The sequence below is a fragment of the Pedobacter sp. KBW06 genome (assembly GCF_003852525.1).
Lineage (GTDB): Bacteria > Bacteroidota > Bacteroidia > Sphingobacteriales > Sphingobacteriaceae > Pedobacter.
Genome location: NZ_QAJL01000001.1, coordinates 2,201,983 through 2,259,653 on the forward strand (window position 1 = coordinate 2,201,983; position 57,671 = coordinate 2,259,653).

Sequence of the window (57,671 nt, forward strand, 5' to 3'; positions counted from 1 at the left end):
TGCTACCAGGTCATTTTTTAGAAAGCTGACATCCACATCTGTGGCCTTGATGGTATCTGCAGCTGCAACCACCTTTACCTGATAGGGAGATTCATAGAGCTCTACTTTTTTCAGTGTCCCCTTTCTGTAATAGGTGATGTTGAGGTTCATATCTTTCACCACCTGTTCCATCAGGTACCTTGTTTTCAGGATTTCGGCTTCATTATCAACCGTACTTTTGGTTCCTAAAATTCCTCCTAAATCTCCCAGAAGGTCTCCTCCTCCGGACAATCCTGCCCCCTTTTTCTCATCGTTCACCAATACCCTTGCAGAAATTTTATAATTGGGCGTTTTGTAGCGCACATATAGATTAGCACATGCCAGGCAGACCAATACCGATAAAGCAATCCAATACCAATTTGCAAGGACTCTCGACAGGATTTGCTTTAAATCCAATCCTTCGATGTCTTCATGTGCAGTTTTATATTCTGAAATCGTGTTCTTCATTTAATATTGCATAGATGTTAGCATGATACTATTTGTTAAAGCCTTGAGAACAATACGATCAAGACTGAGAGGGCAGTTCCGATAACGGCGAAAGTTTGGGTTCTGGCCTGGTTCAGAGAAGCTGCCTTGCCTTTGTTAGGCTCCACATAAATCACATCGTTCTGTTTCAGGTAATAAAACGGGCTGTTAAAGACCTGGGAAGAATTCAGGTCCAGTCTGGCGAATTCTTTTTTGCCATCGATGTCCCTGATGAGTAAGATGTTCTCTCTTTTTCCAAAAATGGTGAGGTCGCCCGCCATTCCCAGTGCGTCTAAAACACTTACTTTTTCATTTGGCAGGACATAAGAAGCAGGCCTGGCCACCTCTCCCAATACAGTCACCTTGAAATTCGCATAGCGAACCTGTACGTTTGGATCCCTGTAAACCACAGCTGCCTTGCTTTTTATCAATTCTCTGGCTTCATAAGTGGTTAATCCGGCTACTTTAACCTTTCCTACCACAGATATATCGATCTCTCCGTTTTTATCGACCAGGAAACCACTTGCTGAAGAAAGTCCTGCCGGATTAGCCGACTGAATTGACGCCGTTACCGTCTGACCTGCCAGTTGATTTACCGGCATCGAGGTTGCAGCATCAATAGTTACAATAGAAATTGACAGAATATCGTCAGAGTGGATGGTTAATTCTTTAAATTCACCTGTTTTAGCAAACAAAGACCTGCCGCCTGCATCTATATCCTGGAAATAAGGAACTTTTTTAGTGACAGAACAGGAACTTAACAGAAAAACAGAGAAAATAATTAAAAAATTCAGGTATTTTTTTGTTAACATTAATTTAATCATAGCTTTTTCTTTCTAAAAAAACCGCCTAACCAGCAGAATTCCGTAAAAGCAAAACTAAATGATTTAAATTTCAGTACACCTAGCCAGAAATGGGTATTTAATTAAAAAAACAGCTCCTTGTTCTTAAAATCGACATGACCAATCTTATTAAAAAGGCGTCCGGTTTGTATTTCCTGCGTCAATACCTGCAAATGTTTGTCGTGATGCAGGTCTGTACCTGCAAGGTCATAATAGTTCTTTTGAAGCAGGTATTCGGACAGTTTCTTCACTTCTTTCCCATAATATCCGCATACCGACAACAGATTGAGCTGGAATAAGACGCCCATTTCTTTGAAGCGGTGAAAGCGCTGGTGCCGCTCGAAATAAAAGTTATATCTTTCGGGATGGGCAAGGATAACCACATATCCTTTCACCTGAAGGTTAAAGATGACCTGCTCTATATTTGGCATTTCAGAGAGGTAAGACATTTCAATGAGGATGTGTTTCTTTGGCAGGGAAACCAGATCATTTGAAACTTTAAATGTATCATTGATCATGTACTCCGCTCCTGCTCCTATTTCCAGTCCCACCTGAGCAGCCTGCAAAGCCAGTCGTGTGCTGTCCAATGCCGTCTGTATGGTATCCGGTGTATTTGGATAGAGCTCAGAAAAAATATGAGGAGTACACAGCAGCTTTTGGAAGCCGAGTTCATGCAACTTTTTTATGAAAGCAACGGATTGTAGCGTATCCGTTGCCCCGTCATCTATACCGGGCAATAAATGGGAATGCATATCCACTCCTAACCACTCCATATGGTCGACGTGCGTTCTTTTCTTAAAAAAGGAAAACATGATAAGATCTTTAAAGGATTTTGTTAAATATCAGCCCGCAACTCATCGTAACGGTCCAATTTTGCTTTAACAAAAGTACAATAGCGACAGTTTACATGCGCTATATTTTAAAATTTTATCCTAGGATTAATGAAATATACCCAATTATAGGGATCACCTTTGGTCATCTTCCCGCTATAATTGCGCGGTGACGGCCATTAGATTTCTTTCATTAGTTCTAATAACGTCAAAAATGTGAGCTCAGTGCCTCCAATCAAAAATATCTCCATTAAATAATAATTTGCTATATTTAATAGCACATTAACGGTCTCATCATCTAACGCTCAAATTCATTTCACCATGAGTCACTTCATGCCCAACGTCAAGCATATCGTACACGTTATGCTGGAAAACCGATCCTTTGACAACCTCCTCGGCTGGTTGTATGAGGAAGAAGAGAAGAAAAACATTGTCACAGCCATTGATTCCGCACATCCGAATACCTTCCACGGACTTCGGCCAGACTTATACAACCTGAATGCAGCGGGTATCCCACAACCAGTAATTAAAGGAACCGGTGGCAATTTAAGAGTTCCCGCCTGGGATCCGCATGAAGTCTTTCAACATGTACATAAACAATGCTATAGTTCATTGACACCAGGGGTCGAAAACCCTATAGACAGTCCGGAAATGGGTGGTTTTTATCAGGACTATCACGACTGGTGGGATAGTCCGGAAGACATCATGAAAAGCTATACCCCGGCAGACCTCCCCGTGATCAACGGTTTAGCAAAGAATTTTGCCGTCTGCGACCAATGGTTTGCTTCCATCCCTTCGCAAACCAATTGTAACCGTGCTTTTGCCGCCACTGGAAATTCAATCGGCACAGACCACTATTCGGACCGGCAGGGCGCCTGGGTAAACAATCATTTTGATACCCTTGACCCGGTTAAACTGAAAGTAAACTTCAGCGAACCTACGCATTGGAACATCCTCAGCGACCATGGTTACGGCAGCACGGACGACTGGATGATTTACTACAATAAATTATGGTACCTGAGCGATTACTGTTATACCCGTGATTTATTCTCACAAATCCAGGACAGCAGCTTTAACGAACATTTTGACCACATCACCACATTTTATGAACGTGCCGCAGCAGGTAAACTTCCCTCTTATTCTTTCATAGAACCTTCCTGGGGAAATATGCTTGGCCCTATAGGTATCCAGGGAAATGATTATCATCCACCTACAAATGTGGGCCCGGGAGAAGAGTTTTTATATGATCTTTACCAGGCCGTTTCTAAAAGTCCATGCTGGAATGACACCCTGTTTATCATCACTTTTGATGAACATGGAGGTACTTACGACCATTTTCCCATTGCCCAAAATGCGACGCCACCATGGCAGGAAGGTCAGCCGGCCAAACCGGATCAACTGGAATGTGATTTTGCTTTTGACACCTTTGGGGTCCGTGTCCCGGCTATTTTTATTTCTCCTCAGATTCAGGCCAATACGGTATTCAGGGAAGCTCCCGGAAATACGCCATTTGACCATACCTCGCTTATCGCCACCATTTTAAAATGGAAGAATATCGACCCTGCCAGCTGTGGATTAGGGGCAAGAGTGGCCAATGCGCCTACATTTGAAGCAGTATTAAATGCAACCACACTCAGGGAGGATGTACCGGTAATCAGTCCAATTTTTTATGAGCCCATTACTGAAGAAGAGCCTGCCAATGATTTGCAAAAATCAGTTGTAGCCAGAGCAGTATTGCATGCCATTAAGAAAAACCAGGTGGATGAACAGGAAGCCATCAAGCACTACCAGGAACATGTACAGCCTGCAGATACCCTGGCAGCATTGAGAACCGGCTTTGACCTTGTGATGAAGAAAATACACGGGTTGTAGATCTAAAGACAAAAAAGAGGGCTGATTACATCAGCCCCTTTTCTATTTATTCTTTTGTTATTCTTCCACTACTTGCTGAGAATGGTAAGGACAACCTTCAATGATCTTTTTCTCTTTTTTCGCAGCTACCGGAGTAGATACTGGTCTTCTGCGGTGTTGATCCTGCGTAAGCGGGAATACAGAAGTAAAGAAATTGGACCAGCCACCAGTCCTCACACGCAACAAATTATATTGTTCCGGTGAACCCACGGCTTCCTCATAGGTATCCGGACTGGCAACCGTGATCGTTAAAATATTGGACGAACGGCCTTCAGCAAACTGCTGCATGATCGTAACAATTCTCTCCACAGGGAAATCTTCGTCAATATTATAATCTGTTGGCGCTCCATCTGTCATTAATTCTGCACCTTTTCCGTCGAAGCCGGCCAGAGATTCTTCAAATCCGGCATACTGATGGTCGATAGGCAAATCCATAGGACTTGGTGCAGCACTTAAATCAGAAGCCACAGCTGTTCCCAACCTGCGGCCATCAGCACTCGCTCCGTTCCAGGCACCCATTTCCACATGGTTTTCGAAAGTACCTACACCAGGCTGAATCTGAAGTCCGAAAGGATGTTCCTCCGTACCGTAGCGGGCAGCCAATGCTTTTAAAGTGTTGTACATTTGCGGAAGCGGTTGTGTAAATGTTTCTACCGAAATTCTGGCGATACCTTCTACAATCGTATTTCCAAAAGTATCGATTTCCTCATGGCCTCTGCCATAACGTGGCAGGCCAAGTGCCATTTCGCGCAGACGTTTAAAACGGTCTGATCGTCCGGCAATACGGGATTCCCCCGCCAGGTTACTGATAAAAGGTTCCGTCATTTTATAACCCCAGTCGCAACACAGACATTCTAAGAGTTCAGGTAAGGTGGTGACCGCATTTTTATCGTCAAACACCATCACTTTAATGGCATACAGGGAATTGATGGCCGAGCTTAAAGAGATATAGCAAGGTCCGTAAATGCTGTATTTAGGGCCTCCGCTATAAAAATCAAGTCCTTTTGCCAGACAGTCATCCATCAGCACATTTAATAATGGTGCAGGACAGAATTTGGTATTGGCACCATAACCCATCAACTGGCCGTTAAAGGCTTTTCTGTTCAGGAGTTCAAAATGATCAAAGTAAATCTTTACCAGTTCATCAAAACTTTTGATCTGATCGGCAGGCTTGGAATTCAGGGAAACCGTTTGTCCGAACAGATAAGATTGTCCGGCAGAAGAATAGGTTCTTCCCTGGTTCAAGGCACATTCCAAGGGTTGTAAGGTAGAGAAACCACCCAATGAGAACCAGTTTTCACCTGGAAACTGTGGCTCATAGCAACCATCACAAGCATAATTCTGTGCAGATTTCATTGATACAGCAGAATTCCAGTTCCTGGTTTGATCACCCAAATCCCCGCCTACATTGTCGCCACTGCGGTAAAGACCATCGATGATTTTTTCATCATTGAGCAATATCGGATGGGCACCGCCGGAAAGGACCGCATGGGCTGCTGCTTCCAGAATTTCTTTTGGAATGTCTTTCCTTGTACGAAGTGAAAGGCAGGGTGCATTTAAAGGAAGTCTGCCGGAAGCATGGATGAACAGTTTTGTCAAATTATTATACGCTGGCTTTGTATCTTTAAAATCAATCGTACCGTCGGCAACTGTTCCACCTACTGTGATCTGCTGAATCCATTGGCCCAAGGAAGCACCCTGAGGATATGGTCCGGAACTTCCACCCATGGCCAGATTGCCAAAAGGCTGATGGTCTTCCATAAAGATCCGGTTCTGCTGTACTTTTTCGTCCAGTTTGATATAGAAAGCATCGATAATTTCCTGCGCTTCGTCTTCTGTAATGTTGTCGTTTTCATAGAAAGGCTGTAACAGCTGATCCATTCGTCCTATGGCTGTTGGCTCTCCATTCAGGTGCAAACAGGTATGTAAGGTGAAGATGAACTGTACTGCTTCGACAAAAGTTTCCGGCTTATCGTTGGCCAGTTTTTTCATACGCTCCGCGATAGTCAACAGGTTTTCTTTTTCCCAGATCTGTCCGGCAGTCATTTTCTCTGCCGTTTCTCTCGCCAGTGCTTCGTAGTTTTTGATGTATTCAGAAATACCTTCCAATGACAGGTATGCAGCGCGATACAATTCTTTTTGTTCCGTATTAGCCGCTTTTTCTTCGTAGGCCAGTACTTCCTCTTTCATTGCTTTCAAACCTTTCTGCAATGCTTTTTCAAAATGCGGAATTACGTGTCCAACACCGGAAGCTTCACTCAGGTTGCTTAAAAATCCATCCATGCGCTCCAGGTCTGAAAGGTATTTCATCACATAACGACCTTCCCCCAGAGAGAGGTTTGGCATCGCCCCAACAATGATTTCCTCTGGCGAGATCCTAAACGTATCCGAGCCATAAACACATGTTCCTTTATCCTCCAGGAATGCAGAATAAGGAACCAGCGAACCGTCCGGCATGCGGATTTTACGTCCTCTGAAACCATAATGGGCAGAACTGAACAATTGTAAACTCAGGCGTGTTGCCCATCCTTTCCGGATCATGATCGATTCTTTCATGATATCTGCAGGTTTATCCGCACCTGAATAAGCATCGATATAATGGCGGATGTCTTCCTTGATTTCTTCCTGCTTGCGGTTAAAATACCAGTTGTCCTGCCACAAAGAAAAGATATTTTCCAGCAAGCTCAGGATGCGGTTGCTAGGCACTTTAAAGTAATCATTGGTCCTGCCAATTCCGGTAGACATGGTGAACAGGTAATTCTGGTGACTATAAAACATCAATCCATTTTCAGAAGCATTCCGATAATGACGGTCCAGCCTTGTCCAGTCAACTCCAGGAAATTTGCTCCAGTTTCCTGCATCCACATAAGAGAAATCATTGGTATATCCCTCCTCTTCATCGAGCTTAAGGTCATCTACACTTGGGATGTAAAAGAATCCGCCAAGGTCTGATTTGAGGTGGTTAAACAAACGGTCGTTCATAAAGCCATAATCTCCTCCGATCTGGTTGCTCATGATATTTTCAAGGATACCTGCTTCTTTGGCAAATCCTGCAAAATAAATTCCTTCTTCATCAGAAACCGTTACTGATTTAGGTACCCTGAATCCGCCGTTGCTTTTTTTAGCCCTGCCAAAAGGTAAGCCTAAACGCAGTACAGGAGTGGTATTTCCATTTTCATCCTGGATCCTTGCCGATTTGATGTGACTGCGGGAATCACGATCAGGAATAATGGTATCGTCTGTTTTACGGCCGATCAGGTCTTCGATCTGATCTTCCGTCATCATATTGATCTGGTTCCAGTTGATCAAAAAACGTTGTGCCAGCACAAATGACCCGCCCAAATGTTCTATATCTTCTCCACCAATAAGGGTATGTTTTGCAATTGTGATCGGATCGGAAGGGTTGTTCAGGTTTTCTGAAAAACGACAGCCCAGGACTTTTCCGTTATGTCCGTCTTCCTGATCAGATTTAGAAGCAGCTTTCTGCGCATAATAATCTTTGGTTTCTTCCTTCAGTGCTGCCACAATCAATTCCAATACCTCATCGCAGGCTTCTTCCTTATCGCTTTTGATATGAAACCAGATATCGCCATCAGAGTCGTCAAAAACGCCTTTCGACGCATCAAAAACATCAGAAGTATATTGATCTTCCCTGGAAGGAAAATTTAAACGCATCCCTTTAGGCAGAGGCATGTCGTATTCCTCACAAAGAATGGCCCAGTTTCTAAAGGAAACGCCCAATACAACCGATGTGTTCTTGTTTTTTAGTGCGGGATTTGTGTTGATCACCTTTCGGAAGGAAGCCATTAACTGAGCCAGGTGTTCCCTGTCCAGTGGCTTGTCTGCTGGTTTGCTTAACCAAAAGGTAGTGAAAATTGCAAATGGAGATGGATAAACTAGTCCACGCTGACAGTGTTTCCATACTTCGTCCAATCTTTCTTCGAAGTTCAGTGATGTTTTCATGTTTTGAGAGTTTATGTTAAGGGATGAGTGCGTTTTATGTCAAGAGATGAATGCGTTTTATGTGGAGAAATAAGCGTTTTATATGGAGAGATGAGTGCGTTTGATGTGGAGAGATGAGCGTTTTAGCGTTAACAATAACTGAGCAGTTAACACTAAAGTAATTACATTTTTTCTAATAAAAAACGGGTATAAATACCTGGTTTATAAATTTACAAGCGATCCGCCCATTTTTTTATTTAATCTCGCTTTTGCCTGTCGTACACTTGCCGGCTCAATGTTAAGTAACGCAGCGATCTCTTTAGTCGATAGCTTGATGTGAAAATAGGCATACAACCTCATTTCATTATTGGTCAGGTTAGGGTGCAATGCAGTGATCTTTTCAAAAAAGTCCGGATGTACCTGTTCAAAATGCAATTTAAATTTGTCCCATTCAGAATCAAAGTAGCGGCTATCGTTTAAAGAGCTTTCTATATTTTTTAAAACCGGGTGTTTGGCATTGGGGTAAAGCTGACCAATGTCCCTGATCTGGTATCTCAGGTCGGCAAGTAATTTATTTTTTTGATGGATGTACAGGCTATTGCCTACCAATTCACGTTCGTTGGCCTCCAGCTTCTGCTGTAATACATTGTTTCTGCTTTTTTCCTGTTCAATACTGGTAATGATCAATTGATTTTCCTGCTCGATCAACTGGCTTTTATTTCTTGAAGCCCTAATATCTGTTTCCAGTTTTTCAGCTACCTGTTCTTTTAATTTCAGCTCTTCATTAACCAGCCTGAGCCGGGCAACCAGTGCTACCGCAAAAGTAAGGATCTGCGACAGGATCGCCAATTCCGGCAAAATTGAAGCAGTATGGGTATAGGTAGGTGCAGAATTGACAATAAAATATACGGCTATCCCTGCCGACAAAACCATGGGAAGGGTATTGGCCAGTAAAAAATATTTTGCTGCCCTTATTTTTCTCCGATAAGCAGTTATACCCGCTGAAAATATGGTTACGACCATCACCAGAACGAAGATATTGTCATAGAATAAAGTATGGCTATCCAGGTAATATAATCCGGATATGGTAACGACGGCAGTAACCAGTGCAAATGCGATATAAACATACAACAGGTATTTGAGCAGCCTGTCGTATGTTGACAACAGTATTTTAGTATTCAGATATGCCCGGCTCAGCTGAATGAGTCCTGATAAAATCAGGACAACCCCAATGTGCAGAAAGAAAGTATTCAAACTATAACAATAAATTGAACCATCTTCATTTAAGCGGGTATTGTATACAGCCAGGGGAAGAAACTGATTAAAAAAATGTTTAAATGAGGTAATAAAGATGATGGCTCCGACCTGCATAAATAAGCCATAAATGTAGATTTTGTCCTTTAAATGAAAATAAATGTACAGATTGTAGCAAGAGAAGCTAACCAGCACTACAACACAAATGAGCCAGGAAAGCCAGATGAGTTTTTCCTGACTATCAAAAGACACCTCTTTATTTAACAGAATGTCGGGTTTTATCGCATAGCCATAGGATTTCACATCACGGACATCCACTTTAAGGTACAATACATTTTTAGTGTTCCCCTGCAAAACCACAGGAATTACACCTCTTTGCCGCTGTCCGTCTATGGTTGCCGGTCCACTGGTACGACTTAACCATCTTTTCTTTGCAGCATCAAAAAAGTATAAAGAATAGTTAAGTGGCACTGACAGAGATATCAGGTAATTTTCATTATTCGGATAAGGGTTTTCAATAACTGTTCTGATCCAATAATCATCTCCCTTTGAGGTATTTAATGAGGCATCTGCTATAAATGAAAGTGTGTTATTACTAAGGATACTCTTCAGATCGTAATGCTGATCCTGCAAGACTCCATAAGTTCTGATCTGCAGGACTGCTTCATTTGTTAAAACATGAATCTTCTGCGCCTTCAATGCAAAAGAAACACAACACAATAAACAGCATAAACATTTTTTGAAAGAAGAACGCATTGTTACCCGGGTGACTGAATTTTAGCGATAAAGTTAAGGCTTTAGCTTAAAAAAACACCAGATCACAAATACATTTCCCAACAACTACTCATTCGAAAGGTCAGGAATGGTGAAATAGAATGTAGCGCCCTTACCTTCTTCACTTTCCACCCATAACGTTCCTCCGTGTTTGGATACAAAATCATAACAAAGGCTCAAACCAAGTCCCGTTCCTTTTTCTCCCGAAGTACCATAAGTGGTGTAGTTGGAATTTTTGTTGAACAGTTCAGCAAGCTTGTCGCCGGGAATTCCAAGTCCGGTATCTTTAACAGAAAAAAGCATTCCATGATCATCTCCCAGCACTTTAACCGTAACCTTTCCTCCCGGATTCGTGAATTTAATCGCATTTGAGAGCAAATTCCGGATAATGGTCTCCAGCATTCCGGTATCTGCATACACCAAAAGATCTGATTTGATGTACTCGACAATTTCAATTTGCTTTTTCAAAGCCATTGGAGAAACGGTCTGGATACTTTTGCAGATCAATTCCCGCAGATTTTTGATCTCAATCGGATTAAAACTCAAGGCATTAAACTGTGACTTCGCCCAGGTGAGCAGATCTTCCAGCAAAACATTTGCATTGGACAGCTCTGTTTTCATCATAGAAAGATAAGTATATACCTCCTCCGCAGAGCTGGATTCAAAATCGGTAAGCGTCAGGTCCAACAACTGTAAGCTGCCTGATATCGGGTTTCTAAGGTCATGGCCTATGATCGAAAAAAGCTTATTTTTCTGTTCGTTTGATGCCCTGAGTTCGGTATTCAGCGCCATCAGTGCATTCTCCTGAAACTTCCTCGTCGTCACATCTCTCATACTCCCCTCTGTACCAACGATCTGACCATTTTCAATAATCAGCCTGGCATTCACAGAGACATAACGCAGCTCTTCATTTTTAGTCTTGAGCCTCACTTCAAAATCGATCACAAAACCATGGATCCGGACCTGTTCCACCATGCGCTCCCGGTCCTGCAGGTAATAGTAGAACATGTCTACAGGCATGCCAATGATCTCGGTACGTGAATACCCGGAGTGCTTTTCAATAGAAGGGCTGATCTCTGTTACCACGCCCTGCTGATCGGTCTGATAAAATACATCCTGCACGTTTTCAAATATCGTCCGGTACTTTTTCTCACTCAGCACCAGATCATTCTCAATTTCTTTTCTTTTGGTGATGTCTTCGATTTGAGATACATAATGCAGCGGCATCCCGGAGCTGTCATAAAGCATCGTTGCAGCAATGATTACCCATATTGGCTTCCCGTTTTTATGGATATATCTTTTTTCGTACTTCACTTCGCCGATTTTACCGGCTGCCAGGTCTTCCAGAATTTCAAGGCTCACTTCCAGGTCTTCTTTATGAGTAAGGTCCCTGATCGTCAACTCCTTCATTTCTTCTTCTGTATAGCCCAGAATCAGGCATAAACTTTTATTGACCCTTTTCCATTTTCCTTCAGGGCTGATCAATGCCATTCCAATAAGAGAATGCTCAAAAGCCTGTTTAAACTGGGTTTCACTTTGATACAGTTCTTCCTCCAGCAACATGCTTTTGGTGATATTAAAAGCAACAGCCCCTACCATATCGCCTTCCAGATGGGTTCCCTGAAAAGGAAATTTATAGGTTTTATAATATTGAAGATGTCCGTTTTTATCCCTGACGGTCTGCAGAAATTCCTTATTTTTTCCGGATTGCAGGATATCGATATTGTTTAAAACAGCACTATGGGCAATATCAAGCCCGAAAATCTCTTCCAGACTCTGATCAATCACCTCGACAGGTAAATGAAGCGTCTCAAAGAAACATTTATTGGCATATTTCAGGCTATGGCTGCTATTGGTGATCCAGCATAAACCAGGCAATTCGTCCATAAACAGCTGGAACCGTTTTTCATTCATCACGATGTGCGTTTCCCTGGTAATGTCTTCACTATACATCATCATTCCGCCGATATTACCTTCCTCGTTCAGCCAGTGCTTCACCTCCCACTTTAACCAGATTATAGTGCCATCTATCCGTTCAAACCGGTCCTCTCCGGATTGAACGTCAATTCCTTTTAAACAATCTGCATGAATTTTTTTCCATCGATCTTCAATTTCCGGAAACACTTCATAATGCGATTTCCCAATTAATGCTTTATCATCCAGATCGTACATGCTGATCCATTTTTCCGAAACAGCCAGATACCTCATTTCTGTATCTACAATGGCCATAGGAACCGGAGTCAGGGCAATGATATTTTTAAAAGATGTAGAAGAGATGGTCGTCATTAGTTTTTCAATATGATTTAATTGCGATATGTTGTTAATCTAAACTGTAGTTACCGGTATGTTTAGTGATGTCAATAATAATTTCATCAAGTTCGACTGCAGATTTAGATAAATATTCCAGTAAAACCTGAGATTCTTTATCCAGATCTGAATTTGAAAGCAGTTCCACCAGCGACATGATTCTGGTTAACGGATCCCTCACTTTATGCGATTGCAGCCAGGCGATATTCTTTAACTTTTTATTCTGTTCTTCTATAGCTTTGACGTAAGCCCGCGTTTCCGTAATGTCCCTTCTGATGGAAATCCAATGTGTCACCTCTCCGAGGCTATTCGTAACCGGAGAAATGTTGATACTTACCTCATACATTCTGCCGCATTTGGTATAATTAGTGAGTTCAATATTACAGGCTTCTTTTCTTTTAATCGCCTGATAAATCTTTTCCAGGCCCTGCTGGTCCTCATCATCAGCATGAAAAATATCCGGGCGGGCGCCGATCAATTCGGCTCTTGAGTAACCAGACATTTCAAGCAAAGCATCGTTTACATAAACAATAGAAAGACCGGCTTCATAGTCAGCATCGGTAATCAAAACCCCATCAGTGGTATTGGTGATGACAGATTCCAGCAATTTTGACCAATGCTCGTCTTCCATCTGTCTGGTGATGTCCTGCATTGCCCCAATCATCCTATAGGCAGTTCCGTGTTCATCCAGGCCGATATATCCCCGGTCCTGTATATATTTATAGCTCCCGTCACCGCAAAAAAAACGATACTTGTCTTCCCAGCTTTTTTCTCCTTCCGCTAAGCTTTTATCGAACCCGGTCAATACCCGCTGCTGGTCTTCCGGATGAATTCTCTCCCTCCACCAGTTGAGGTCTGTGGTAGTGCCTATGCTGGTATATTTCAGGACAACATCAATTCCCTGACTCCAGTTTAACAAATTTGTCGTCAGGTCATAGTCCCAAATGACATCACTGGTTGCTTTGGATACAATGTCATACCGCTCAACATTTTCCAGAACCTCCTGCTGCTGTGTTGTCCTTTCTGTAATGTCATAACTCAACACGAGTTTAGCAGGGCTCCCTTTAAATTCAATCTGATTGCTTTCTAATTCCACATGCATCAGCTGTCCGTTCTTTTTAACATGCCTGAATATATTCCGATCTTCAGCAACAGGCCCCTCTTCAGCAGCCAGTATATCGGTAATGGTCATCGTTAAAAATTCGGCTTTGGAAAAACCGTACTGTACTACTGCAGCAGTATTTACTTCAAGAAAACGAAGTGTGCTGATGTCAAATACCCACATTGGCAATGGGGACCTTTCAAATAAATTGTAGTAACTATTATTTTCCATTGTTTAGCTGATACCCCTCTGATCCTGTTTAAGGAAATGTAGCGTTATTTAAACATTAAAAATAATTTTGACCGTCTGAATTTCAGTTTTTTTTAACCGCTTAAAAGCAAGAACTGCTTTCCCGGGACTTAAAGTGTAGCTTTTTCATGATTTACAATAGGTTAGGTTTTGATGATACCAATATAACACATGGCAAGCATATTAGTTTAATGATCCTGTAAAATATCTGCTCCTGTATCTGGTTCAATTGGGTGTACAAAGCTATTTATATTACTTATTTGTAATTATTCTAAATAATACACAGCTTTGTAGCGGACAGCGGTGTCACGCTATTTTGAAAATCCATTGATCAGGCCTATGGTAACTGCGCTGAGTATATTTTTTAAATGGACATTTATTGTTCTGGCAGTGCTCCTCATTGCCGGGGTAATATTCGAGCAATATTCCCGATGGAGTCTCGAAAGAGATTTTAAAAAGGGAAAAACCTTTGTAGAGATCAATGGCCGTCCGCTACACTATGTAAAAAAAGGAACAGGAAATTGTACTATTGTTTTTCAATCCGGCATGGGCAGCAATCATTTCATCTGGAAAGAAATTCAGGACAGCCTGTCCAAAGATGCCGTTACCCTTTCCTACGACAGAAATGGTCTGCTGTTAAGCGACGCTACAGGCCAGCCTCCAACAAACGACCTCATCACGGCAGAACTACAGCAGCTCCTTGAAAAAACCACCTGCCCTAAACCCTATATTCTGGTTGGGCATTCTATGGCAGGAATCTACCTCCGGCCTTTTATAAAAAACAATGAAAAAGACATTTCAGGCATTGTCTTCGTAGAGGCCGCCCATCCCCTACAGATGAAAAAAGCTTCTCCCAAACTCTTAAAGGCATTATCTGTTCCTCCGCACTGGCTGATTAAGTTCATGGTAAATACCGGAATTTACAGAACCGTATTCTCCTTTATGCCGCTATCTCCTGAGATTCCGGTGAGCCATCCCCTTCATCAGCTGGAAAAAGATTTCTTTTACCGGTCTTGCAATAAGATCCTGGAAGAAGCAAAAAACGATACTTCTAATTTTGAAGACGCAATGCGGTATACCTCTTTCGGAAATATTCCGCTAACGGTGATCATGGGCAACGCTCCGGTAAGATATGCCGGTTTTAAAGATCCCGAAGTCAGAGAGGAATTTAAGCAACTGGTGAACGAAGTCCAGCACGATCTATTGAAACTTTCCAAAAACAGCCGCCTGATAAAAGCAGAACATAGCGGACACATCCCACAGATTCATGAAAACAACCTGATCATTGCCGAAATCAGAAAAAACTTAAACCCTGAAAATGTAAAATAAAGCTTATGTGTAAACCAACTATCATCAGTCGTGAGGGAGATGTTTCCGTGACGCACTGCATGGACTGCAAAATTGTCAATATATGGAATAAAAATGTGCTCATCAGTTTCTCTTTTGAGCAGTTCAATGCCTTTGTCGATTCGACCAGAGGACTTCAGTTTGACGATTATATTGAGCACCATCCGGATGGATTAGAGGTGGTCATTCTGGCTTCCCCCTTTCCGGACATCAGTCTTGTTTTTACCCGGGTCGAATGGCATGAATTCTTTGCAGCCCTACACCAGGCCGTTTATATGCAGCAGATCTATCAAATGGTTCAGGCTTAAAATTCATGCTGAAATTTAAGGAAAAGATCAAAAAGAACATGCCCGATGCGAACTTTATAAAGCCTGTTGCCATCTGGATCTTTTTACTGTTACTCGCCATAAAAATGATCCTGTGTGTGTACGGCTTATGCACATTACACCCTTGATGTTTTCCCTAAAAAAGAAAAGCATCAAAGGCTAAAATTCCACTAGTCCTGATACTCATGATCCACAATCTGCTCACTTAATTTTCTTCCTTCCAATGCTAAACCAATATTCGCTAAGAAGCCGGGAGCTACATGATGGTCATCTGCGGAACGCCAGGCCCCGGATTTGGCAACGATAAAAAAACTAGCGCCGTTTGGATATCTGATTCTCATTCCGTGCAACCCTTTATAGTTCTCGGTTTTTGCATCCAGTCGCAACAATGCGCCTGTGCCGGGTTCTTTTACTTCTATTTGCATAATCATTCAATTAGGAATTGAATAAACACAGTCAGCGGCAAAATGTTTGCCCTCATTAAATTTGTGACAAACATTTTGCTTTAGCCAGCCGGCAACGCCGGATTAAATTTCAAAGTCTCCGCCGGAAGGGTAACAATTCCCTAACATACTGTTCAATATAAGTAAACATATGTTTAGTAATTATGCACTTCACTAAGCGCATGCAATTTATGAAAGGCAATATCATGGTTTTTGAGGAAACTGGTAAAAGGCTAACCTCAGAAGAAAGGGAAATACCCGCACTCAGGTCCGGCGAGGTACTCATTAAAAATCTTTACACCACCATTTGTGGAAGCGACCTCCATACCTTCGCTGGTCTTAGAAAGGAAAAAACACCCACTGTCCTCGGGCATGAGATTGTTGGCCGGATTGTCGCAATCGATAAAAACCATCCCGGAATAGATATGGCCGGAAATACACTGGCTATTGGAGACCTGGTCACCTGGGCAATATTTTGTTCCGCTCCCCAGGAAAACTGGTTGTCGAAAGGCATGCCCCAAAAATCAGAAGATCTTTTTAAATACGGCCATGCGCAGATTACCACAGAGGATGTTTTTCATGGGGGATTGAGTGAATACTGCATGCTGAAAGAACATACCTGTATTCTTAAAGTACCCGATGATTTGCCATTACCCATTGCTGCAACCATCAATTGTGCCTTGGCCACCGTTGCAGGAGCAATCCGGCTGGCTGGTCCTCTGGAAGGAAAAAACATCCTGATCACCGGTTTAGGCCTGCTCGGAAATATTGCGGCAGCGATGAGTAAAGTTGCGGGGGCCAAAGAGATTATAGCAGTAGATGTCATAACCGATCGCCTTGAAGGATCCCGGGCATTTGGTGCCGGTTTCGCCTACAGTTCCCTTGAGGAAGCAAACCTGAGGGAAATACTGGCCAATCATAAGATTGACATCGTATTCGACATGAGTGGTTCACCCGATGCCATAGAACTGGGAATTGAATCCTTAGGCATCGGTGGAATAGCCGTTTGGGCAGGAGCAGTTTTCAAAACCAGGAAAATCGGCATTGATGCAGAGCAGGTCATCAGAAAACTCATCACCATAAAAGGGCTCCACAATTACAATTTCGGAGACCTGCAATATGCCCTGAATTTCATTGCAGAACAGCATCAGCATTTCCCATTTTCAACGGTCGTTTCTAAAGAATTCCCTTTAGAAGAAGCCCAGGAAGCCTTTGAATATGCCATGCAACACCGTCCGCTAAGGGTAGGTATAAAACTGAACCCATAACCTGCCGCTCTATGTCTTTTAGAAATAAACAGTGGAAAATGCTTTTGGTAACCATGCTCTGTTACCTCTTCTTCTATACCGGGCGTCATAATTTCGGCTGGGCAGTTAAAGACATGGCCTCCTCCCTGGGCATGTCCTATACCGCTATTGGCTGGATCAGTTTCTCCATGCTGATCGGATACTCCATCGGCCAATTGATCAATGGAAACCTTGCGGATAAAATAAGTGCCAGAGTCATGGTGCCAACGGGTGCATTCTTGTCAATCGCAGCAAATGTAGCCATCAGTTTCAGCAGTACCCCAATATTAATTATGCTCCTCTGGGCAATGAACGGCTATTTCCAATCCATGGCATGGGCACCCGGGGGCAAGGTCATTTCTAACTGGTGGCACAAAGACGAACATGGAAAAGCCTTTGGTTTTTATACAATGGCAGCAGGTCTGTCCTCTGTTGTAACTTATCTTTTTTCTATCATTCTTCTGCAAATGCACCTGGAATGGCGCATGTTATTCCGCTTGCCACTGATCCCCCTGGCATTTGCGGCAGTCATTTTCCTGATATTTATCCGGGATAAACCAACCCATGCTGAATCAGTTGAAGCCAAAAAACTCCCTGAACCGGTCAATGCAACCGGAGACAGCTGGCTTGACCGATACAAGACGGTGATAGGAAACCCAAATTTCATCAAAGCTTCTCTGTCTTTTGGTTTTGAAAGTATGGCCAGGTACGGCTTGATTTTCTGGGTTCCCGTTCATTATCTGGGTAAAGGATGGAAGGAAAATCCTCAATACCTGTGGGTCACTCTACTTTTACCAATTGGTATGGCGGCCGGTGCAATTTCATTTGGAACTTTATCGGATTCTGTGTTTAAAGGCAACAGGATCACTTCCATCAGAATGGGAATGGTCATTAGTGCTATTCTCAGCATACTCATCTATATTTCCCCCTCCTCGAACCTCCTTCTTGGCGGGGCACTGATGTTTTTAGCAGGATTTTTCGTGTATGGGCCTCAGGCAAATTTCTGGCCGTTGAGTCCGCAGATGCTCCCAAAAAACACCATAGGAACCGGTATCGGTTTTATGAACATGACCGGCTACTTATTTGCTGCATTAGGAGAACCATTATTTGGTTTCGTGATCGATTCAACAGGAGCTACCGGAAGCATTTTCATGGTCATTTCCTTCATCTGCCTGCTCTCTGCGATCTTCATTTCGACCATAAGAACCGGAAGGTCTGCAGATGGGAAACAAAGCCCATCAATCCTTAATTCGTAAGACACTGGTTACCGGATAAATGCGAGCCGGGTTTATAGCCCCCTATTTTCCGAATCTGGCTTCTCTGGAGTATGGATATAAATATCTTGTTGAGGAAATGGGATAACGATGCCATTGGCTTTAAAAGCACCTGCAATGGCCACGATCAGATCACTTCTCGTGGCAGGAATATCTGCGATATGTTTTGTCCAGAAGTAGATCCGCAGGTCAATAGCGCTGTTACTGAACTGTTCAAATTGGACTACAGGACCGGGATTCTTATTGATCCGCGGGTCATTGTCTAAAATTCCGGTCAGGATCTGCCTGCATTTTTCCAGGTCCGAATCGTAAGCAACCCCAATCATCACAGACATCCGTTTCCGGTTCCCTCCCAGCGACCAGTTGATCAGGTGCGCATTTAATAAATCGCCGTTTGGCATTACCACATCTGCTCCATCCCAATTGGAAATGATACTGCTTCTGAATCCGATAGACTTCATCCTTCCTCCCTGACCATCGATATCCACAATATCACCGACATTAACCGGTTTTTCAAATGCAATGATCAGTCCGCTCACCAGATTATTGACTAAAGTTTGCAAACCGAAACCAATGCCCACACCCAAGGCACCTAAAACAATCGTGATCCTGTCTACCGGAATCCCCGCCGCAGCTATCGCTAAAAACAGTCCAATACAAAGGATAGAAATACGGACCAGCAACAACCAGCTGCCTATCCCCTGCCGCTCCTGCTTATTGTCTTTACTCGTTCCCGGTTGTCCATCGGAAGCAAAAAAGGAAACGACCTTGGATACAATGACCGATATGAGCATAATTGCAAGAAACAACACCAGGTTATAAATACTAAAAGTATAGCCGCCAAGGGTCCGGTCCTGAATGAAAAAATTCTGAAGTGGTGCAGACAGGTAGTTAAATGCAGGAAAATTCCGGCCAAACAATACCACCCAGCCAATGACCAGCAATACATAAAAAAGCACAGGTGCCTTTTTACCTACTTTTTCGAAATTGAGGTAAAAGAGTTTCCGGTCCTGTCCGGAGTATACATTAAAAGCCAGAAACAGGCCTTCATTGATCAGACGTACCGTCCAAAGAAAAACAATAGCAATTACCACATTCATAAAGCCACTGATAAACAATGTTTTTGCCAGGTTATACCGGCCAAAAACGTTGGCAATAATTGCTACAAACTCCAGTAAAACCATAAAAGCGATGGACCAGATGATCCATTTTTCTCTCAGTTCTTCGCGGCGCCCTTTTATTAAGGTGATCAATCCCACCACAAGCCCAAGTATCGAAATGATCAGCATAAACCAACGTTCTATCCTTGATGCCTGTAAGACCAGGTTCACTATAGCGGTGATGATAAAAAGCACAACCATCATCAACCATACCCGCATCCAGTATTTGTTCACATATTTATTAAAAATAATGGTCAGGCAAACGCAGGATACGGTCCAGAATATTACATTTAAAATAAAAGGGGGTGATATAAAAAAGAACTGAAACAAGCTGACCACAATCAATATTGCTGAAAACAGCGGGTACCGGAGTACCAGCTGACCATCGAAATCAGTTTTCAGCAGCTTGTTTTCAATATAAATATTCTTGAGTGAGCGCAGATAAACAAAAGAAATGACGGTCAGCAAAACCAACATCATCAATTTACCCGAGTTATTTTCAGCATAAAAACCGAGGGTCAATAATCCTTTCGTTTTTGAGAATTCCAGTATTTCTCCAAATGGCCGGTAATAAGCAGGCGGTGCCCAAATGTTATCGAACTCTCTTTTATAAGTGTCTCTGGCCATATCTTTCTGATAAGCGGCGATCTCATCCAGACTGCCCTGCAATTTAAAAACGGTCATATTGACCTGATTTAGCAAAGTTTGAATGTTATTCGCAGCCACTTTAAGGGAAGAGTCTATAGGTGTCGTTTCATAAGCCACCACCTTAATCTTTTGCAGGTATTTCATCAGCGTGACCGAGTCTTTCGGAAACTTAAATAAGGCAGGTACACTCAATAAGGAGTCCAGTTGGTAGCGAAAGCTGTTCAGATCCTGTTGCCGGGTATCCAACACCAGTTTTCCCGCATTTGCGATATTGAGCAGTTCAGTCAATATTTTGGAGGTTGTAGTTAAATTCCGGAAGGTTTGTGCAGAACCGGTATTCGTAAAAACACCATCACCTGCAATGATAAAATCCCTTTCAATCTCTTTCAAATCCTGCCTGGGGCCTGCCGTATCAAGGTTACGCCTGAGATAAATCTTTGCCTTTTGCATCGTCAGTTTGATCTGATCAAATGTTTTGACCTGAACAATTGCGGCTTTATCTGCGTCAAATTCTTCCGCACTATTTTTAGAAGACAGCTTTGCAAAGGCCTGCATTCTGGCCACAAAATCAGGTTTTAAGCTATCTTTTACTGTAGATCCATGAAGGGTATCTTTCTTTTGAGCATACAAATGGATACCACCAAACATACAAATGCAAAATAAAAGAAAGCCGCTTATTTTTTTCAGGACCATAGTTTGAAGAGGATTTGACAATCAATAATACACAAAAAGCAGCAATATTTTCTTCCGTAATACCCAATACGTTCTCACAGCATTTTGTTATATTTAGGATATAATCTCATTCATCATGACAAGAATTTACGCAATTATCATCACGGCCTTGTTTTCCATACAAGCTTTTGCACAAAACAAACCGACCACAAAACCAGATATCATTCAGAAAATCAACGGAGAAGAAATGAAGGGTCGTCTTACTAAAATAGGCGATAACGATGTCACTTTTATCTATTCAGGTGAAACGCTGGAATACACCATAAAAAAATCAGAGATATTAAAAATAACGCATTCCAGTGGCCGGGTTGAAGTTTTCGGACAAACCACTTTACCGGCAGAAAGCCGGCAAAAAGATCAGGTAGCGATGGTGGCCAGCCCTGTAGATCATCACAATAAGATAGCGATCTTACCATTCACGTTCTTAATGGACAATCAGCCTGGCGCAGAACAGGTAGGCTATAAAGCACAGGAAGATACTTATGGCTTTTTATCAAAACATTCGGCGGGATATACGATCCTTGATCCAAGAACCACCAATGCAGCCCTGATTCAGGCAGGAGTTACCAGGGATAAAATGATGGGATTTACCATGAAAAACATCTGTGATATCCTTGGGGTAGAGTATATAATTGATGGAACCGTATTGCAAACCAAAGGCTATCAAACGAGTTATTCGGGTGGCAATTCCAATTCCAAAGTAAAAAGAGACGGTGATGACAAAATAAAAGGTGTTTCGAGTTCAAATTCAAATTACAGCAATGCAGCACAACGATATGAAGTCAGCGTAAGTATTCACATTTATATGGACAACAATGCGAGCATCTACAATCAAAGTCATAAGGCCTTCCTGACAAATACGGATGGTTCTTATAGCAGTCCGTTAGAATACTTATTGAAAAGGTCTCCGGTATACAGAAAGTAGCACAACAAAATCCTTCAGGGTAAGTCCGCAAAACTCTCGTATCTTGGGTGAAAATTACCGTTCAATCGCTTAAAGAAAATTCATGTATATTTTACGTTCAATCATACTCACTGCATTCAGCATCTATTCATTCAACACCTTTGCTCAGGAATTTGCTACCGACATACATGAAAAAAAAGCTGTTTCCTTCATTACGCTGGAAAAAAAACTGAACAGTAAACCTTATCTGGGACCAAAAGACATCATTATCTCCCAGCACATGGCCGAACCGCTGCTTTACAGGAGGGCTGAGAAAAACATTCCGGATCTGGTTGTGACTTATACCTTTACCCAAAAAGACTCTTTGGTAAATAGCATTGAGTATGAATGGGACATGCTCAATTTTGAGCGCGAGCGCAAGCCACAACCCCTCAAAATACAACAGGCTTTTATCAAAAAATATCTCCACCTGGCTGACTTTTACACAAAAAAGTACGGCAAGAGCGACCAAAATGGTGAGTTAACTGACCTCTCCAAACTAGATCAGCCGCATGGGCTCAACCGCAGGGACCAGTGGAAGCCAAATGATAGTACAGAAGTCTGGCTGCATTGCACATTCAGTAATATTCGTGAAAAACAAGGTAATGCAACTATCGAACCGACCAACCGGATCAGACTTTCTATCAATAAGGTCAAAAAGAACAATACACCTAAATTAAACGAAAAAGACCTGACTGCAGCAAAGCTGAGCTTCGACCAATTCATCCTAAAGCTCAGAGCTGGCGATTTAGAAGGCGGAAAAGCATTCCTCTCTCCAACAATTCGTAATCAGGTCAATGAAACAGTTTTCAATCAGATCAAATCAGCAATTAAACCGGAAGCATTCAAAATCTTTAATCAAGGATTTCAAATTATTCCAGATGGAAATACCTACCTGACGATCCAATATACCTATATCGGAGCCTCCGATCCACCCAGCGAAATCGTCAAAGTACTCTTCGACAACGAACACCTGATTGTCGGCTTTCATCCCTTAAGATTGCAACAAAAAACCAATTAAGCTCTGCAAGAAAGACATCTGATTTCTTTTTATTGGAGCGCCATTTTTACCGCCAGCATGTGTTTACAAATGCCTCGTTTCCCCTGGTATGCCGTAAACCATTCACAGGTACACCGGTCTCCCTGATGGTCCATCACTACTTTATGCTGAACACCTGTGCCTTTTACATTTGCTTCCACATAGCCTGCTTCATTCCTCAGGATCTGGACCTCCTCATTATCCACCAGCTTTTTTGCATTTTTCAACCTTGGATTTAAGCTCAGGATTCGCTCTGTTTTAAACGGCAGCTGCCTGTAAAAATGATTCCGTCCTGTCAGGTCATAACCCAACAATCCAATTGAAGATAAACTTGAGGTCAGCTGATCCATTGTTCCAAAATCAATATCGTGTTCTATGGATAACAAAGTCGGGTCAAAGGTTTCATTGGATTTCAGTAAGCTATTCAAACCGTATACCCACTCTACCGGCACATCTTCCGTCATATGTTCTAAAGCCTTTCCTTCTCCTGAAAATCCACGGTAAGCATCCGGAGAAAAAGCCATCAGCAACTGCATCTTCCCAAATTCACATACGATGGCACAGGTTTGTTTGTCTGCAGATTCGTAAACAAAGATCTTTTCCGATATCGCTAACACCCCATCCAGCAGGCGCAGGCGGTGTATACCGCCAATACGTACCCCATCTGTCGTCATCAGCGTAGAGAACATAAACTTTCCGGCCCGTTTGGTAATAAAGAAATCTCCTTTTACATTCCCCTTTGGTAAGGTCTGAAAAAGCTGTATCGTCTGGATCTTATTCAATTCAAACTTCAGATCCATATCCGCCAGGTACAACTGTACACTGGTTAATCCTTTGATCCAGCGCATAGGCAGGGTAACTTTCTTCTCTGTTACTTTTGTTTTACCCGTGATCACCTGTACGTCCTGCTGACCAACGGCCAGTGTTACTTTTTCATTTTTTTGAATGCTGTTTAATGCATTCAGCATAGGGTCATTGAAATCTACATTGGTTGTACCACTGGCAATAAATTCGCCATCTATGGCTTCCGGTTTCATGTCCAGCCTCACATAGACTCCATTGCAGGAAGAAAAGCCTTCAAACCGGATCCGCTCTGTCCCTGCCGAAACAATTGGATCCCGTAAGCTTGGTGGTACAGGGCCAAAACTGGAACGCACTACTTTGGCAATCGTAGTCCAGCATTTTGCCGTTACATAGGGATCTGTCAGCGTACCCCAGAAAAAGCAGGGAATGTTATTTACTGTTTCTATTTCTGTCTGGTGTGCCAGAACAAGGCTGTTTATTCCTTTTTCCTTCGTATAAGTGGACACACCGCTATATTGATATTGTAAATCTGTCATTTCTCGTCTATTTTAAAATTTGCTTTACCAATGCTTTCAATGAAGCATTGTCCTTATGTTTCTCAAACAAAGCGACCGCATCTGCCGAAGGCGCTACTTTCGTTTTATAAAGAACGTCAACATAATGTTCCACGATCTTTTTAAAGTTAACAGGCAATTTCTCCTCCACTTCCAAACCTTTAAAAATTCCTTCCGTCAGTTGTAAAAAGGCAGAGTTATGTAATGGAGAGATGTCCTTTAGTGTACTGATGCTTTCCACTAACCTTAAAAAAGGTCCATATTTGTTATTAGTCAGGTAAGCCAGCTTTTCGGAAAGCAACACAACATCAATAGCCTGCCTTTCAACGAGGTTAATCAACACTTCTGCAGACATCAGACGGATGTCTTTTTTATCCTGGAAAAACGTACAGGCAAAAACCAGCATGGTCAGCCCGGAAAATACAAATCCCGGCTGGTTCACTAAATTTAAGAATCCTTTCAGTTCCCTTCCGCCATTGCTGGAAATCGTGCAGGAGGAGCGCAATAGAAAATACGCCAAAGCAGCCGGATTCTGCGGCATCAGGCTATCCCAGTAATAGACATTCCCCTCTACATCCATCATGTACTCCCAGCGGTTTTTTCTGCCAAACAGGTCTAAACCATATAAAAAATATTCAGGCATATTTTTATACCCGGGGATATGGAAAGTCAGCTCATACCAGGAAGGGGAACGCTCTTTTTTCTTCGTCTGATAATTCACATATTCATTCCAGCGCTCTTCAAAGGTAATCGTTGGGTTAAATGGGGAAACGACAAATGGAATGTCTTTAAGGTACGTTTCTTCAAACTCCGGAAAAGTATCATCAGGATAATATGTTCTGGCTGCGACTGCCCATATTGCTTTGAGCGGATCATCAGCAGTTACATTTATTTTAGACAACAGTTTAGTCAATACTGAATCTGTTTTAAAGTTGAGTTCTCTGGTTTTTCCAAGACAGAATGCCATTAGCCCTTTCAATTCAGGGTTCAGCTGCTCCAGTAAAGGCATCGCTTCTTCTACATTTTCCCGGGGCATCCTGCTGATCGCGATACTCAGGTCCAGCTTATTAACTTCAGCTCCTTCTTTTTGGTAAGCAATCAGTCTTTCCAATAAAACTTTAGGCGCTACCCAATGCGGAAGATGTGAAGGGAAGGACAGCATTGGCAAAGGCTTTTCCGCAGTCATCCTGCTCTGCACCGCATCCAGCAGGGGCTTGATTAACAATAAGGTTTTGACCGATCGATAAGGGCGATCCTCAATTTTGAAAACGGCATTGTAATCTTCAATTTTCTGCTGCAGGAAAGTGCTGACGTAATTTTTGAAGATACTTTCAAAGTATTTCTTTTGCAACTGTTTCCCATAAGGTTGCAGCTGCTCCGAATAGTCTTTTGGAAATAAATGTCTTTGATTGATGAAGGTATTCAATAACAACTCTCCGTCTGCCACCTCATCAGAAGCGATAAATTTTCCAAATAAAAACACAATATCATTCCAGTCTTTAGGAAGTTCGATCTCCTGCAACAGTCGCTTTTCCTGTTTAGGCTCATAATGATAGACAACGCTTTCCTCCGGCTCCTGCGCTGTAGCTTCTTCACTTAGAAACGAACTCAGGCTCAAGCTTACCCCTCCCTGCATCAGGCTCACATAGGAAGATAATTTTTCGTTCAGATCTGGATCTTTTCCGGAGGCAATTTTCAACAGCAGTTTAGCCGCCCTTTCCTGCAGGTTCAGGTCCGGCACCACGAATATATCCGCCAATAATGACGTGATTCTTTTATTGAGTTTAGGATATTGCTTATTCAGTTTCTCTAAAATTGGAAAAGCACTTTTTATCGCCGTTTTATTATCGCTCGCCATCATGACCGGCTCCAGCCAATCCAGAAAAGAGTTCGCGTTGAACTTTGGATCTTCATACATCTTCTTAATCAGCTCCATCGCAAAGTTGACTATGGGTGCCTGCGCATACTGTAATGCCGCGAAAATATTTTCCTGATAAGGCAGCAGTTCATGTGCTTCGGGATTCAGCTCAGTCAGCCTTTTTCGGAAAAAAGATTTGAGGGGATTAGTCCAGTCTTTGGTCTGGATTAAGATGATTTGCTCTATATAGTAATTCCGGTTTAGTTTACCCTCCGCTAATAAAGCATTGAAAATGATTTCCCAGGTCATGTAGGCATCATAAGCCTCCGTCTCTTTCTCCCTGAAATACCCGGCCTGAAGCTCTGTTTGATAATTGAACAGTTCCGGCACATCCCGTTCGTAAGCCAACTGATCATTTACTACAAAACTGATAAACTTCCTTGCTTTGATTTTAGCCGCCCATTCACTGAAAGATCCAAGACTCAATGCATACAGCTCAGGATCAAAACTGATCAGAGACTGTGCTTCCATAAAACGCAATGCCATGTAGTCAAACCTTCTCCAGCTGTCTTTTTTTGCTTTGTCCAGTAAGAAGGCGGTAATCCATTCCGGTTTGGCCCATTGCAACACCTCTAAAATCAAGGGCTCCTCCACTCTTTTCAATACCTCAACCGCCTCATCCCATGAAGTGATATCGGCCTTATTGAACAGCGCAATAGCGCTCAGGGTAATGATATCAAAATGCTTTTGTTCTCCCCTGGTTCCCCATTGAGAATTGCCTTTTTTATACTCAGATTCTTTGGTCAGGTCTACAAAATCCATCCAATAACGCCTGGCTTTCCTAATGTGCTTTTTTAAAGCCTCCAAATTTCCTTTAGCATTGTCCTTTAAAAAAGGCAGTAATGTTTTCAGGTCTTTAGATAAAATAATGGCATCGTAAGCATTCAGCAAGGCGGTGATATCCGTTCCTGAACTTTTAGCAGATTTGGAAGCCGGGTTACGGACCTGTACTTCCCCATCCTCTGAATATCCTTTTTTTATTTTTTCAGCCAGTAATTTTTCTGCTGCTTTTAAGCATTCCTCATTGCTGGAAAATGATTTTGTCTGTGAAGTTCCACTCGTTCCGTTTCTTCCATACACAACGGTATAAGCCGCATCTGCAACTTCGATCTCCCAAAACTTATCGGACGTACCATCAATATACTTAAGGTGTTTTTTCATGCCTTTTCTCTATAGCTGTTTATTAAAGTTTTCTATCCTAAATTTTCCTTTATATTAATACCTGAAGAAAAAATTTCATCAACCTGATGACGATTTGCTAAAGATGCAATTAATCTATTGCGTTTAAAAGAACGAGTTTAGATTTTATATTCTGAATAATAACCCCATGACTTCATCAGGCCCTCCATAAGAACACCTTGCGCTTAACCGCTGATTCTGCGTTGCAAGGATGTTCCTGACAAAGAAAAGGACAGGGTTACTAAAATCATTTTTTGGTATCAATTGCCAGACCCCAACAAAAATCAGCATGTCAGTAAACCTTAAACGACTAACCACGCTCCCTTTCCTCCTCTGTTTATTTCTGCTGCTGTTAAATGACTTTTACCTCAAAGCCACTTTTCACAATGCATTTACCGGAAAACTGTCAGATTTTTGCGGGTTGTTTATCTTCCCCATATTCTGGTCCGTATTATTTCCTGCAAGAAAATCAACGATATATATTTTAACTGCTCTGTTTTTCATTTACTGGAAAAGCAGTTATTCAGACCCCTTCATTCATCTTTTCAGCGAATATCTGTTTACCATTCAAAGAACAGTCGATTTTAGTGATCTGTTCGCGCTTATGGTGTTGCCATTAAGCTGGTATGCACTATCTCTTCCTCAAAAAAGAACTTATTTCAACCCGCAACTTGCAGCGTTGCTGGTTTTTTTCTCTTTTTGCGCCACCTCCAAACCAAGGCCACCCTCACTATATTTTGAAACGCCACAATACGTCCTGTTTCCATCAACAGTTCATCTGCCCGACAGCAATGCTGTGGACATGGGCTTCAGGATCTACAATTTAGACACCTTGCTGGTCATTCAGGCAGAGCAGATTCAAATGGACAGAGAGCCTGTAAAAAATGACGATTTCAACAAGAACCTCATTCTGAAAGATCTGGATAAAAGAGTTTTAAGTGAATTATCCCGACAGTATCATGAGATTCCGGAAGGAAAAATCAACCGGCTCACGATAAAAACAAAAGACTATCAGGATCATTTGATATTCAGGGGAAGCCGGCTGGATGGCAAATTTCTCAGAACAAACAAAGGTCAAATTCTGATATCGGGTCAATTTAAAAATGGCATAGAGGATGCGGTGTGGACATTTAATAACCCCTCAGAAAACACCTCCGTCAAAAAGACTTTTAACAATGGGGAAACCGTCCGCATCGAGAATTTTGCATCGTCAAAACTAACCTCTTCAGAAAGTCCGATGACCAGAAAGGATACCAATCTGTTTAAAGGCTTTCAACTGGCAATCCTATTCGGGCTTTTCACCGCGATCATATTTCAATTGCGAAAAAACCACAAAAACACGCTTACTGTCCCGGAAAATATAAAAATAGGGTACAAGCTCCTACTATGTATTTCATTGCCCTTTCTAAGCTGGTTCCTGCAATTCATGATCTGGACAATTATCCCTGATCACTATACGGCTTCCTTTCAGCAAATCGCAGCCCTCTTTCTCATCTATGTAGCAGGAATCCCTATTTTTGCTGTGCTGCTGTTCTGGCTTAAGCCACGTAAGCAAAGCGATCTCCTGTGGTACTGCTTGTTATTGGCTTTATTGTTTGTATTTTGGCAGGAAGCGATGATGCTCAGCTCGCTTTTAGAAAATTAGAGGGCAGGCCATGCAAGACAAACTAAGAGAACATATAGAAAAAATAATACCGCTCAGTGAGGAGGAGTTTAGCTTTGTATCAACCCATTTTACCACCAGAAAGTTCAAGAAACACCAGTTTCTTATCCAGGAAGGCGATGCAGTCAAATATTCTTATTTTGTAGTATCCGGACTGTTGAAGCTGGTCCATACGGATGATTCCGGAAAAGAGCACATCATTTCCTTTGCTATGGAAGACTGGTGGGAAAGTGACTATTATGCCTTTTACACCCAGACTGAAGCCAGCATGTCGCTGGTATGCCTGGAAGATACCGAAGTCCTCTGCCTTACTTTTGAAGACTACCGAAAGCTATGCGACGGCCTCCAAAAGATGGAACGCTTCTTCCTGGAAAAATCGAATTTCGGTTTTCTTGGTGCCCAGCGCCGCATACTGTCATTGATTACCTCCAATGCAAAAGAGCGTTATGAACAATTGCTGCAACGGTATCCTTCTTTATTTCAGCGCGTCCCCAAATCGCTTATCGCGTCCTATCTGGGAGTGTCCAGAGAAACCCTGAGCAGGTTTTCCCGCTAGCAAAACACTTACTTTTGTGACAAACCTCACACCATAATCGTGAGTAATGTCACCTTCGAAAGCCCTGCATTTCCTCCAACTTTGTATCGTTAATTAAATCCAGCCGGGAAAAACCCCGGAAACGAAAAAATCAAAGAAAATGGAAAAACAAATCACCAATCCCTGGAAATGGCAGGATCAGCGCAGTTATGTGCAAGCTGTGGAAGTAAAACAAGTAGAAGGGACACTATATGTTTCCGGACAAACGGCGATCAACGCGGAAGGGGAATCCAGTACCGCCGATATGAAAACTCAATTGACCGAAGCCATACTTAATCTCGAGCAGGTCATCCGCGAAGCTGGCTATGAAAGCAAAAATATCGTAAGGCTAAATATTTACACCACTTCAACTGCAGACCTTTGGCCACACTTCCCTATCCTTCAGGATTGGATCGCAAAGCATGGCATCAAGCAAGCGACGACTTTACTGGAAGTAAAAAGCCTTTTTGAAACCTTGACCGTTGAACTGGAAGCCACAGTGGTTAAATAGTTTTAAAATCAAAAAAAGCAAGTAAAAAACAAGGCTGATTCAGGTTCACTGGGCTGCTCCTTATTTTGGAATTGGTCTGTTCTTCATCCATCCCCTTACCGTAATTTTGTGTCAGCAAAAAATCTTATAAATACCTGAGAAATGAAGACACGAATTAACATTGCAAAAGTAGAACCGGCAGGATATAACGCAATTCTTGGGCTGGAGAAATTCATAGAAAGCACACCGCTGACCAGAACACATAAAGAGCTGATTAAAATCAGGTCATCGCAAATAAATGGATGTGCTTTTTGTATCGACATGCATACTAAAGATGCCCGTAAAGCGGGTGAAACAGAACAACGCATTTATGCGCTCAATGCCTGGCGTGATACCCCTTTCTTTACAGAGGAAGAACAGGTCATATTGGCCCTGACAGAAGAGGTGACCTTAATCAGCAATCATGTTGCAGATGAAACCTACGAGCGGGCAGAAAAAGTACTGGGTGAGACCTATCTGGCCCAGGTGATCCTGGCCATTATTACCATTAATGCATGGAACAGAATTGGCATCAGTACGAAACTAATGCCAGTCTAACAGGAATGTCCTAAACACAAAAGCCCGGTATTTAAATACCGGGCTTTTTTAGGTCTATACCAATTCCATTTCCATCAGCGCTCTCACTTGCTGATGTGATGTGGTTATAGCGGCCCTGTATTTCTCTGCATCAAAGGATTCCCCGTTTACCGCGATCACATGGATATTGCTAATCCCAATAATATTAAACACCGTCTTTAAATAGTCGGTCTGAAAGTCTATGTGCGCATTATATCCTCCTTTTTCATATCCCTGCGCCCCTCTTGCCAGCAATAGAAACAAGGTTTTGTTTTCAAGGAGGCCGATATATGGGTTTTGCATATTGTCCGGATTCCGCTTCCAGGTTTCATTTACCCTCACTACCTGATCAATATAAGCTTTAAGTGCACTGGGAATTGACCAGTTGTACATTGGGGTGCCCAGCACAATCACATCTGCTTCCTTTAATTCGGAAATATATACATCGCTTATTTTTAAAGCCTCCATTTCCTGTTCAGACCTGTTTGCTGCAGGTTTGAAAGCCGCAGCAATCCAATTTTCGCTGATATGGGGCACATCGGCATTTCCCAGCTCACGAAACCTGATCTCCTGATGCTGATGAATGCCTTTCCAGTGGTCGACAAATACTTCAGTAAGTTTTCTGCTTTGAGACCGTTCTGTTCTTGCGCTAGCGTTAATGACTAATACTTTCTTCATTTTAATAATTTTAGACAAAACTAAAGGGCGCTTGGGTTATATTTGCATACCAATTCTCATAAACACTACAGCCCAGATGTTACCTTATAAATCATTAATTCAGGTTGATCGAGATGCTGCTATCACCCTTTACATACAGGTCTGCAACAGTTTCATCTCATTGATTACCAATGGGACACTACAACCATCTGATCTGTTGCCAAGTTCCAGGATATTGGCCGAACTGATTGGCATCAACAGAAACACGGTAAAACTGGCTTATGAAGAATTGATCAGTCAGGGTTGGGCCGAATCTATTGAGCGCAAAGGCGTCTTTGTGCTTTCCAGTCTGCCAGTGCTCTCCAAAACAAAACTTCCGGAGGCCGATAAAAATAAAATCCCTCAGGAAGCCTTTGTATGGACCAATAATTTTAAAACTTCGGTTCCGAGTAAAAATCTCCAGAAAAATATCCTCACCATTGACGATGGCTTTCCCGATGTACGCCTGGCACCGATAGATCAGCTCATGCGCGAATACCGAAGTATTTCCAGAAAATTCTATGGAAAAAACTTTCTGAAATATGGCAGTTCCAAAGGCTCCGAACATCTTCGGGAATCGATTTGCAATTACCTTTCCAATACCAGAGGCCTGGTCGTCTCTCCTGAAAATATCCTGATTACAAAAGGCAGTCAGATGGGCATCTATCTGGCCGCACAACTTCTGCTCCAGCCCGCTGACCATATTGCCGTTGGCATTTCAAACTATTCATGTGCCGACGAAACCTTCAGACAAACCGGAGCCAATCTTTTACGGATTCCTGTCGACGACAATGGAATGGACATTGATCATCTCGAAGAATGCTTACAGCACAAAACAATAAAAGCCGTTTATATCATCCCCCACCATCATTGTCCAACCACAGTAACGATGAGCATGGAGCGAAGGCTAAAATTGTTAAAACTCGCAAAGGAATACCGTTTTGCAATTATAGAAGACGATTATGATTTTGATTTCCATTACGACAACAAGCCTTATGTACCATTGGCAAGCATCGACCACAATCAAAATGTAATTTATATCGGCTCCGTCACGAAAACTTTTGCCCCCGCCCTGAGGATTGGATTTATGGCAGGACCTCCGGCATTTGTACAAGCCGCAGCCTCATTGAGAGAGCTGATAGACAGACAAGGAGATACCGTTTTAGAAGAGGCATTTGCCCTGATGTTTGACAATGGTGAAATGGACAGGTATTTCCGGAAATCTTTAAAAATCTATAAGCAACGCAGGAATGTATTTTGCGAGCTGCTTAAAGCTGAGTTTAGCGAAGAGATCAGCTTCAAAATGCCTGAAGGTGGCCTTGCCGTATGGTCAACTTTTGATCAAAAGATCGATTTAGTCAAAATGTCTGAAGCTGCCTTGAAAAAGGGACTTTTTATCGACGACGGGATTTTTTACAAGAACGAATCTTTCTCTACCAATGGACTGAGAATGGGCTTCGCTTCACTGGAGGAAAATGAAATGGCAGAAGCCCTTAAAATCCTGAAAACCATCATCCGCTAAGCCTGCTGGGCCATCCTTTATTTCTGGACTGGTATATTTAGCAACCCTGTCATTGCCCTAATTTTATAGCAAAAAAATTATGGACAATACTTATCAGGTTAAAACAATCAGGACAGAAGCGGAGATTCAACAGTGTTGGGAAGTGGCTTTTTTACTACGTCCCCATCTGAATAAAGACAACTGGTCTTCCATGATTTCAGAGATGATGCAAAATGAAAAATACAGCATCGCCGGAATTATCGTGGAAGAAAAAGTCGTGGCATTTGCCGGATATCGTTTAATGACCTCATTGCATAGTGGAAACATCATATACATTGATGACCTCTGCACGCTGGAATCTTATAGAGGCAAAGGCCTTGCTTCTCAATTATTAGCTCATGTAAACGCAATTGCCACATCAGCTGATCTGGATGCCGTAGTGCTGGATACCGGATTTGATAACCATACTGCTCAAAAATTGTATTTGAAAAACGGATTTCAATTCGCCGCAGTTCACCTCAGCGCCCTTTTAAAATAGGCAGGTCTTATAAGAAAAGAGGGTGCCTGAACACCCTCTTTTAAGCAGTCAGCGGTTCGCCATGCGCAGCTTCAGAAACGCTTTTCCATTCTTCGAAACTGGCCAAACGTTCTTCATATGCTGCCTTAACCGCCGGATAAGCGAATGAGCCCAGCAATAACCTCAATGGCGGGTTAGTAGCATCTACCAATTTCAGAATTGCTTCCGCAGTAGCTTCGGGCTGTCCAAAAAAGCCGGGAGTTGATGCAGCTTGCTGAAAGGCTTCTTTTACCGGATTATAAATTTCCATGCTTTTGGCTTGAGCCGCCGATTCACCAGACCAGCTCGTGGCATAGCCATTGGGTTCTACCAGCGAAACATTGATGCCAAAAGCCTTTACTTCCGAAGCCAGGGTTTCCGTTAAACCTTCCACTGCAAACTTAGACGCGTTGTAAATCCCCAATACCGGAACCGCAATCAGCCCCAGATAACTTGACACCTGGATAATGTGTCCGGAATTTTGCGCACGCATCACTGGCAATACCGCCTGTGTTAACCACAGTACCCCGAAGAAATTGGTTTCCATCTGACTCCTTGCTTCCTCCTCAGAAGTCTCTTCAACAGTACCAAACAATCCGTATCCGGCATTATTGATCAGTACGTCAATTCTTCCAAAATGTTCCTTTGCCTTGTTCACTGCCCCAAAGCTGGCTTCAGGATCGTTCACATCCAGCTGAAGTGGCAATACCTGATCTCCATATTCATCCACCAGATCCTGAAGCGCTGCAATGCTTCTGCCTGTTGCCACGACCTTATCGCCGCGTTTTAAAAATGCTTCGGCCCAGATTTTTCCAAATCCTCTCGATGCCCCTGTGATTAAAATTACTTTTGACATTGTTTTCTTTTTTAGTTTTTAAGATGAGACAAATACAAAATAGACCAATCGGTCTTTATTAGAATAAAAAAAATTATATCAGCCAGGTTTCAAATTCATTCTGGATGGCGTCCAATATGATCCGCATCTGTTCGTTACTTTCCAACACCCGTCCACATAGGATCGCTCCTTCTATCATGGCAAAAACTTTTATGCTAAAATTCTTTGGGTCCAGCCCCGATGAGATTTCGTGGTTGGCAATCCCATTGGCAAGGATGTCAAAAAATCTTTTCTGTGAAGCGCGAATTACCTTCTTTACATTTTCTTTCATGCCAGGATGGGTATCATCAGACTCCACACCAAAGTTCAGGATAGGACAGCCCCCTTCAGTTTTAATTCCTTTATAGGCATTCAGTAAATTAGAAAATTTCTCTTTTGCTGTTTCTCCACGTAATACCGCTCTGTCCAATTGCTGAGCTAAACCTTCTGTCAGGTATAAAAAAGACTCTGCACAGATTTCGTCTTTACTTTCGAAATTCCCATAGATCCCACCTTTGGCCAGCTTTGTAGCCTCCATGATGTCGCTGAGAGAAGTACCGGCCATTCCTTTTTTGTTAATGATAGGTGCCGATTGTTCAATAATAAATCTTCTGGTGCGTTCTGCTTTATTCATGAAAATGATTTAACGACACAAAAATAAACCATTCGGTCTATTCTCACAAGTAAATTCTATCTTTTTTACTTTCTGCAGATGATTCTGGTCCGGCCATCTTCATTTAAAACAAAAAAAGAAGAACATTTTGTCCAATTCTGAAAACCTGATTGTCCTCAGTAAAAACAACTTAAATTTTAGAATTAGCATATGAAAATTGTAGTCATCGGAGGCACAGGCCTCATCGGAACAAAACTGGTAAAAACCTTAAGCGAAGCCGGACACGAAGTATTGGCAGCCTCTCCCGGCACCGGAGTAAATGCGGTTACCGGCGAAGGACTTAATGAAGCGCTAAAAGGAGCGGAAGTGGTAGTCGATGTAGCCAACTCTCCTTCATTTGAGCAAAAAGCAGTTTTGGACTTCTTCGAAACTTCAGGACGAAATCTCATTGTTGCAGAACTCATTGCCGGTGTAAAACATCATGTAGCCTTATCGGTGGTTGGCACAGACCGTCCAAATGCAAATACTTATTTCCAGGCCAAACTGGTACAGGAGAAATTGATAAAGGGCTCCGGCATCCCCTACTCCATCCTGCACGCCACGCAGTTCTTTGAATTCGTGGGCGGCATTGCACAGGCAGGAATTCAGGGCGATCAAATCCATGTATCGCCTGCTCAGTTCCAACCCATTGCTTCAGACGATGTCGTTGCGGCACTGGCCGATATTGCGCTTGGATCTCCATTAAACGGAACAGCAGAAGTTGCCGGCCCGGAAAAGATCGGACTGGATGAGATCGTCAGACAATACCTCAGCCTTAAAAATGACAACCGCAAGGTGGTCACAGATGTGCATGCGCCTTATTTTGGAGCAGAAATCAATGACCAGTCACTCGTGCCTGGAGATCATCCCCGTCTTGGTCAGGAAACCTATACAGACTGGATCCGCAAACCAGGTAATTTAAGATAAGGAAAACGGTTTGTACCTATAATAAAAGAGACGGTATCCCGGGATACCGTCTCTTCAACTGAAGTTTTCAGTCCGCAAAATGAAGCGCATTATTTTAACCGGCATTTTCGTATGTTTAAGTTTCATTTAATCCCGCAGTTATGAAAACCTCTCTTAAGTTTATTTTAGCACTTCCGGTTGTTCTGATCTCCTTATCCTCATTTAACACGATTAACACATCCAAAGGAGAAGAATGTCAGGTAGTCGAGGTCTACGAAGGAATAACTCCTGAAACTGATGCAAAAGCACTTACCCCAGACGGTTTGAAAAAACTAACTGTTATCTTAAAGCCTGCCAAACTCAGACATGGCAAATATGATTACAAGCTTAAAAGACTGGAAAAGGACTTGTATAAGGTTGTTGATAAGGCGCTTTATATCGAAACAAAATATTGCAATAAGTACGCATCCCGGGATGATGCCACGCTGATCATTGACTCCAGCTATGGGTCTACCAAAGGTAAACTCATCTTTAAATAAGCTTTTCCAACTGCTGAATGTGTTTGCTGATGGTGAGTTTATCGGCTGTTGAAACGGCCAGATCCATTGCCTGCTCATAATGCTTTAATGCTAGGGCATTGTCTACATCAGTATACAGGTTCCCGAGCAGGGAATAATAAAAATGGTTATCGGTAAGTTTCAGTTTTTCGGCCTCTGCAATTGCGGCCGTTTTCCCGTTCACTTTTGCCAGCGCAAATGTTCTGTTTAAAGCCACAATCGGTGAATATTCCAGAATCAGCAGGTTGTTATAAAGCTGAAGAATTTGTTCCCATTTTTCTGTTGTATCCTCCTTATAGGTATGCCAATAGGCGATACCAGCTTCCAAATGGTACTTGCTCAACTGAGCACCTGCGGCAGACAGTCCCAGATAATATTTTCCCTGATCAATCAGCTCCATGTTCCAAAGACTTTCATCCTGGTCCTGATACAGAATAGCCTCTCCATTTTGATCGGAACGGGCATCAAACCTTGAAGTGTGAAAACACATTAACGAAAGCAAGGCATTTACTTTTGGAAGGTTGGTATGCGCATGTTCCCTGAGCATATAGACCAGTCGCATGGCCTCCGTACAAAAATCCCTCCTGAGTGTTGTGTTCTGAGTAGTGGAATAATAACCTTCAGAAAACAGCAGGTACAACGTGGTCAGTACATTATCTATACGCAGATTGATCTCATTCAAACTAGGCTGCTGAATGCTGATGTTCAATTCCTTCAACTTCTCCTTTGCCCGGTTAAGACGCTTATAAACGACCTCTTTATTGGTTAAATAAGCATCTGCAATCTCCTGAATGCCAAAGCCGCAAAGTAAATTTAGCGCCAGCGCTACCTGAGCTTCTGTGGATATCTGTGGATTGCAGACGGTAAATATCATGGCCAGCTGACTATCTCCGATATTTTTAACGGACAGATCAAGTTCAAATTCTTCTGTATTGGCGGTATGATATTGAATTTCCGGAGATAGTTTTTGCTGGAACAGGGAATCTCTTTTGAGGTAATTTTTAGTCTTATTTTTTGCCACGGTGTATAACCATGCTCTTGGATTATCGGGTAATCCTTTCGTACTCCAGATCTCTGTAGCGGCAAGGAAAGTATCGCTTACAATATCCTCGGCGATCTCAATATGTGCCATACCGAACAAACGGCAAAGTACCGAAACGATTTTCCGGTATTCTGTTCTGAATAAATTGGGGATGAGTTCCTGGTCCTTCATTTTAAGAGCTCTATCCTTCCGGCTCGCTGGCCATCCGTATCTCTACATTTCCGCCGAGTTCAAGAATCGGACAACCCTGGGCAATCTCCACTGCATCTTCATAGCTTTCTGCCTTGATAATGACCAGTCCGCCTATAGATTCTTTAATTTCCACAAAAGGCCCATTGATCACATGCTTATCTGCCTTTACCACTTTGCCGGATATATCCCAGCGCTGCAGTGGCCGGGCCAGTTTATTCTGTGCCGCAATTCCGCCAAACCAATTCTGCCAGGCACTGATCGAATTTTGCAATTCTTCCGGAGAAGGCTGTGCTTCTTTATTTGTGAAATCTCTTCTGAAAATCAATAAAAAGTCGTTCATGTTCTTCTTTTTTAAATGTAAAAATAACCACTGATATTTATAATAAGGAATAAAAAGTCCTCATCCGGAAGGATCAGGACTTCTTGCTGCTCTCTAGCCAAACATGCCAACTTTATAAGATCCCGGTACATTCGGGAAAGAAATATTAATGCGGTTCCAGGTATTGATTGAAGTGACAACCATGGTCAGGTCAATCAGTTCAAGTTCAGAAAATTGAGCACTAACCCTTTGATAAACCTCATCAGGCATATGGGCTGCTGTCAGGGCTTCTGCCCATTCAAAGGCCGCTCTTTCTCTTTCACTATAATAAGGTGTCTCTCTCCATGCACTAAGTCCATATAAGCGTTGTTCAGTTTCTCCTTTGGCACGTGCATCTTTATAATGCATATCCAGGCAATAAGCACATTGATTGATTTGAGATACCCTGACTTCTATCAGGTGCATCAGTTCAGCACCCAAAGATGATTTTTTTAAATAACCTGCCATTTCAAAAAGTGGCTTCAATGCGTTTTGTCCTTTTCCGAAGATGTTTATTCTCTTTTCCATTTTGTTATAATTTTTGAATTTATAACCTGAAGACAAACGGCTTTTTTAAATTGGACAAACTTTGATGATTTTTTTTTATTTTGTATAAATACAAGATCAAAAAATGATTGCAGATCAATATCCGAAGGTTTATTTATATCGACGAATCGTTCAGGCAAAACTATTCATCGACAACAACTATGCGGATAAAATAGACCTCAATGGCATTTCTGATGAAGCGTATTTTTCGAAATTTCACTTTATCCGGCTGTTTAAATCTGCTTACGGAAAAACACCCCACCAGTACCTAAAATATGTGAGAATAGAAAAGGCCAAAGAATTGCTAAAAAACAACAGTACTGTTTCCGAAGCCTGCTTTTTAGTAGGTTTTGACAGCCTTTCTTCCTTCAGCGGGCTTTTCTCAAAAGTTGTCGGTAAATCTCCATCCGGTTATCTCAAACATCAGCAGGAGGTTCAAAAGCAAATCAGCCTGACACCGCTTGCCTTTGTGCCTGGCTGCTACGCCTATCAGCATGGCTGGCTTGATCCTGAGAATAGCAATTTTGAAGAACCCGATATCTAAATTATTCTTCAAGTTTGTAATGAGTTTAACATCTAACCGAAATTACCATGATTACTAAAATGAGCATTACAAACATTCATGTCATAGACCAGAATAGCGCTTATGACTTCTATGTAAACAAATTAGGCTTCAAACTTGTAGACGACATCCCTATGGGGCCCGAAACCCGATGGCTTACCGTTTCACCTCCCGAACAACCCGATTTACAACTGGTATTGTTTCCGGTTACCGTAAGTAAAATGTTTCCGAAAGAAATCGCAGAAAACTTAATAGACCTCATCAAAAAAGGAATATTTGGCTGTGGGGTGTTAACCTGTACAGATATATTTGCTACCTATGAAGAGCTGAAAGCCAAAGGAGTGGAATTTATAAAGCCTCCCACCAAGGAGTTTTACGGAACAGAAGCATTATTTAAAGATGATTCCGGCAACTATTTTTCATTGCAACCTTTAAACAATTTTGACAATGAAAACAATCTTTGATCCGGCAATACGGGAGGAGCTGACACTAAGAGTCGAGGCACTCGATGAAAACAATAAAGCGCTTTGGGGCAAAATGAATGTTTTTCAAATGGCCAGACATTGCAGCATATGGAATGAATGGGTTTTAGGAAAAAGCAATATCTCGAGTAAACAAGGTTTATTAGGTAAAATCTTTGGGCAATTCGCACTCAGATGCAATACTAAAGACGACAAACCATTGGGTAAAAATACGCCAACCGGAAAAGCATTCACGGTAAAACAAAAAAAAGGTGATCTGAATGCCGAAAAGAAAATCCTGATCCATTTAATAACTGATTTTGAAAACTTTTCAAATGATGAGTTTTTTCACGATTTCTTTGGCAAAATGACAAGAGAACAAATAGGCATCTTTGCCTATAAACATTCAGATCATCATTTAAGGCAGTTTAATGTTTAACTGTTCTACAAAGGCTTGGCTATGCCTGCTCCAAAACAGATCCGGTAAGGCTGTCGTGTTTTAATTCGTACTCTAGTTCCTGGTCTTCCAAATCTGCGGTTTTAATGAAGTTCAATCGATCAAGAAGTTTTCTGGCCTTGTCGTTATTTTCACTTGTTATCGCATAAATACGGTTCAATCCGATGTTATTGATGCCAAAGTCTATGGCCAGGGACATGGATAAAGTCATAAAACCTTGTCCCTGGTATTGAGGTAATAAAACGCAGCCAAGTTCTCCGGCTCCTTTATCAAACCCACGGTAATAACCGCAGGTTCCGACAATTTTATTTGTTGCATTCTCTACGATGCCCCAATGAATTGAATCGCCCTCAAGATAATTTTTATTGATTTTATCCTGCATTTCTATTGCCTCCTGCGCTGTCGTTGCCTGAACCGCATCATAAAATGAAATTTCAATAATGTCGTTGATGTCAGAAGACTGAATTTGTCGTAGTGAGATTTTCTCCGAGATAATGGTTGGAAAAATGTTGTAAGGCGGTAATTTCATTTTACAAGATACCAAAATTCCATTCATTACGGATCCAACCAAATCACACTTGCCGAACCAATTCTATATTTCCCGTCTTCAGTTTTAACTTTAATGTTATTCTGTGCTAATGCATCTGCATCGACCCAACCATCATTGTTCTTTTTTTGCCATTCTTCACCCCAGGAATTATGTATTTTAAACACATCTTTTGTAATGTCTGCATTTTTAACTTTTTTGTAACCTGAAATAACCAAAGAATGCCCCATTTCACATTCATTGCCCTGACTTTGTGAAACACATATTGAAGTACAAAGAACTGGCTTTCCATATTTCAGCCCTTTAATCACCTGATTTTTAACCCCCGTAAAATCCACATTCATTGAATCCAAAGGATAAGCAGCAGCACTGAACCCGGGAGGAAAAACTTCCCTCCTGCATTCGCTAAAAAAAAGCACGTATAAAAACTGGTCGAAATTGCTTTTTGTCAGCGCCTTTTTAAAGGTTGCCTCGTTAAATTTTAAATCAACATAAGTGTTCAGTGTGGCAACTTCCTGCCTGCAGTCTTTAACATTTATTTCATTGTTACTTTTTAGCCTTTCAAAAGCTGATTTTAAATAATTAAAAAACTCGTCTCTTTTCACCAGTCCGGCAGCGCCGATTGAACTGAAACTCCTGACTAAATTTTCAAAAGGCTTACAATTCTCTAAAATCAACTGTACACCGCTGTTAGATAAATTATTAATGATCTCATCCATACCAACACCTTTTTTTTGATTGGGCTGAAAGGTGTAATCTTCATTTACACTTCTATTGGTATAGACCATTAATCCAAAATAAGAAATGGCGCTGTCAGCAGGTGGATTTTTACAATCAGGAATATCACTTTTCCACTTTTGACAGGTATAATGTTGTAATAAAGTTGCCAAACTAAAAGCTTTACAATCGCCAATATCGTCCTGTGTCTTATAAGCAGGCATATTGGCTATTTCTATTTTAGATCCCATCACCTCTTCGTAAATCAGGCTTGGTTTAATGATTGCGTGGCTCAAATCATCGCCTTTGCAATAAACAGGTATAAAAGGATTGGTATAACTAAAATTTTTGCCCTCAACATGTGTACCCGAAACCTTGACCGGGTCTGTATAAATCGTTGCAGGATTTTCCCTCTCATAACCTTCCTTCTCTTTGGTGCTGAGATCTTGTTCCCAATCCCGTTTCAAAGATAAAAACTGATAAAAGCCATCTTTATGGATGTCAAAATCATAACCAAACTGTTGCTGCAGTTCAGGTTCAGAAAGCTGTTTCAACTGCTGTTTGTACAGACTAAGCATTTCATTCGGGTACAAAGGCATTACTTTATTGTTAACCCAGCGGCCATTTTCCCAATGTGCCCGCATCAAATGCAAAGTTTCAATATTGTAATGATAAAGTGTGGGATGCAGCTGGTACTGCTTTCCCCAAAAAGCATAGAAACCCTGGTTTTCATGGGTAAATATTTTAGTCTCTTCACATAAGCCATCAGCAGACATTTTCACGATAAAACCGTTATGCCTATTGCCTTTGTAAAGTTCCGGAACAAAGATAAACCCATCTCCTTTGCTGTTTTCCAATAACGTTGGCGTACCATAGCCCTCCATATTTTCAGAAATAAAATATTTTCTATGAAGTTTTAGTTTGGATTTAATTTTTACGATGCTCAATTCGGTTTCAAAAAACCGGGTTCCACTGTCGGAAACCTTAAATCGCTTTAGGTTAGGAACTGACAGAAATCTATTACGAATATTTGGCAAATGATTGTTGCCATCAACTGCCCACACTGCGTTAGACAGGAGGATTGTACCCGTACCAAGTAAACTATTTTTAACAAATTTCCTTCTGTCCATCGCCAGCCCAATTTTAACAATTCTTTTTTATCCGAAATCGCCGTTTCCAAATCAGCCCCGCCTTTAGTTCAATCAACACGCTTTCCTGAAGTTAACAATTATTAATAGATTTCACCACCGTTCTTTCGGCATCAATATTACCTTTCGGGCATAAATACTTACACACATCATTACATTTAATATGGATGGTAGTCCGCTATCACTCGAAATTCACGATCGATTAAACTATGTACCAGATCCAACGCATTTTTTAGATATGAAAAAGCAATTAATGACAAGAGCCCGTTGAAAAATAAAACTCATTTGTAAATGGGTCTAATTGCAAAATAAAACGTTTTACAAATTTTTCGACACAGGCATCCCAGTTTAATCTAAGGGCATTCTTCTTTTGTTTGCATGTAATTTATATCCTAAAAATCAAATAATGGCTAATAATTTGCGTTGTATCAATACACACACAAATTCAACCATTATGAAAAAATTACTCCTTGGAGTCATGGCATGCTTTGCTATGACCTCCCGTGCCCAGGTGCACGAATCGAAAAATTTCATTTACCTCTATTCCGATTCTGTGATTTACGCCAAAGACGTCAAATTACGGCCTGATTTTTCCGGATACCTGCAGCTTCGGGCTGATTCCAGAAAGGTTCCAACAGAACAGGTCAAATTCTTCAGTAATGCAGACGGATTTTTTGCCAATACCAAAAGATTTAATTTTGGTAGCATAACCTCCTTTTCTGAACGAATTATCGAAGGTGTAACCCTTCCTAAATATCGGACTGTGTAAAAGACGAAAATTCGTAACTTTAAAACACAGTAAGATGAAAAAGTCAAAAATTAGTGAAGCTCAGATAGTAGCTGCGATCAAAGAACACGAATCAGGAAAAACGGCTGCAGATATCTGCCATGGATTGGGTGTACACCAGGCTACCTTTTATAACTGGAAGAAAAAGTACGCAGGGATGGACAGTCAGGAACTTCGCCGACTCAAGGAGCTGGAAGAAGAAAACCGCAGACTGAAACACATGTATGCAGAATTAGCTCTGGATAATAAGATCTTGAAAGACGTATTGTCAAAAAAGTGGTAAAGCCCTGCCAGCGAAAGGATATGGCTGCTTATGTGATGTCCCATCATCATACAAGTATTAGCAGGGCTTGCAAGGTGATTTGCTTGCCTAAGTCCATGTATTATTACAAAAAGATCAAAGACGCTATACTATTTTCCGGTTTTATCAGGTGGCTTCCACGGTGGGCAATTACGATAAAGCCATTTTTACATTAGGGAAGTGGCGCTAATGTATGCTGTCCAAATGTGATCAAAAAGAAACCATTTAACAGAAGTATCAGTAAGCTTGTTTTATAATTCATCATCTAAAATATCCAGCGAAATTAACCCCGGCACATGACAGACATATTAACAAAACATTAAATATCCTAACCTTGCAGCCACCTCTTCATAATTTTGATCAGCACTCGCATCCACACCTAATCACTTTAATGATTGTAGCATATTGGACAACTCTACAGGCATTGTTATCATGGCATCATGGCCCGTTTTAAGTTCCAGATACTTCCAGTTTTTGCTCTTTTTTGTTTTGTCTGCAAAAGGTTGGATCGCTCTTAGTTCCGGTCCGGTACAGGCAATATAAGTCAGCGGCAAATGATTACCGTAAGGATGCTTTAACTCCAAAGGCTGGCAAAATGTTTTAAATGGCTGATTGGTCAGACGGTCATTTACCCATTTAATATCGGCTAAGTTAGTCACGCCAAAAAAATCACTGGTGAAGAACGGGATACTTAGTCCATTGTCGTAGTCCATTGACACCTTAATGAAATATTCCCGGATGTCTTCCGGACTTACATCTAGTGCGCTTTGGCCATTCTCCATAAGCATCGCGTCAAGAAAGACCAGTTTAGACAACCGATCCGGCATCCTGTCTGCAACACCTGCTATCACAGCTCCGGCATAGCTATGGCCCACTAAAACTACATTGTGCAAGTCTTCTGTAATCAGGAAATTTACAATATCTGTAATATGAGTATTCAGATCGATCTCGTCATTAAATGTATTTTTATGTTCCCCAAGTCCACTCAACGTTGGCGTATAAACAAGGTTTCCTTTGCTGCGCAATTCCGTGCTTACCCTTTGCCAACACCAGCCACCATGAAAAGCACCATGAACTAAGACAAAAATGGGCTTATTTGACGTAGATTGTGCATTTATTTCGAAAACTGATAGTAGTAACATTAGTAAGATGAAAAACGACTTTGTACTTTTGATTAATGATTTCATAATATTCTATTTTATGCAAAAGTTGTCAATGTCTTTTTACAATTCAATAACTCACCCGAAAGTGAGCAAACCTCAAATCAGAATATGTCAAGTCAGTTAAAACCCGGGACATCGAACGCCTGTAATATTACAGCCTTAAGCCTTGCGTGTGAGGTAAATGATGTATTAAGAGATATTAGCCCACGATGGAAAATGCAGGTACTGCATAAGGTCGCTTCGGGCACAAAACAATTCAGCACATTAAAACATGCTTTCCCATCTTTGTCGGATCAGATACTTGGCAAAAGGCTTTCAGAATTAGTTAATGATAAATTAGTTGACAAAATAATTCTCAAAGAGAAAGCTCCAAAAAGTATTCATTACATGATAACCGATAAAGGTTTGGAACTACTAAAAATTATTGACGATCTGCATAAATGGGGGCTGAAATATTTTTCTGCTTAACCCACGCCTTGCAGTCGCCTCTTCGTAATTTTGGTCATCGTCGGCATCACCACCCAGGGCCCATTAGACAATAACAAGCTGATTAGGAATTTGAAAATAAAAGGAAATACAAATAAATTTTGATTGCCTCAATAAACGGTGGATTATTCGGTTATTCCTTCTAATAATAATATTCGTGTTCACGTGACGTGAACAATCCAATTTAGTGAACATAAATTAAACACCACTAATTATTGCATAAAAGTAAATGAAAAACTAACTGATTATGAATGAACTAACAATCAGTTTAAAATGCGGAACGCGCAGCCATTGGTCATACTCATCCCAACTTTCGGTGGGAGAAAGTTGGGATATTTTCCTTTTATAAGCCAAGCCATAGTTAAACCCAGACAAAACTTCATATATTCATAATGTTGACTTAAAACATCTCCGTTTTAAAGCTGATAATTTTGCACCCACAATGGACAAAGATATTGTATGTGAAATAAAGGCAGGATTGCTTCCAGCTTTTAATGAAGCTTATTCCCGCTATCATAAACAAATTTATCAGTTTGTATTTAAGAAAACACAGTCTGAGTATATTGCTACAGAAGTAGTCCAGCTTTGCTTTATCCGGCTTTGGGAAAAGAAACAATCGTTAAATGAGCATACTGCGTTAAATATCCAGCTCTTTGGAATGGCCCGCCAGGTGATGATCGATCAACTTAGGAAAGAATCTGCGAGACTGAAATATAACACCAAATCTGATCAGTATCCTTTTACAGACAACCTGATGAAAATGATCGAAAGCCGCGATATGCTTAAACATTTTGAGCAGGAAATTGAGGCTATGCCACCAATAAGAAAAATGGTATTTAACCTGAGCAGGCAAAATGGGCTCTCCTATAAGGAAATAGCTGAGATGCTTGGAATATCCCCAAAAACTGTAGAGAGCCACATCGGCAAGGTCCTCTCCCGCCTTAAACACTACATGTATACGATTTTGCTATAGCAATATTAAATAATTGTTAAGCCGTAAGGCCAAAGCGCGCGACATACGTAATAACTGTATGAAGCCAAACAAAGGACTAAGACGCAAGCTAAACCGCAAGGCGTTCATCCAGGAAAATTTTAGTGATCAGCAATGGGAATCTTTTCATGCTGATGAACCACTGCCACAGGGAAAATCAGAAGAGATGCACCGCTTTATACTCGGGCAAATCTCTTCAAAACAACAGGTAAGGCTTAGGCTCATCAGGGTAGCGAAGTATCTTTCTGCGGCTGCGATAATTTTAGTAGTCGGATTTGCACTATTTATCCGGCCAAAGCACACCGACAACCAGAAGCCGCAGCTTACTGCAAACAACAAGCTTCAGGAAGAGGAGAAAACAAGTCTATGGAAAGAGGTTTCCAATTCGGGAACTGAAGTCATCAGGTACCATTTACCAGATTCTTCCTTCGTCACCATTTATCCTGCTTCCACCATCAAATTTAAAAAGCAGTTTGATCAAAAACTCAGAAATGTTTACCTGCAGGGTAAGGCCAGATTCAAGGTGAAACGAGATGCGATGAGGCCTTTTAGCGTGTTCTCGGGTGCATTGAAGACAACGGCCCTGGGTACCTCATTCACGATCAATACCCGTGGACATCAGATTTCTGTTAAGCTTCATACCGGAAAAATTGTCGTTGCCGATACCCTGACCAAACAGGCACTGGCCTATATTTCCAATGTTGGCACCACATTGCTTTACGACCCATCCCTCAAACTTTCCAGAATTGTCAAACCAGTTGAAACCATCCGTCCCGCAGCAGAACTACTGAAGAGAGAAGGCAATCTGATCACCATGAAAAATATACCACTGGCAAAGGTCTTGCAACTTTTAACTGAAGCTTACGGTATTAAAGTGAATTCGAACCAAACGGAGATCAGCAAAATCACTTTCACAGGCAGTGTTGATACGGGTAAAGAAAAACCTGAAGATGTACTCAAATTAATTTGTCTGATCAACAACATGACTTTAACCAGCACCTCAGCACAAGAATTCTCTATACAAAAAACTGATAAATAAAACCAAAGAAGCCAAAAAACCATTATGTATTCAACAAAATTCAAAATCCTGAAACGTATGTTATGCCTCGGCATCATAGGTTGGGCAGGTCCAATATTTGCACAGGATCTACCTGTCAAGGGAATCGTTTTGGATGTCTCCGGTCAGGGGATTCCAGGTGCTACGATAAAGGCAGAGAATGAAAAGACCCGCAAGTCATTGGTCACCACATCTTCTGGTAGCGGATTGTTCAGCTTTGCAAACATCGCTCCAGGCGGTCCATACCGTTTTATCTTCAGTTCCATAGGATATAAAACGGACACGCTCTCTGGTTATACGGTTACCACAGGCCAGCAAATTGCACTGAGCATCAAACTTAAGGAACAATCAAACGACCTGCAGGAAGTAACGATTGGATACGGTAAAAGCAAAAGGAATGAAATTACGGGAGCAGTAACTTCCGTAAAGGCCGAAGAATTTAACCGTGGTGTGGTGAGTTCGCCAGGACAGTTGCTTCAGGGAAAGGTTGCCGGTCTGAATATCACCAGAAGCGGGAACCCAACAGATAAACCTGCGGTTATCCTGCGTGGCCCCTCAAGTTTCAGAGAGGGTGCTCAGGAACCCTTTTATGTGATTGATGGGGTTCCGGGTGCTTCGATTGATTTAGTCGCACCAGATGACATCATCAGCATGGAAGTACTGAAAGATGCTTCTTCAACCGCTATTTATGGATCCAGGGCAGCAAATGGTGTCATCATGATCAATACTAAAAATTCAGGAAAAGGACTTGGTAAACTTTCCTACAGTGCCTATGCTGCTTCAGAAAGTATTTCTAACAGCATCGACATGGCCAGCGGAGACGAATTGAGAACCTATTTAAAAGACAATGGAAAAACATTGGATAAAATCAGCGATGATGGCAGCAATACGGATTGGCTAAAAGAGGTGACCAGAACAGGTTTCTCCCAAAACCACAACCTCAACTTTAACGGAGGAGGCGAAAACTCATCTTACGGAGCAAGTCTTAACTATTTTGACAATCAGGGAATCATTAAGACATCGGGATTGGAGCGCTTTATCGCAAGAGCAAATATGGAGCAGCGTCTGCTCAACAACCGCCTGAAGTTAAACCTCAACCTGACCAACAGCAATACCGTTAACGAAAGGATCGCCAGCCAGGTTTACAATAATATGTTCACTTACCTGCCCACTGTTGGCGTAAGAAAGGCCGATGGCAGTTTTTCCGAAGACCCATCCAGAACCACTGGAACCGGTGGATACTACAATCCGGTAGCACTGTTACAAAACAATAAATTTCAGGGAAAAACCAACCTCTACCTCATCAATGGTGCCGCGAAAGCAAACATTATTGATGGACTTGACTTCAATGCGATGGTATCCATCCAAAACGAACAGATCAACGAAAATCTGTATAACAATAGATTTTCTATGCTGAAGCAGGGATTTAATGGCTATGCAGAGCGTTCATCTGTAAAAAACACACAAAAGGTTTTTGAAGGATATTTTAATTATGATAAGGTTTTTGGGGATCATGGGCTAAAACTACTAGCCGGTTACTCCTGGCAGGAAAACCGCAACGGCGATGGCTTCCAGACTTCCGGACAAAACTTTGTTTCAGATGATCTTTTGTGGAACAATCTGGGATTAGGTAACGGAAACGGATCTAGTGTTGTGAATTATGGCAATACTTACATCTCCACGCTTCGTTTGATCTCCTTTTATGGAAGAGCCATCTACGATTACAAAGGAAAATATCTGTTACAGGCAACGATTCGCCGTGATGGCTCATCGGCCTTTGGAATTAACAACAGATGGGGAATGTTTCCTTCTGTTTCTGCGGGATGGAACATAGACCGCGAAGCATTTATGGAAAATGTATCTTTCGTTGATCAGCTTAAGCTCCGTGCCGGTTATGGTGTTTCAGGAAATTCAATTGGGTTTGATGCCTACACTGCCAAACTGGTTTACGGTGCACAGAACGGAGCGTATTTTTATTCCAATGGAAAATGGCTGACCGCAATTGGTCCTACACAAAATGACAACCCAAACCTGAAATGGGAACGTACAGCTACATTGAATATCGGTGTAGACTTCAGTCTCTTTAAAAACAAACTTTCCGGGTCAATTGAGGTATACAATAAGAAAACTACAGACCTTATTGCCCCCTATTCGGTGTCAACTACCCAATATCCGTTCAATGTGTTAACAGCCAATGTTGGCGCGATGACCAATAAGGGTATCGAATTTACGCTGAACAGCACTATTGTTAAAACTGAAGATTTTAGCTGGAACACAGCAATTAACTTATCACACAACAAAAATGAGATCACTTCTATTTCTAATGATCTTTTCCAGGCAAATGAATTTTATACCGCTAATGTGGGTGGCAGAGGGCAGTCGGGAGCGCTGGGTTATCAGGTGATTAAAGAAGGTCTTCCCCTTGGATCATTTTACTTACTGAAGTATGCGGGTAAAGATGCCAACGGGAAATCAATGTTCTATGACAAAAATGGAAACGCTTCTACAGCAAACACAGGATTTGAACATTTCAGTGCAACGGGTTCTGCGCAACCAAAAGTATTATATGGCTGGAACAATACGTTCAGGTACAAACAGTTCGATTTTAATTTCTTCATCCGCGGGGTTTACGGAAATAAAATTCTTAATGCGACCCTGGCCGATATGAACGCCCCGATTTATGCATTTCAAACCAACATCGCAAAAGTCACTTTAACCGAATCGATCGGCGATGATAAAGCTCAGTTTGTGTCAGATCGTTATCTGGAAAGCGGCTCCTACCTCCGTCTCGACAATGCGACTCTGGGTTATACTTTCAAAATAAAAGGCAGCAGAACATTGAGGCTTTATGCTTCAGGTAATAACCTTTTTATCATTACCAAGTACAAAGGTGTAGATCCAGAGATCAATATGGCAGGTCAGACGCCTGGCATCGATTACCGCAATTTCTATCCTAAAACACGCTCTGCGATTTTTGGGCTAAACTTCAATCTATAACATTCTATAAAAAAGAGAAAATGAAAAGATATATAACAGCGGTAGCCCTGGCGGCTTTGACTTTAGGAAGCTGTACAAAACTGGATGTTGATGTAGAATCGCAATTAACAAAAGAAAACTTTCCGGCAACACCCGATGCCTATGTGGCTGCAACAGGTCCCGTTTATCAAAAATTTAATTCGGGCTTCGGTGTCGATATATGGAGGATGTACGAACTGACAACTGACGAAGCCATCATTACCGCACGAAACGGAGGCTATTATGATCAGGGAAGGTATCAGACCCTGCACAAACACAACTGGTTACCGGATCATCCGATCATTCTAAGTGCATGGCAATGGGGATATGCCGGAATAAGCGACTGTAACCGGGTAATCGATCTGTTTGATAAATCAGCGGATAGTCCTACAAAAACGCAGTTTTTAAGTGAAATACGTGCCATGCGCGCCTTGTATTATTTTTATGTGATGGACATGTTTGGCAATGTTCCAATTACCAGTTTTGGAACGGCAGAAAGTCCGAAGCAATCTACCCGTGCAGAAGTATTTGCATACATAGAGAAAGAGTTACTTGCGGTAGCTGAGGGCTTATCTTCGCCCAAAACGATTACTACAGAATCCTACGGCCGCCCAACGAAATGGATGGCCTATGCGTTATTGCAAAAACTGTACATCAATGCGGAACATTACATCGGAAAGCCCATGTATGCTGAATCCATTACCTATGGTGATAAAATTATTAACGGATCATCGATGGCACTGGTTAGCGACTACAACACACTCTTTTCGCCAACTAACGGACCAAACAGTGAAACCATTTTTGCTGCGATATACGATCCCAATTATTCGGGAGGTAATGCAATTACCCGTTTTACACTTCACAGTGCACTAAGGGCCAAGTATAATCTCCCTTTTAGCCCAAGTAATGCACAGTGTACCCTAAAGGAGTTTTATGATACTTTTAACCTGCCGGGAGACATCAGAAATACGACCTGGCTGGCGGGGAAACAGTTTCTTGCTGATGGAACTACTAAAATCCTAAATGGTTCGGCCCAACTTGATTTTACACCAGAGATCGTACTTACCAACACGGAAACTATGGATGTTGGCCCGGAAGTAAACGGGATATCCAGAGGTGTCAGATCCATCAAATTCTATCCTGATCCGAATACCAATAGCGGCACCAGATTCCAGGGCAATGACATGCCGATTTTCAGGCTTGCCGATGTATACCTGTTAAAAGCAGAGGCTTTATTGAGAACCGGTGGATCCATGACTGACGCAGTTGGGCTGGTAAATAAGGTTCGTGTTCGCGCGAAAGCCGGGGAAATTACCACCATTACCCTCGATGACATTCTGGAGGAAAGAGGACGAGAGATTGCCTGGGAAGGATGGCGCCGCAATGATTTAATCCGCTTCGGAAAGTACCAGGGCAAATGGGGTTTCAAAGCAGGCAATGAAGGTGCTTCCAGAGATATTTTTCCGATTCCGGCCACGGAACTGGTACTGAATAAAAACCTGAAACAAAATACCGGCTATTAACATGAAGAGAAGAGATTTTGTAAAAAGTACGGCGCTTACAGCAATAGGTGCAAGTATGCTTGCACCCCTGCAATCGCTTGCCGCCAATGCTGAGACACACCTGGAAAGTGAAGATGTAGCACCACGCAGTGAGTTAAAAGACGATTATCCCATTCATTTTATGGCGGTAGGCGATTGGGGACGCAATGGAGCTGATCATCAGAAACATGTGGCCACGCAAATGGGTAAATGGGCAACGGAAAATCCGAACGATTTTATTCTCTCCCTGGGTGATAACTTCTATCCAAAAGGAGTGACCAGCGAACATGACCCGCTATGGCATTATTCTTTTGAGAATATCTATACGGATTTTGCTTTGCAATGGGATTGGTATCCGATTCTTGGAAACCACGATTACATCTCAGATCCGGATGCACAGGTAAGGTATAGTAAGATCAGCAGAAGGTGGAAAATGCCTTCCCGGTACTACTCGAAAGAAGTGCCAATAAAAGGTGGCGGAAAACTGTTAATGGTTTTTATTGATACCTGTCCGCTGATACCTGAATTTCATACCAGCGAGCAATATCAGCCCTGGGTAAAAGATCAGCACCCTGAAACGCAGCTGAAATGGCTGGATGAAACCTTAAAAAATGCAAGCTCAGAAGTAAAATGGAAAATGGTGATGGGACATCACCCTATCTATACCGTTGGTCCCAGAATCAAGAACTATGATACCCTGGCGGTAAGAAAAGTACTCTCTGACATCTTTGAACGCAACAAAGTAGATGTTTACCTTTCCGGACACGACCATTCCCTGCAGCATCTTAGTACGGGAGGCTTTACCCAACAGTTTATTTCAGGTGCCGGTTCTGAGGTTACCCCTGTAACGCCCGGGATTCCCTACAGCAAGTTCGAAGCTGCTGAGTATGGTTTTATGTATTTTTCGGTAGATCAAACCCGCTTAAATGCGAAGATAATAGACCATACCGGAAAAAACATCTATGAAACTACTTTGAGGAAAGCTTAGTAACATTATTCCCAACATTGATCTTCGTCATCAATGTTGGGATTTTAGCTGCCGTTCAAGACCAGTATTGCATCCATCTATAGTTTAATCTATTTTTCGAAAAAATAAAAAGTTGATCTGCAAATGCCGGCAATGATATCGTAATGTCAAAGCAAACCATTACCTGATAAAAGATCATGAGCACAAACCATTTAAAGCGATCTTCTATATGACTTTCAAAACACCACTATCTGCTCTGAGACCAGCGCCGTTTGTGGCAACCGAAAGCGGACTGCACAGGTATACGGCCAGACTTGCAATTTCTTCAGGAGTGATAAATCGCTGTAGTAGCATATGTGGATTTGAATGCTGGATAATGGCATTTTTCATCTGTTCCACTTCCAGATTTTGTCCTGCTGCAATTTGCTCAACAGTCTTTGCTACCCCATCAGAATAAGTCGGTCCGCCTAAAATAGTATTTACGGTTACAGAGGTTCCTTTGGTCAGTTTAGATAAGCCGTTACTCAATGCGGACATGGCTGCTTTACTTGTTCCGTAATGGATCATGTTTTCAGGTATGTTTACACCTGATTCGCTGCTGATGAAAATAATTCTACCCCAATTTTTCTTAAGCATTTGGGGCAAAAGTTTTCTGGACAAGCGCATTCCGCTCATTAGGTTAATTTCAAAGTAGTTATACCAGTCTTCGTCGGTGGTTTCATAAAAATCACTTAGTCCAAAAATGCCTACATTATTGATGAGAATATCAATATCGTTCAGTTCTTCCAAAAGCTTCGTCACCTCTTCTTTTTTAGCAAAATCTGCAGCAATATCAGCTATTTCTGCATCCGGGAATTGTTGTTGAAGCTGTTCTTTGGCTAATTTTGTTGTTTCTGCATTTCGTCCGTTTAGGATAACCGAAGCCCCTTCCTGCAATAATAGTTGAGCTATTGCATATCCTATTCCCTGTGTTGAGCCGCTGATAAATGCCCTTTTTCCTCTAAGTTGTAAATCCATATTTTACTTTTGTAATGATTGTTCAAAAAATGAATAAAAAATTTTAATCCAGTATTTTAAGCTGCAGTTCTATCTGTGCTTTCAAAGTTTCCTTTTCAGGATAGATTCTCCGTAAAGAATTGATCCCGCACCAAAAGCTAATCAGATATTTTCCTAAAGTTTCTGCCGGAAGCACTGATTTTATATGTCCTTTTTCCTGTTCCTGCGCAATTACAGCAGTATAAAGTAGTTCTGTTTCTTTTAAGATCTGTATCGCTTCTGATTGCAACTCATCATCGATAAACGCCATTTCTATGACCGTATTTGCAATGATGCAACCTTTCTGATGTGCATTTTCATCTTCAGCAGCAAGAGCTAAAAAGAAATTCCTGATTAAGGTTATGGGTTGCTCAGTTTTACCTAACGTCTTTTTAAAGGACATCAATTCTTCTCTTCGCTGTTGTAATGCCTCTTTAAACAGCTGCTTTTTACCACCTTTAAAGGTATTATACAGACTTCCCGCGCCGGCACCAGTGGCATTGCTCAGGTCTGCCAGTGAGGTAGCGTTATAGCCCTTTTTCCAGAATATCTCCTGCGCTTTCAAAACCAGTTCTTTGTCCTGATGAATGTTTGGTCTTCCCTTCATTTTATTATTGTAATAATCATTACAATAATAGTAAAAATTATTTAAACCTGAACTTCTGTAGAATTACATAAAAATCAGCTTGATAAAGACATCGTACTATTGACCTTGTACTGTTTCAGCATATTTTGCAAATCAGCAATATAAACTTCCAGTTCTTGTTTGGTATCTGCACTTAACCGTACCTGGGTTGCAAACCTGTATTTACGGGACCGCTTTCCATCTTTTGTCTCTATCTGAAAACACCCGGAATATCCGCTTTGCCGAATGGCAGTTTCTATGGAGAAAACAACCATATCAATATCTGACAGCGCATAGGAACCACCCAACAAGCTGTTCACCTTAAGCCGTTGATTTTTGATGCTAAAAGGTTTCGGATTAATACCCAGTTTTCTGAGTATCCATAGGAGCAATTGAATACCTGCGAGGAGAAATACAGGAACCCATATCATCCAGCCATACGTGCTGGAATAGGAAGTTTTCGCAGTAATCAGTTCCGTACTTTTGACCTTTGCCATATGATCTGTGCGGACAAGCTTGCGAATATCATCTGTACGGATTTCCGGGGAGAGCAACTGATCAACGGTTGCCTGATCAGTAATGCGATAAATGGTCTGGCCAATCAGCTGAGTATCGCCTAGCTGGTCAAAGTAATACCAGGTACTGCCATTTTTCCAAACCGATCCGGAAGTACCATTGACCATACCAATTTTCTCCCAGGTGCCGGTACCGGGCTCATCCAGTCTATAGATGCTGGTGGACCTGGATCTCAGTCCCGGGCTTTTGTTGTTACCCCATACTTCACTGGTCTGTGTGTATAGAATTTGCTTGCCATCAGAAAAAACCAGCGGTGCAATTTCTGTAAATTTCCCGGTGTTGAATGGATTGTCCTCAATCCTCAAGACCTTTCTTTTTTTAGTATCAAAGTAGAAGACCCCATCTTTACTCAGAAATAGTGCATGATAAATATGTCCGCCGTTCAGAGACAATATACGATAGGGACTATGCTGTTTTTCGAAAGCAATATCATTGACATAGACCATACCTTCTTTGGGGTCTATGAGGTAATTTTCCTGGTTTTGGGCATCAATAACAATCGCATATAAACCCGGATGATCTTTGAGCGGTAGTCTGGTATTTTCGTAATACACATGCTGACCATCTGCCATATAGCGCTCGCTTTCACGGGTATCGCCATCGTTGTACAATTTTGGGATCTGTCTGAGGTGTTCCGGATTGGCCTGGGGAAGAATTTTGCCCTCGTAATAAGACAAGGTTCCGTTAGTCGCTACTTCCGTTTTCAGGATGGCACGATAAGGGTTTGCGCCGGCCTCCAGTTTAAAGAAGGGATAAATATAGGTTTGGGGCTTATCTCCAATTCCAAAGCCATATTGCATTCGTTGGCTTAATTCTGAGACAATAGATAAGTCCTTATTGCCAACACTCATCGAGGCACAATAGCAGGTTTGCCTGCCATCGGTAAAATAATCATTGCCAATTGCTTTAGCTGTAGATGGATTAAAATCTTTGACGATCAGATTTCCGCAGTAGGCGTGGTTTTTATCTACACCAAATTGACCGTTTCGGTAGCTATCATCCAGTAATCTAAAGCTATTGGCATCCGCTTCCCTGATCAGGTAATCACCATTACTTGGCACGGATGCATACACCTGGTTCTGATAACGAAGGTATATACCTCCTATCTTCTGTCCGTCGTGATCCAGGTCTATGCTAGCCGGACCTCTGGATTCCGATAGCAGCATGGATGTGATCAGTGCCAATGAAAATACGAAGGCAACAATAGCTACCGTTATGGCTACACGCTTAATCATGTTCAGGTTCATGCTTTGTTGATCAATAAACTACGATTCTATACCATTAAAGACGATCAACCTACGGAAACACCAACCCCTTAATTGTCTTTTAAACTTACTTCTTTTTTCTCGCCATCTTTGTCTATCGTCACCTCTTTCTCTATGTTCGCTTTGTCCCGGTAGCTTTGTCTGGCTGAGCCGTAATTTGTACTGGAACCGGTGTATCCCCAATAATTGTAATAATTGGTATAACCGGAAACATAAGAATAGTTGTAAGAGTTGGTGAAATCAAAACTGGCCATGACCACATAAGTTCCCGGCATCAGGTCGGCGAATTCAAAATGCCCTTCATCATCATAAACTTTCGCTTTTTTGACGCAGGCGCCAAATTTCGAATCCAGCGGAACTTCCGGCATTTTTCCCTGTTTCTTGATTTTTTTATTTACCGAAGTCCATTCCTCGTAGTAAGCTGAACTTGGAAAAAGTGTGATTTCTGTACCCTTAGGTGCAAACTGTTTTTTCGCCGTGTTGACCAGGCCTCCAAGTTTTTTACCTGAATTTGATCTGGCAAAGGCGGTTCCGATAATGACACTATTTCCTTTTGTGATTTGCTGAGCCGCCTGTTCTTTATTGAACTTGTTTTTGATGGGTTGATAGTCGATTTCTTCATTTACACAAATTTCCCACATTCCCTTTCCCATCGACATTTCTCTTTGCCATAGGCGACGGTCTTTCTTATCAATCACATAATTGTAAATGGCGCCGGTACTTTGTTCCAGTACCGTTGCTAACCAGGTATCATGTTTTCCCGTTCTCGGCGACCAATAGCTATAGCTTTTCACCTCTTTTATGATATAATTGGTGATTAAGGTATCAGAATTATTATCATAGTAGAACTCCGGGATGACTGCTTTGTAGCCTACATCCAGCGGTAAGGTGGTAAACATATGTTCGGCCAGATTGAAATCGATAAATTGACCTTTCGGGCTCAGGTTCAATTGTTTGTTCTTTTTATCTTTCTTGGAATAATAGCTCCCTTTTATTGTTTCTCCAAAATCCAGGTCCAGTTTACTTTTTGTACCCTCCGATTTATAACTAATGGATTTCAGGGTTTTCGCATCGGCAACAGAGGTTCGTACGGTAGTCCACTCATTGTTCTTCTCTGTGTATTTATAAAACAAATTTATCTTGTTATCGGAAAAAGAGATGTCATAAGCCATCGTTCCCTGTTTTGCCCAGCTGGTATCTTTCACGTAGTAAACTGTATACAGGGACTTTTCAGGCTTTAAGTAAGCCGTTTTGATTTCGGGACTGCCGGGAACAATCGTTTTTTGAGAAAAAGCAATAAAAGGGAGCAGGTTAAGCAATAAAATAAGGATACGTATTTTCATTTACATTAGACGATAAAAGGATTAAAGATAGATTGAT

General features: G+C 41.8%; 51 protein-coding genes (1 of these 51 running past the window's edge). 27 read left to right on the plus strand and 24 right to left on the minus strand.

All coding sequences use genetic code 11. The features are described from left to right. From DBR43_RS09025 to DBR43_RS09035, 3 genes are all read right to left on the minus strand, one after another. Window positions 1-486: the 5' end (the start) of a GumC family protein gene (locus DBR43_RS09025; protein WP_124579908.1), read on the minus strand. Its footprint begins 1,872 nt before the window's first position; 486 of the gene's 2,358 nt are visible here — the first part of the coding sequence; its start codon is at window positions 484-486; its stop codon lies beyond the left edge, outside the window. Window positions 487-521: 35 nt separating this feature from the next. Next, entirely contained in the window at window positions 522-1,316 is a 795-nt protein-coding gene (locus tag DBR43_RS09030) for a polysaccharide biosynthesis/export family protein (RefSeq protein ID WP_233602914.1), read from the minus strand. A gap of 113 nt (window positions 1,317-1,429) precedes the next feature. Then, complete coding sequence (locus DBR43_RS09035; protein ID WP_124579912.1) at window positions 1,430-2,158, minus strand: tyrosine-protein phosphatase; 729 nt, start codon at window positions 2,156-2,158, stop codon at window positions 1,430-1,432. A gap of 339 nt (window positions 2,159-2,497) precedes the next feature. On the opposite strand from DBR43_RS09035, the gene DBR43_RS09040 reads away from it, so the two are divergent. After that, window positions 2,498-4,048 (plus strand): alkaline phosphatase family protein, encoded by a 1,551-nt coding sequence (locus DBR43_RS09040; protein WP_124579914.1) that lies wholly within the window; start codon window positions 2,498-2,500, stop codon window positions 4,046-4,048. A gap of 57 nt (window positions 4,049-4,105) precedes the next feature. Here the strand turns inward: DBR43_RS09040 and DBR43_RS09045 are convergent, their stop codons facing one another. The 4 genes from DBR43_RS09045 to DBR43_RS09060 all read right to left on the minus strand — a co-directional run bounded on the left by DBR43_RS09045 (window position 4,106) and on the right by DBR43_RS09060 (window position 13,697). Beyond that, the gene (locus DBR43_RS09045; protein WP_124579916.1) at window positions 4,106-8,050 is read right to left on the minus strand and encodes a Dyp-type peroxidase; all 3,945 of its coding nucleotides are present in this window, start codon (window positions 8,048-8,050) and stop codon (window positions 4,106-4,108) included. 201 nt (window positions 8,051-8,251) lie between these two features. Continuing rightward, the gene (locus DBR43_RS09050) at window positions 8,252-10,039 is read right to left on the minus strand and encodes a 7TM-DISM domain-containing protein (protein WP_124579917.1); all 1,788 of its coding nucleotides are present in this window, start codon (window positions 10,037-10,039) and stop codon (window positions 8,252-8,254) included. 84 nt (window positions 10,040-10,123) lie between these two features. Beyond that, window positions 10,124-12,343, minus strand: coding sequence for a PAS domain S-box protein (locus DBR43_RS09055; protein ID WP_124579919.1), 2,220 nt, complete (start codon window positions 12,341-12,343; stop codon window positions 10,124-10,126). Between the two features lie 34 nt (window positions 12,344-12,377). Then, the gene (locus DBR43_RS09060) at window positions 12,378-13,697 is read right to left on the minus strand and encodes a PAS domain S-box protein (RefSeq protein ID WP_124579921.1); all 1,320 of its coding nucleotides are present in this window, start codon (window positions 13,695-13,697) and stop codon (window positions 12,378-12,380) included. 357 nt (window positions 13,698-14,054) lie between these two features. Between DBR43_RS09060 and DBR43_RS09065 the strand changes: the two genes are divergently transcribed. Genes DBR43_RS09065 through DBR43_RS32905 form a run of 3 tightly spaced genes read left to right on the plus strand, consistent with a single transcriptional unit; the run spans window position 14,055 to window position 15,516 of the window. Then, window positions 14,055-15,044: an alpha/beta fold hydrolase gene (locus DBR43_RS09065; protein WP_124579923.1), complete on the plus strand. Its 990-nt coding sequence runs from the start codon at window positions 14,055-14,057 to the stop codon at window positions 15,042-15,044. Window positions 15,045-15,049: 5 nt separating this feature from the next. Beyond that, window positions 15,050-15,370 carry a hypothetical protein gene (locus DBR43_RS09070; protein WP_124579924.1) on the plus strand — a complete coding sequence of 107 codons (321 nt, stop codon included), beginning with the start codon at window positions 15,050-15,052 and terminating at the stop codon, window positions 15,368-15,370. 5 nt (window positions 15,371-15,375) lie between these two features. Next, the gene (locus tag DBR43_RS32905) at window positions 15,376-15,516 is read left to right on the plus strand and encodes a hypothetical protein (protein WP_158622461.1); all 141 of its coding nucleotides are present in this window, start codon (window positions 15,376-15,378) and stop codon (window positions 15,514-15,516) included. A 42-nt stretch (window positions 15,517-15,558) separates the two neighbouring features. Here the strand turns inward: DBR43_RS32905 and DBR43_RS09075 are convergent, their stop codons facing one another. Continuing rightward, a complete protein-coding gene (locus tag DBR43_RS09075; protein ID WP_124579926.1) occupies window positions 15,559-15,813 on the minus strand; it encodes a hypothetical protein in 255 nt (84 codons plus the stop codon). 209 nt (window positions 15,814-16,022) lie between these two features. Between DBR43_RS09075 and DBR43_RS09080 the strand changes: the two genes are divergently transcribed. Both DBR43_RS09080 and DBR43_RS09085 read left to right on the plus strand, forming a co-directional pair. Next, window positions 16,023-17,099 carry a zinc-binding dehydrogenase gene (locus tag DBR43_RS09080; RefSeq protein ID WP_124579928.1) on the plus strand — a complete coding sequence of 359 codons (1,077 nt, stop codon included), beginning with the start codon at window positions 16,023-16,025 and terminating at the stop codon, window positions 17,097-17,099. An 11-nt stretch (window positions 17,100-17,110) separates the two neighbouring features. After that, window positions 17,111-18,373, plus strand: coding sequence for an MFS transporter (locus DBR43_RS09085; protein ID WP_233602915.1), 1,263 nt, complete (start codon window positions 17,111-17,113; stop codon window positions 18,371-18,373). Window positions 18,374-18,405: 32 nt separating this feature from the next. On the opposite strand, the gene DBR43_RS09090 is transcribed toward DBR43_RS09085, so the two are convergent. Beyond that, window positions 18,406-20,847 (minus strand): mechanosensitive ion channel family protein, encoded by a 2,442-nt coding sequence (locus DBR43_RS09090; RefSeq protein ID WP_233602916.1) that lies wholly within the window; start codon window positions 20,845-20,847, stop codon window positions 18,406-18,408. 160 nt (window positions 20,848-21,007) lie between these two features. Here DBR43_RS09090 and DBR43_RS09095 point away from each other — a divergent pair, with 160 nt between their 5' ends. Beyond that, window positions 21,008-21,856, plus strand: a complete 849-nt coding sequence (locus tag DBR43_RS09095) for a hypothetical protein (protein WP_124579932.1) — start codon at window positions 21,008-21,010, stop codon at window positions 21,854-21,856. A gap of 82 nt (window positions 21,857-21,938) precedes the next feature. Beyond that, window positions 21,939-22,895 carry a hypothetical protein gene (locus DBR43_RS09100; RefSeq protein WP_124579934.1) on the plus strand — a complete coding sequence of 319 codons (957 nt, stop codon included), beginning with the start codon at window positions 21,939-21,941 and terminating at the stop codon, window positions 22,893-22,895. A 29-nt stretch (window positions 22,896-22,924) separates the two neighbouring features. Here the strand turns inward: DBR43_RS09100 and DBR43_RS09105 are convergent, their stop codons facing one another. Both DBR43_RS09105 and DBR43_RS09110 read right to left on the minus strand, forming a co-directional pair. Then, window positions 22,925-24,253 (minus strand): SWIM zinc finger family protein, encoded by a 1,329-nt coding sequence (locus tag DBR43_RS09105; protein ID WP_124579936.1) that lies wholly within the window; start codon window positions 24,251-24,253, stop codon window positions 22,925-22,927. A 7-nt stretch (window positions 24,254-24,260) separates the two neighbouring features. Further along, window positions 24,261-27,350: a DUF6493 family protein gene (locus tag DBR43_RS09110; RefSeq protein ID WP_124579938.1), complete on the minus strand. Its 3,090-nt coding sequence runs from the start codon at window positions 27,348-27,350 to the stop codon at window positions 24,261-24,263. Window positions 27,351-27,657: 307 nt separating this feature from the next. On the opposite strand from DBR43_RS09110, the gene DBR43_RS09115 reads away from it, so the two are divergent. From DBR43_RS09115 to DBR43_RS09130, 4 genes are all read left to right on the plus strand, one after another. Beyond that, on the plus strand, window positions 27,658-29,013 hold the full coding sequence (locus DBR43_RS09115) for a hypothetical protein (protein WP_124579940.1): 1,356 nt from the start codon (window positions 27,658-27,660) through the stop codon (window positions 29,011-29,013). Window positions 29,014-29,023: 10 nt separating this feature from the next. Then, the gene (locus DBR43_RS09120) at window positions 29,024-29,587 is read left to right on the plus strand and encodes a Crp/Fnr family transcriptional regulator (protein WP_124579942.1); all 564 of its coding nucleotides are present in this window, start codon (window positions 29,024-29,026) and stop codon (window positions 29,585-29,587) included. Between the two features lie 139 nt (window positions 29,588-29,726). Continuing rightward, the gene (locus DBR43_RS09125) at window positions 29,727-30,116 is read left to right on the plus strand and encodes a RidA family protein (protein WP_124579944.1); all 390 of its coding nucleotides are present in this window, start codon (window positions 29,727-29,729) and stop codon (window positions 30,114-30,116) included. Window positions 30,117-30,257: 141 nt separating this feature from the next. Then, the gene (locus DBR43_RS09130; protein ID WP_124579946.1) at window positions 30,258-30,692 is read left to right on the plus strand and encodes a carboxymuconolactone decarboxylase family protein; all 435 of its coding nucleotides are present in this window, start codon (window positions 30,258-30,260) and stop codon (window positions 30,690-30,692) included. A gap of 54 nt (window positions 30,693-30,746) precedes the next feature. On the opposite strand, the gene DBR43_RS09135 is transcribed toward DBR43_RS09130, so the two are convergent. Further along, window positions 30,747-31,388, minus strand: a complete 642-nt coding sequence (locus DBR43_RS09135; RefSeq protein ID WP_124579948.1) for an FMN-dependent NADH-azoreductase — start codon at window positions 31,386-31,388, stop codon at window positions 30,747-30,749. 76 nt (window positions 31,389-31,464) lie between these two features. Here DBR43_RS09135 and DBR43_RS09140 point away from each other — a divergent pair, with 76 nt between their 5' ends. Next, a complete protein-coding gene (locus DBR43_RS09140) occupies window positions 31,465-32,928 on the plus strand; it encodes a PLP-dependent aminotransferase family protein (RefSeq protein WP_158622462.1) in 1,464 nt (487 codons plus the stop codon). A gap of 79 nt (window positions 32,929-33,007) precedes the next feature. Continuing rightward, window positions 33,008-33,445: a GNAT family N-acetyltransferase gene (locus tag DBR43_RS09145; RefSeq protein WP_124579953.1), complete on the plus strand. Its 438-nt coding sequence runs from the start codon at window positions 33,008-33,010 to the stop codon at window positions 33,443-33,445. Between the two features lie 40 nt (window positions 33,446-33,485). Here DBR43_RS09145 and DBR43_RS09150 read toward each other — a convergent pair whose 3' ends face one another. Next, window positions 33,486-34,319, minus strand: a complete 834-nt coding sequence (locus DBR43_RS09150; RefSeq protein ID WP_124579955.1) for an SDR family NAD(P)-dependent oxidoreductase — start codon at window positions 34,317-34,319, stop codon at window positions 33,486-33,488. Between the two features lie 73 nt (window positions 34,320-34,392). Next, complete coding sequence (locus DBR43_RS09155) at window positions 34,393-34,971, minus strand: TetR/AcrR family transcriptional regulator (protein WP_124579957.1); 579 nt, start codon at window positions 34,969-34,971, stop codon at window positions 34,393-34,395. A 189-nt stretch (window positions 34,972-35,160) separates the two neighbouring features. On the opposite strand from DBR43_RS09155, the gene DBR43_RS09160 reads away from it, so the two are divergent. Both DBR43_RS09160 and DBR43_RS09165 read left to right on the plus strand, forming a co-directional pair. Beyond that, window positions 35,161-35,916, plus strand: a complete 756-nt coding sequence (locus DBR43_RS09160; protein WP_124579959.1) for an SDR family oxidoreductase — start codon at window positions 35,161-35,163, stop codon at window positions 35,914-35,916. Between the two features lie 140 nt (window positions 35,917-36,056). Further along, entirely contained in the window at window positions 36,057-36,434 is a 378-nt protein-coding gene (locus DBR43_RS09165) for a hypothetical protein (protein ID WP_124579961.1), read from the plus strand. On the opposite strand, the gene DBR43_RS09170 is transcribed toward DBR43_RS09165, so the two are convergent. The 3 genes from DBR43_RS09170 to DBR43_RS09180 all read right to left on the minus strand — a co-directional run bounded on the left by DBR43_RS09170 (window position 36,427) and on the right by DBR43_RS09180 (window position 38,572). Continuing rightward, window positions 36,427-37,665, minus strand: coding sequence for an RNA polymerase sigma factor (locus DBR43_RS09170; RefSeq protein ID WP_124579963.1), 1,239 nt, complete (start codon window positions 37,663-37,665; stop codon window positions 36,427-36,429). The genes DBR43_RS09165 and DBR43_RS09170 overlap by 8 nt on opposite strands. 10 nt (window positions 37,666-37,675) lie before the next feature. Further along, entirely contained in the window at window positions 37,676-38,026 is a 351-nt protein-coding gene (locus DBR43_RS09175) for a YciI family protein (RefSeq protein WP_124579965.1), read from the minus strand. 93 nt (window positions 38,027-38,119) lie between these two features. Next, window positions 38,120-38,572 carry a carboxymuconolactone decarboxylase family protein gene (locus tag DBR43_RS09180; RefSeq protein ID WP_124579967.1) on the minus strand — a complete coding sequence of 151 codons (453 nt, stop codon included), beginning with the start codon at window positions 38,570-38,572 and terminating at the stop codon, window positions 38,120-38,122. A gap of 103 nt (window positions 38,573-38,675) precedes the next feature. Here DBR43_RS09180 and DBR43_RS09185 point away from each other — a divergent pair, with 103 nt between their 5' ends. Genes DBR43_RS09185 through DBR43_RS09195 form a run of 3 tightly spaced genes read left to right on the plus strand, consistent with a single transcriptional unit; the run spans window position 38,676 to window position 40,052 of the window. Then, entirely contained in the window at window positions 38,676-39,134 is a 459-nt protein-coding gene (locus DBR43_RS09185) for a helix-turn-helix domain-containing protein (RefSeq protein ID WP_124579969.1), read from the plus strand. A gap of 47 nt (window positions 39,135-39,181) precedes the next feature. Beyond that, entirely contained in the window at window positions 39,182-39,616 is a 435-nt protein-coding gene (locus tag DBR43_RS09190; protein WP_124579971.1) for a VOC family protein, read from the plus strand. Next, the gene (locus DBR43_RS09195; RefSeq protein ID WP_124579973.1) at window positions 39,600-40,052 is read left to right on the plus strand and encodes a DUF1569 domain-containing protein; all 453 of its coding nucleotides are present in this window, start codon (window positions 39,600-39,602) and stop codon (window positions 40,050-40,052) included. The genes DBR43_RS09190 and DBR43_RS09195 overlap by 17 nt, the downstream gene beginning before the upstream one ends. Window positions 40,053-40,071: 19 nt before the next feature. Here the strand turns inward: DBR43_RS09195 and DBR43_RS09200 are convergent, their stop codons facing one another. Beyond that, window positions 40,072-40,599, minus strand: a complete 528-nt coding sequence (locus DBR43_RS09200) for a GNAT family N-acetyltransferase (protein ID WP_124579975.1) — start codon at window positions 40,597-40,599, stop codon at window positions 40,072-40,074. 26 nt (window positions 40,600-40,625) lie between these two features. Beyond that, a complete protein-coding gene (locus DBR43_RS09205) occupies window positions 40,626-42,464 on the minus strand; it encodes a hypothetical protein (protein WP_124579977.1) in 1,839 nt (612 codons plus the stop codon). A gap of 472 nt (window positions 42,465-42,936) precedes the next feature. Here DBR43_RS09205 and DBR43_RS09210 point away from each other — a divergent pair, with 472 nt between their 5' ends. Together DBR43_RS09210 and DBR43_RS09215 are read left to right on the plus strand one after the other, a co-directional pair. Then, entirely contained in the window at window positions 42,937-43,251 is a 315-nt protein-coding gene (locus tag DBR43_RS09210; protein ID WP_124579979.1) for a hypothetical protein, read from the plus strand. A gap of 34 nt (window positions 43,252-43,285) precedes the next feature. Beyond that, window positions 43,286-43,552, plus strand: coding sequence for a transposase (locus DBR43_RS09215; protein WP_124579981.1), 267 nt, complete (start codon window positions 43,286-43,288; stop codon window positions 43,550-43,552). Between the two features lie 401 nt (window positions 43,553-43,953). On the opposite strand, the gene DBR43_RS09220 is transcribed toward DBR43_RS09215, so the two are convergent. Continuing rightward, window positions 43,954-44,757: an alpha/beta hydrolase gene (locus DBR43_RS09220; RefSeq protein ID WP_124579983.1), complete on the minus strand. Its 804-nt coding sequence runs from the start codon at window positions 44,755-44,757 to the stop codon at window positions 43,954-43,956. Between the two features lie 84 nt (window positions 44,758-44,841). Here DBR43_RS09220 and DBR43_RS09225 point away from each other — a divergent pair, with 84 nt between their 5' ends. The 6 genes from DBR43_RS09225 to DBR43_RS09250 all read left to right on the plus strand — a co-directional run bounded on the left by DBR43_RS09225 (window position 44,842) and on the right by DBR43_RS09250 (window position 52,811). Continuing rightward, a complete protein-coding gene (locus DBR43_RS09225) occupies window positions 44,842-45,201 on the plus strand; it encodes a winged helix-turn-helix transcriptional regulator (RefSeq protein ID WP_124579985.1) in 360 nt (119 codons plus the stop codon). A gap of 460 nt (window positions 45,202-45,661) precedes the next feature. Further along, window positions 45,662-46,192, plus strand: coding sequence for an RNA polymerase sigma factor (locus tag DBR43_RS09230; RefSeq protein WP_124579987.1), 531 nt, complete (start codon window positions 45,662-45,664; stop codon window positions 46,190-46,192). 58 nt (window positions 46,193-46,250) lie between these two features. After that, window positions 46,251-47,249, plus strand: a complete 999-nt coding sequence (locus DBR43_RS09235; protein ID WP_124579989.1) for a FecR family protein — start codon at window positions 46,251-46,253, stop codon at window positions 47,247-47,249. 24 nt (window positions 47,250-47,273) lie between these two features. Beyond that, a complete protein-coding gene (locus tag DBR43_RS09240; RefSeq protein ID WP_124579991.1) occupies window positions 47,274-50,264 on the plus strand; it encodes a SusC/RagA family TonB-linked outer membrane protein in 2,991 nt (996 codons plus the stop codon). 20 nt (window positions 50,265-50,284) lie between these two features. Continuing rightward, entirely contained in the window at window positions 50,285-51,805 is a 1,521-nt protein-coding gene (locus DBR43_RS09245) for a RagB/SusD family nutrient uptake outer membrane protein (RefSeq protein WP_124579993.1), read from the plus strand. A 1-nt stretch (window position 51,806) separates the two neighbouring features. Next, window positions 51,807-52,811 carry a metallophosphoesterase gene (locus DBR43_RS09250; RefSeq protein ID WP_124579995.1) on the plus strand — a complete coding sequence of 335 codons (1,005 nt, stop codon included), beginning with the start codon at window positions 51,807-51,809 and terminating at the stop codon, window positions 52,809-52,811. A 204-nt stretch (window positions 52,812-53,015) separates the two neighbouring features. On the opposite strand, the gene DBR43_RS09255 is transcribed toward DBR43_RS09250, so the two are convergent. The 4 genes from DBR43_RS09255 to DBR43_RS09270 all read right to left on the minus strand — a co-directional run bounded on the left by DBR43_RS09255 (window position 53,016) and on the right by DBR43_RS09270 (window position 57,634). After that, the gene (locus DBR43_RS09255; RefSeq protein ID WP_124579997.1) at window positions 53,016-53,807 is read right to left on the minus strand and encodes an SDR family NAD(P)-dependent oxidoreductase; all 792 of its coding nucleotides are present in this window, start codon (window positions 53,805-53,807) and stop codon (window positions 53,016-53,018) included. A gap of 43 nt (window positions 53,808-53,850) precedes the next feature. Then, the gene (locus DBR43_RS09260) at window positions 53,851-54,432 is read right to left on the minus strand and encodes a TetR/AcrR family transcriptional regulator (protein ID WP_124579999.1); all 582 of its coding nucleotides are present in this window, start codon (window positions 54,430-54,432) and stop codon (window positions 53,851-53,853) included. A 74-nt stretch (window positions 54,433-54,506) separates the two neighbouring features. Continuing rightward, the gene (locus DBR43_RS09265; RefSeq protein WP_124580001.1) at window positions 54,507-56,273 is read right to left on the minus strand and encodes a DKNYY domain-containing protein; all 1,767 of its coding nucleotides are present in this window, start codon (window positions 56,271-56,273) and stop codon (window positions 54,507-54,509) included. A 68-nt stretch (window positions 56,274-56,341) separates the two neighbouring features. After that, window positions 56,342-57,634 (minus strand): hypothetical protein, encoded by a 1,293-nt coding sequence (locus DBR43_RS09270; protein WP_124580003.1) that lies wholly within the window; start codon window positions 57,632-57,634, stop codon window positions 56,342-56,344. Between the last annotated feature and the right edge of the window lie 37 nt (window positions 57,635-57,671).

What these genes read in the sequence shown, in the direction of transcription:
- DBR43_RS09030 (WP_233602914.1), bottom strand. Translation starts at nt 1,316, where the DNA reads ATGTTAACAAAAAAATACCTGAATTTTTTAATTATTTTCTCTGTTTTT.
- DBR43_RS09035 (WP_124579912.1), bottom strand. Translation starts at nt 2,158, where the DNA reads ATGTTTTCCTTTTTTAAGAAAAGAACGCACGTCGACCATATGGAGTGG.
- DBR43_RS09040 (WP_124579914.1), top strand. Translation starts at nt 2,498, where the DNA reads ATGAGTCACTTCATGCCCAACGTCAAGCATATCGTACACGTTATGCTG.
- DBR43_RS09045 (WP_124579916.1), bottom strand. Translation starts at nt 8,050, where the DNA reads ATGAAAACATCACTGAACTTCGAAGAAAGATTGGACGAAGTATGGAAA.
- DBR43_RS09050 (WP_124579917.1), bottom strand. Translation starts at nt 10,039, where the DNA reads ATGCGTTCTTCTTTCAAAAAATGTTTATGCTGTTTATTGTGTTGTGTT.
- DBR43_RS09055 (WP_124579919.1), bottom strand. Translation starts at nt 12,343, where the DNA reads ATGACGACCATCTCTTCTACATCTTTTAAAAATATCATTGCCCTGACT.
- DBR43_RS09060 (WP_124579921.1), bottom strand. Translation starts at nt 13,697, where the DNA reads ATGGAAAATAATAGTTACTACAATTTATTTGAAAGGTCCCCATTGCCA.
- DBR43_RS09065 (WP_124579923.1), top strand. Translation starts at nt 14,055, where the DNA reads ATGGTAACTGCGCTGAGTATATTTTTTAAATGGACATTTATTGTTCTG.
- DBR43_RS09070 (WP_124579924.1), top strand. Translation starts at nt 15,050, where the DNA reads ATGTGTAAACCAACTATCATCAGTCGTGAGGGAGATGTTTCCGTGACG.
- DBR43_RS32905 (WP_158622461.1), top strand. Translation starts at nt 15,376, where the DNA reads ATGCTGAAATTTAAGGAAAAGATCAAAAAGAACATGCCCGATGCGAAC.
- DBR43_RS09075 (WP_124579926.1), bottom strand. Translation starts at nt 15,813, where the DNA reads ATGCAAATAGAAGTAAAAGAACCCGGCACAGGCGCATTGTTGCGACTG.
- DBR43_RS09080 (WP_124579928.1), top strand. Translation starts at nt 16,023, where the DNA reads ATGAAAGGCAATATCATGGTTTTTGAGGAAACTGGTAAAAGGCTAACC.
- DBR43_RS09085 (WP_233602915.1), top strand. Translation starts at nt 17,111, where the DNA reads ATGTCTTTTAGAAATAAACAGTGGAAAATGCTTTTGGTAACCATGCTC.
- DBR43_RS09090 (WP_233602916.1), bottom strand. Translation starts at nt 20,847, where the DNA reads ATGTTTGGTGGTATCCATTTGTATGCTCAAAAGAAAGATACCCTTCAT.
- DBR43_RS09095 (WP_124579932.1), top strand. Translation starts at nt 21,008, where the DNA reads ATGACAAGAATTTACGCAATTATCATCACGGCCTTGTTTTCCATACAA.
- DBR43_RS09100 (WP_124579934.1), top strand. Translation starts at nt 21,939, where the DNA reads ATGTATATTTTACGTTCAATCATACTCACTGCATTCAGCATCTATTCA.
- DBR43_RS09105 (WP_124579936.1), bottom strand. Translation starts at nt 24,253, where the DNA reads ATGACAGATTTACAATATCAATATAGCGGTGTGTCCACTTATACGAAG.
- DBR43_RS09110 (WP_124579938.1), bottom strand. Translation starts at nt 27,350, where the DNA reads ATGAAAAAACACCTTAAGTATATTGATGGTACGTCCGATAAGTTTTGG.
- DBR43_RS09115 (WP_124579940.1), top strand. Translation starts at nt 27,658, where the DNA reads ATGTCAGTAAACCTTAAACGACTAACCACGCTCCCTTTCCTCCTCTGT.
- DBR43_RS09120 (WP_124579942.1), top strand. Translation starts at nt 29,024, where the DNA reads ATGCAAGACAAACTAAGAGAACATATAGAAAAAATAATACCGCTCAGT.
- DBR43_RS09125 (WP_124579944.1), top strand. Translation starts at nt 29,727, where the DNA reads ATGGAAAAACAAATCACCAATCCCTGGAAATGGCAGGATCAGCGCAGT.
- DBR43_RS09130 (WP_124579946.1), top strand. Translation starts at nt 30,258, where the DNA reads ATGAAGACACGAATTAACATTGCAAAAGTAGAACCGGCAGGATATAAC.
- DBR43_RS09135 (WP_124579948.1), bottom strand. Translation starts at nt 31,388, where the DNA reads ATGAAGAAAGTATTAGTCATTAACGCTAGCGCAAGAACAGAACGGTCT.
- DBR43_RS09140 (WP_158622462.1), top strand. Translation starts at nt 31,465, where the DNA reads ATGTTACCTTATAAATCATTAATTCAGGTTGATCGAGATGCTGCTATC.
- DBR43_RS09145 (WP_124579953.1), top strand. Translation starts at nt 33,008, where the DNA reads ATGGACAATACTTATCAGGTTAAAACAATCAGGACAGAAGCGGAGATT.
- DBR43_RS09150 (WP_124579955.1), bottom strand. Translation starts at nt 34,319, where the DNA reads ATGTCAAAAGTAATTTTAATCACAGGGGCATCGAGAGGATTTGGAAAA.
- DBR43_RS09155 (WP_124579957.1), bottom strand. Translation starts at nt 34,971, where the DNA reads ATGAATAAAGCAGAACGCACCAGAAGATTTATTATTGAACAATCGGCA.
- DBR43_RS09160 (WP_124579959.1), top strand. Translation starts at nt 35,161, where the DNA reads ATGAAAATTGTAGTCATCGGAGGCACAGGCCTCATCGGAACAAAACTG.
- DBR43_RS09165 (WP_124579961.1), top strand. Translation starts at nt 36,057, where the DNA reads ATGAAAACCTCTCTTAAGTTTATTTTAGCACTTCCGGTTGTTCTGATC.
- DBR43_RS09170 (WP_124579963.1), bottom strand. Translation starts at nt 37,665, where the DNA reads ATGAAGGACCAGGAACTCATCCCCAATTTATTCAGAACAGAATACCGG.
- DBR43_RS09175 (WP_124579965.1), bottom strand. Translation starts at nt 38,026, where the DNA reads ATGAACGACTTTTTATTGATTTTCAGAAGAGATTTCACAAATAAAGAA.
- DBR43_RS09180 (WP_124579967.1), bottom strand. Translation starts at nt 38,572, where the DNA reads ATGGAAAAGAGAATAAACATCTTCGGAAAAGGACAAAACGCATTGAAG.
- DBR43_RS09185 (WP_124579969.1), top strand. Translation starts at nt 38,676, where the DNA reads ATGATTGCAGATCAATATCCGAAGGTTTATTTATATCGACGAATCGTT.
- DBR43_RS09190 (WP_124579971.1), top strand. Translation starts at nt 39,182, where the DNA reads ATGATTACTAAAATGAGCATTACAAACATTCATGTCATAGACCAGAAT.
- DBR43_RS09195 (WP_124579973.1), top strand. Translation starts at nt 39,600, where the DNA reads ATGAAAACAATCTTTGATCCGGCAATACGGGAGGAGCTGACACTAAGA.
- DBR43_RS09200 (WP_124579975.1), bottom strand. Translation starts at nt 40,599, where the DNA reads ATGAAATTACCGCCTTACAACATTTTTCCAACCATTATCTCGGAGAAA.
- DBR43_RS09205 (WP_124579977.1), bottom strand. Translation starts at nt 42,464, where the DNA reads ATGGACAGAAGGAAATTTGTTAAAAATAGTTTACTTGGTACGGGTACA.
- DBR43_RS09210 (WP_124579979.1), top strand. Translation starts at nt 42,937, where the DNA reads ATGAAAAAATTACTCCTTGGAGTCATGGCATGCTTTGCTATGACCTCC.
- DBR43_RS09215 (WP_124579981.1), top strand. Translation starts at nt 43,286, where the DNA reads ATGAAAAAGTCAAAAATTAGTGAAGCTCAGATAGTAGCTGCGATCAAA.
- DBR43_RS09220 (WP_124579983.1), bottom strand. Translation starts at nt 44,757, where the DNA reads ATGAAATCATTAATCAAAAGTACAAAGTCGTTTTTCATCTTACTAATG.
- DBR43_RS09225 (WP_124579985.1), top strand. Translation starts at nt 44,842, where the DNA reads ATGTCAAGTCAGTTAAAACCCGGGACATCGAACGCCTGTAATATTACA.
- DBR43_RS09230 (WP_124579987.1), top strand. Translation starts at nt 45,662, where the DNA reads ATGGACAAAGATATTGTATGTGAAATAAAGGCAGGATTGCTTCCAGCT.
- DBR43_RS09235 (WP_124579989.1), top strand. Translation starts at nt 46,251, where the DNA reads ATGAAGCCAAACAAAGGACTAAGACGCAAGCTAAACCGCAAGGCGTTC.
- DBR43_RS09240 (WP_124579991.1), top strand. Translation starts at nt 47,274, where the DNA reads ATGTATTCAACAAAATTCAAAATCCTGAAACGTATGTTATGCCTCGGC.
- DBR43_RS09245 (WP_124579993.1), top strand. Translation starts at nt 50,285, where the DNA reads ATGAAAAGATATATAACAGCGGTAGCCCTGGCGGCTTTGACTTTAGGA.
- DBR43_RS09250 (WP_124579995.1), top strand. Translation starts at nt 51,807, where the DNA reads ATGAAGAGAAGAGATTTTGTAAAAAGTACGGCGCTTACAGCAATAGGT.
- DBR43_RS09255 (WP_124579997.1), bottom strand. Translation starts at nt 53,807, where the DNA reads ATGGATTTACAACTTAGAGGAAAAAGGGCATTTATCAGCGGCTCAACA.
- DBR43_RS09260 (WP_124579999.1), bottom strand. Translation starts at nt 54,432, where the DNA reads ATGAAGGGAAGACCAAACATTCATCAGGACAAAGAACTGGTTTTGAAA.
- DBR43_RS09265 (WP_124580001.1), bottom strand. Translation starts at nt 56,273, where the DNA reads ATGAACCTGAACATGATTAAGCGTGTAGCCATAACGGTAGCTATTGTT.
- DBR43_RS09270 (WP_124580003.1), bottom strand. Translation starts at nt 57,634, where the DNA reads ATGAAAATACGTATCCTTATTTTATTGCTTAACCTGCTCCCTTTTATT.